Genomic DNA, 55103 nt, shown 5'->3' with positions numbered 1-55103 from the left:
CTCCTCGCCCGGTACGACAACGTCTACGGCGACCTCTCGGGGCTCTCCGGCTGGACCGGGCTCACTCGGGATCCCGAATACGGGCAGGCGTTCCTCGAGACCCACCACGAACAGCTCCTCTTCGGGACGGACTACCTCCACCCGGACCAGGAGACTCCGCAGCTCGGACTGTTCGATCGGTTCGACCTCTCGGGCGAAGCGTGGGCGAACGTCCGCTACCGGAACCTCGAGGGACTGTTAGGCGAGGCGTAAGCGCTCGGTGACCGTCCGGCGGCCGCCCGCTCAGAACCGCTGGAGCCGAACTTCGTCGCCGGTGATCTCGTCGACGTAGTCCTCGTCGAGCTGGAACCGCTCCGTGCCGTCGGCGACGTCCCGGTCGCGGTGGAGCCGAGACTTGATCGAGTCGCTCATCTCCGCCCCGGGTTCGACGTACGCGACCCCCGCACCGACCTCGTCGATGACGCCGATCTCCTTACCGTTCGTGTTGACGACTCGCTTCCCTTCCTCGTCGACGGTGAGGTTAGCGCACATATCCACCCGTTGCCGGGGGATCGGGGTATACGTCGGCCCTCCATGTGCCTGTGTCCGGGCCTCGAGCGTCGCAGGCGAGGGGGAGTTTCCTCGAGAGCGTCGGCTGCGAGTCGATCCGCGAACCCGCTACGGATCCGAACGGCGGACGACGGAATCGACACCACTACCGTCCCCGAACCGCGACGGGCGGTAATGAAACTCGCGCGGATCGCGACCGACGACGGACCGGTCGCCGGACGGTACGAAGACGGCGTCCTCCACGCCGACGACGGTGCCTACGACGTCGGCGCCGACCCCGACTTCCTGCCGCCCTGCGACCCCGCGGCGCTGTACCGCATCGACGGCGACGTTGCTGGCGCCGACGAACAGTCGGCGCGCGAACACGTAGACGCACTCGACTTCGTCGCCGAGCCGGCGGCGTCGCTGGTCGGCCACCGGGCTCCCGTCCCGGCTCCCGACCCCGCCGACGAACTCGCCGCCGACAAACTCGTGGCCGTCGGCGAATTCGCGGCCGTCATCGACGAACGCTGTCGAAACGTCTCCGAAGACGCGGTTCCGGAGATCGTCCGCGGGTACGCGATCCGAAACGACGTCGTCGCGGTCGATCGGAGCGGTCGCCCCGTCCGGAACGCGGTCGACGGCCCCGTCGGACTGGGTCCGTGGATCGAAACCGCGGTCGACCCGACCGGCGTCGGCGTGCGGTTCGACGTCACCGGCGAGCGGCGCCGGAAGGTAACCACCGAATCGATGCCGTTCGACCCCGTCGAGATCGTCTCGTCGCTCTCCCGTCGGGTCTCGCTCCGTTCGGGCGACGTCGTCTCGCTCGGCAGCCCCGCGGCTCCCGAATCGGTCGAAGCCGGAGACGCCGTCGAGACCACCTACGAGGGCGTCGGGACGCTCCGAAATACGGTCGTCGACTCGAGCGAACCGGAGGGGCGCGACGAGCGGGAGGCGCTGCGCGCGTAATTTCGAAGTTACGCCCGTGATGGCAGGAATTGCAACGGCCTCGAGCCCGCGACGACCTCGGGTCACTCGTCCGACGCGGCGACGATCGGTCTCAGACGGCAGGTAGAAAGGCACTTGAGGACGACGCCCCTCTCCGGAGCCGTGAGCGCTGACCAGCGGCGACGCGTCGAGGTCTACCCCGACCGCGAGGTCGTCGTCGAGTTCGATCCGGAGCTTACCTTCGAGTGCGTCGAGGACTGCACCTGGTGTTGTCACCACGGCGTGCTCCTCTACGATAAGGACCTCCTCGAGTTGGCCCAGCGAGCCAACCTCGCCGAGACGACGACGGACTTCCGCGGCGAGAAGTTCGTCACCCGCGAGGAGAAAGACCGGGACGACCACGTCGGCGACGACGGCTGCGCCTGCGCCTTCCTCCGGGACGACGGCCTCTGTACCCTCCACTTGGAGGAGGACTGGAAACCGACGCGGTGCTCGGTCTTTCCGCTGGCCGTCTTCCTCGAGGACGGCGACCTCCACGTCGACATCCGCGACTCGGCCCACGAGCACTGCGAGGGGCTGAACGTCAGCGAGCGGAAGGTCATCGAGAACCTCGAGGCGTTTCTGCCGGAACTGCTGTGGGAACTCGAGAACCCGGATTCGGACCGAGAGCTGTAGCCGCCGGCCGCCGAGCACGAATGTCAAATCGACTGCGTGTCGGGTGTTCGGACTGTCAGTATCGAGCCAGATGTTACCACGGCCCTCCAATCCTTTAAATGTCTCCCGCGCGTAGTACGGTTGTGACAGAAGAATCCGGGCGCCGGAACCTCCGTATGCCCAACAACGATGAAGTATTCGCCGTCGTGACCGAACATCTCGGTGGCAACCACGTGCAACTGCGCTGTGCCGACGGCGAGGAGCGCCTCGGCCGCATCCCCGGCCGGATGAAGTACCGCACGTGGATCGAACAAGACGACATCGTCGTCGCCGAACCCTGGGACTGGCAGGACGAGAAGGCGACGATCGAGTGGCGCTACACCAGCCAGGACGCAGATCAACTGCGTCGTGAAGGCCATATCGATTGAACCTCGGTAACTCGAACTGACCGCATTTCTCGCTGACCGACACCGCCCTCGAGCGACGGCGTTGGCGTCGAGTAACGTTTCTCATCTCGAAAGGACCTGCTCGAGTGAGATCGATCTCGAGGCGTCGGTCCCGAATTGAAGGGAGCTCAACATACCGGCGGTTGGAATAGCGTTTCTTAGTGTATGTCGGTATGGAAGGCTGCAACGCTGTATCGACCCGCAAAACTGAACTACCGCGTATTCGTCGTCAGCCACGGCCACTCGCTTTACGGGGTGATCTGCTCACCGTCCTCGGGAACGAGAACGTCCGCCGTCTCCGATCGGAGTTCGTCGCGCGAGAGGAGACAGTGGTTGATAGCCTCCATGTGAACGACGGCGACCGTCGCGTCGGTCGCATTGCGGACGGCAGTGATGTCATCGACGCCCATCGTAATGGGTTCGCCCTGCTCGAACTGTGCTTCGCCGCCGTTGAGGACGACCATATCAGGGTCGAATCGGTCGAGCGTCTGCTCTACCGGGTCGTACCAGATCGTGTCACCGGCGATGTACAGCGTCTCGTCGCCCTCAAACACGAACCCGGAGACGGGCCCCATTCCTTCGGCTAAGTCGCCGTGTCCGTGCCGTCCCGGCGTCCGGTGGATCGTCACGCCGTCGAAGGAGGTCTCGTCGTCGACGGGCCGCACGTCGGTGAACCCCTCGTCGGTGAAGGCCTGGGCCTCTTCGGGCTGGCAAAAGAGGGGGACGTCCGCCTCGAGCTCCGCTTTCGCCGCTTCGTCGAAATGGTCGGGATGTCGATGGGTAACGACGACTGCGTCGTAGGAGAGATCGACGTCAGGCATCGGAACGAGCGGATTCCGGCGTTGGTTCGCCGTCGTGAGAGATTCGGGAACCGCGGGGTTATCCGTCACAGTCGGCATCTCGCCTTGGGGCGCGAACATCGGATCGACGAGGAACGTCGTCTCATCGATGGTCGCGAGGACGGTGGCGTTCCGTACGAGTTGAACACTGAGGCTGGAATCGGTCGTCATACACGAGTCCCTTTGAGGGACAACGGGTTGGGGTTTACTTCGAAATATTTCAACTGTCCCGTGTCCGAACGGGGCGAACAGTCATCGGATGAACTCGATGTCCTCGGGATCGAGGTCGGCGTCGACGTCGACGTCCATCGAATCCGCCGCGAGCTGGTGGGCCAACCACGCCTCGGCCCGGTTCAGTCGGTACTGGAACGTCGAACTCGAGACGCCGACATCGGCTGCGATTTCGGTGACCGACCGCTGCCGTGGGACTTCGTAGTACCCGCGTTCGATGGCGGCTTCGAGCGCCGCCTTTTGTTCGGGCGTGAGGCTCTGCTGTACGCGACCGTCTTCGAGGAGACACGGGGGCGTCCCGAGTCGTTCGACGGTGAGAGACAACCCGTCTCGAAGATTCTCGCGAATTTCGTCGTGCATCGCTGCCACCGTCTCGTCGACGAGCAACGTCCAGCGGAACTGGTCGCCGCGGCGCTCCGTCCGCATCATCAATCCCTCGCCGACGTGTTTCGCGGCGACGAGCGGGATCGACCGCGGGCCGTCACCTTCCCTGCGAAGCGAATATATCTTCCGCGACTCCTCGTTCGACGACAGGACGTCGTAGTTCCATTCGGTGATCGGCGCACCACACATTCCGCTCGCGTTCGGATCGCTGGCGACGCGTTCTAACCGGTCGTCGAACTCCTCGAGAACGTCGGTCGGTCCCACGACCTTCTCGATTCCCCACACCGAGTCGCTGGTCGCGGTAATCTCCATCGACCGCGCGTAGAGGTCCGGATGCTCGATGAAGTGGTCCATCACCTCGTCGGCCCCGTTCTCGTACTCGACGGTGAAGACGACCTCGCGCATGGTTGCCCTTCGTACGCTCTCGTCGCGTATAACCGGGTCGGGATCGTTCGACCCTCGTGCGATGGGTACCGAATCGTCGTCGATCAATACGCGCACGTCGGTGTCGAATCCCCTATTCGGCTCCACCCTATTCTGAATAAAGAAGCCACTCCCCTGCTCTATTGATATAAATTCTCGAGTCGGACTAGTCGATTCCGTTCGATTGCTCTACCGAACGCACGGAGCGACCGCTCGGCGCGTAATACACGAAAAATCACGGCAACAGTCAGCGTCGCCCGCTGGCGACGAAGCCGTCGCGATCAGTTGTTGCGGACGACGTTCGTCGCGCGGGGGCCCTTGGGGGCCTGTTCGATGTCGAATTCGATCTCCTCTCCCTCCTCCAGATCCGGGCCGCCGACGTCTTCCATGTGGAAGAAGACGTCATCGTCCGCGTCCTCAGTCGAGATGAAACCGTAGCCGCCAGTGTCGTTGAAGAAATCAACGTTACCGTTTGCCATTACGAACAATCGTAGGGTCGAATACCGGATAAGGGTTCCGAGAGTCGTGATACCACGGGAGTCGGATCCGAGGGCACGCCCCGCTCGATCAGTTGATCGTGACCTCGAGTTCCAGGATGCCGAGGTGGGGCGGCGCGCCGCCGCCGGTCTGGCGCAACTCGGTGGCGCTCGAGCCGATGTAGTCGTAGAACTCCGAGGGGTTCTGGGGGATCACCGGCGTGCCGTCGTCGCGTTTGAGGTAGGCGGGGGCGTCCGTGCCCTCGATCCGGGCGACGCGCTCGTCCCAGTCGCTGCCCGAGTAACAGAAGACGCCGAAGGAGAACCGGCCCGCGGCCAGCGCGTCGTGTTTCGTCCGGAAGTGGGTCGCCTCCTCGGTCTTGTACTCCTCGTCGCTGACCCAGGCCAGAGCCGACACGCCCTCGGTCCGGAGCAGGTAGAGATCCCAGCCGAGCTGGGCGTCGAAGACGGCCCACGCGTTTCGCGGCCCGACCGTGTCCACCTCGAGGCTGAAGGCCGGCCGGCCCCGCGAGGGCTCGTGGACGAACGTCGCGTCGTAGCCGGGGACGCGGATCCCGCGGTCGTGGTAGACGATCCCGTCGACGGGAATCTCCACGTCCAGATTGGCGATGATCTCCCGGACGGAGAACGCCCCTTCGTTCTCGAGGTGGTCGACGAACGTGGGGAACCGGGAGACCTCGTCCCACGGTCGGTCGTCGGGGTCGGGGCTCGAGTCGGGGCCCGGCTGACTCATCGGCGGCCTCCGGCGGCGGGTCGGCGCCCGCTTCGGGTTCCGGTTCGGTCGTCGCTGCGGTGCCGAACGGCTGACGCGGTCGGGCGTCGGCCCCGGCGGCTCGTGTCGACGCTGTCGGACATACGCGTACGGTGGGCCTCGGCGCGGATTAGACTTTCCGACCTCGGGGGACGCGCCGATCGGCGGTCGTCCGCCCGCGTCGCGGAACGGCCCCGCCGCAGCGAGGGCGCGAGCCGACCGGGCCGGAGCGACACGCCTTTTTGACAGCGCCGGGCAGTTTGGGGTATGGATCCAAAGCGGGAGCTTACCAGCGTCGACCTCGCCGCCCTCGTCGGGGAACTCGGTGCCTACGAGGGAGCGAAGGTCGACAAGGCCTACCTCTACGGCGACGACCTCGTCCGGCTCAAGATGCGGGACTTCGATCGAGGCCGCGTCGAACTCCTCCTCGAGGTCGGTGAGACCAAGCGGGCCCACACGGTCGCCCCCGAGCGGGTGCCCGACGCGCCCGGCCGACCGCCGCAGTTCGCGATGATGCTCCGGAACCGCCTGTCGGGAGCCGATTTCGCCGGCGTCGAACAGTACGAGTTCGACCGCATCCTCGAGTTCGTCTTCGAGCGCGAGGACGGCACCACTCGGATCATCGTCGAACTGTTCGGCCAGGGGAACGTCGCCGTCACCGACGGCGAGTACGAGGTGATCGACTGCCTCGAGACCGTCCGCCTCAAGTCCCGCACCGTCGTGCCGGGCTCGCGCTACGAGTTCCCCGACAGTCGGACGAACCCGCTGACGGTCTCCCGGGAGGCGTTCGACCGTGAGATGGAAGACTCCGACACGGACGTCGTCCGGACGCTGGCGACCCAGCTCAACTTCGGCGGTCTCTACGCCGAGGAGATCTGTACCCGCGCCGGCGTCGAGAAGGCGATGGACATCGCCGAGGCCGACGAGGACGTCTACGATCGGATCTACGGCGCCATCGAACGGCTCGCGCTCGACCTGCGCAACGGGAACTTCGATCCGCGGCTGTACGTCGCGGACGAGGACGACGGGGACGACGAGGAGGGCGAATCCGACGAAAACGGCGACGGCGACTCGAGTCCCGACCGGGTCGTCGACGCGACGCCGTTCCCGCTCGAGGAGCACGTCGAACTGGCCTCGGAGCCGTACGACTCCTTCCTCGCGGCGCTGGACGACTACTTCTACCGGCTCGAACTCGCCGAGGACGAGGAGGAAACCGATCCGACCGCGCAGCGGCCCGACTTCGAGGAGGAGATCGCCAAGTACGAGCGGATCATCGAGCAACAGCGGGGCGCGATCGAGGGGTTCGAGCAGGAGGCCGACGCCCTCCGCGAGCAGGCCGAACTGCTGTACGCCGAGTACGGGCTGGTCGACGACATCCTCTCGACGGTCCAGGAGGCCCGCGCCCAGGACCGGCCCTGGGACGAGATCGAAGAGCGGTTCGCCGAAGGGGCCGACCGCGGCATCGCGGCCGCCGAGGCCGTCGTCGACGTCGACGGCAGCGAGGGGACGGTCACCGTCGAACTCGACGGCGAGCGCATCGACCTCGTGGCTCGGCAGGGCGTCGAACAGAACGCCGACCGGCTCTACACCGAGGCCAAGCGCGTCGAGGAGAAAAAGGAGGGCGCGCTGGCGGCCATCGAGGACACCCGCGAGGACCTCGAGGAAGCAAAGGCCCGCCGAGACCGGTGGGAGGAAGAGGACGCCGCCGACGAGGGCGACGACGACGAGGACGAGGAGGACGACCGCGACTGGCTCTCGGAGCCCTCCGTTCCGATCCGCGAGAACGAGCCGTGGTTCGACCGCTTCCGCTGGTTCCACACCAGCGACGGCTACCTCGTGATCGGCGGCCGCAACGCCGACCAGAACGAGGAGTTAGTAAAAAAGTACCTCGAGCCCGGCGACAAGGTCCTCCACACGCAGGCCCACGGCGGCCCCGTCACCGTGCTCAAAGCGACCGATCCGAGCGAGGCCTCCTCGTCGGACATCGAGTTGCCGGAGTCGAGCATCGAGGAGGCCGCGCAGTTCGCGGTCTCCTACTCGTCGGTCTGGAAGGACGGCCGCTACGCCGGCGACGTCTACGCCGTTGACTCCGATCAGGTCACCAAGACTCCCGAGAGCGGCGAGTACCTGGAGAAAGGCGGGTTCGCGATCCGGGGCGACCGCACCTACTACCGGGACACGCCGGTCGACGTCGCGGTCGGCATCCAGTGCGAGCCCTACACGCGGGTGATCGGCGGCCCGCCGTCGGCCGTCGAAGGGCAGGCCGAGACGACGATCGAACTCGAGCCCGGTCGGTACGCACAAGCCGACGCGGCCAAGCGGCTCTACCGCCGGTTCCGCGAGCGCTTCGAAGACGAGTCGTTCGTCCGGAAGATCGCCAGCCCGGACCGCATCCAGCACTTCATGCCGCCGGGCGGGAGTCGGATCAGCGAGGAGTGAGCGGCCGCGGCGCCACCGCTCTCGCGAGGAGCGGCGACCGGCGTCGTCGTCGAGTCTTCCGGCAGCGATCGATCGGCGAGCGCCGCGGCTGCACCTGCCGGGTACAGACCTACACGGTCGACGGTGGACGCCACGCCCATGGCCGATATCGATACCGACACCGAATCCGACCTCGAGCTGGGAAAGGCGTCGATCGTCTACGAGACCGCGACCGGCGACCTCGAGCGGGCGACCGTCGACAACGACCGCATCGCGTACTTTCAGGACCACTGGCTGTTCGCGTACGGCAACGACGAGGACGGCAATAGCGTCGTGCGCCGCGTCCCGAAAGAGCGCGTCCGCTACGTCGAACGCTCCGTCGAAGAGATCGAGGAGACCTTCGAGTCCGGAATCGAGAAGGCGAAGGGGAAACTCGAGGAACTCCGGGACTGACGGCGATCGATCGCGGGTGTACCGGAGACGCCTCGACGCCGAGGGTAGCGATAACCGTGCGCAAGAGACATGGTGGGTGTTGTCGTACGTGGTCATATGTCACCTACTAACGGTACCCGCGTCGACGAGGTCATGTCGACGCCGCTCGAGACCGTCTCGAAAAACGCGACGCTCCAGGAGGCCGCGACGACGATGCGCGACGAGGAAATCACCGCGTTAGTCGTGACGACGGATCCCCCGTCGATCGTCACCAGCACCGATCTCGTGAACGCCGCTGCCGAGGGTCGCGACCCGACCGAGCTGCGGGTCAGGGACGTGATGACGGAGTCCGTCGAAACCGTGCCGCCGGACCTCTACCTCGAGGAGATCGCCGCGATGATGACCGGTCTCGGAATCGGACACCTGCCGGTCGTGAAAGGGGACGATTACCTCGGCATGATATCCTCGACCGACGTCACCGCGGCGCTCTCCTAAGAGTCGTCGCCAGCGTCAACCGTCGATCTCGCCGGCGTCCGACGCGTCGTTCCGTTCGACCCGCTCGATCGTCCGCCGTTGACTCTCGTCGTAGGACGCGCCGAGCGCGATCAAGAACCCGATGATCGCGGTCACGACGGCGATGCTGCCGACGGCGACGATCGCGATCGGGACGACGGTTCCCGGAAGGACCTGCGCCGAGGTCAACAGCGCGACGGCCGTCACGGCCGCGACGAGCGCGAGCAGTCGACCGAACCGGCCCGTCTCGAGGCCCTCGGCGGCGTCGGTACCGCCGTCGAGCAGTTCGTTGAGGACGCCCTCGTACTCGCCGCCGGCGGCCTCGTGTCCGAGCGAGTGAATCGAGTGGGCGACCCACAGTCCGGCCGTGAGGTTGAGCAGCGCGACGAACGAGACGAGGCCGACCTGTCCGCTGAGGAACAGCCCCGCGAGCACCGCGTTGGCGAACGCGAGTACCATGAGCGCGTGGACTGCAACCGATCGAGTGCCGAAGTCTTCGAGGAGCGAAACGTGTGCGAGCTTCATGGTGCTAATTGGCACCCTACGGAGATACGGCTGCGCCCTAACAGTGAAATCCCGATCGCCCCGGAAGTAGGGACCGCCATCGCCGTTCTCGAGACCGCTACGCCCACCGTAGACGGTTCTCAGTCGTCGGTTCTCGATCGCCCGTCGCCGGCTCTCGAGTCGCGGCGGTCGTTCAAAAGCGGCTGGCGTTCCCCGTAGGTGAGCACGCGCCAGAGCCACTCGAGCGGCCCGAACCGGAAGTACCGCAGCCAGAGGACCGACAGGGGGAGTTGCACCGCCCAGACGAGCAGGACGACGCCGAGCGCCTCGACTCGAGTCAGCCGCCCGAACAGCCCGAGACCGTGGCCGTAGAAGATCGACGTGGCGAGGACGGTCTGCAGGATATAGTTGCTGAAGGCGGTCCGGCCGACGGCGGCCAGCGCCCGGGTCGCGAGTCCCGCGGGACGCCACCGGCAGAACAACATCACGATCCCGATGTACGCGCCGGCGAGGGGGACGCTCCCCCAGTAGTTGAACTGCCGCCAGAACAGGGCCGCACCGGCCGACCAGTCGTTGGCCTCGACGTACCAGACGCCGGCGAGGATCGCGGCGAGCCCGCTTGCGGCCCCGACGACGACCAGCCGACGGTAGAACCGCGACGAGCGATCGTTCGTCAGGACGCCCCACTCGAACAGCGCCATTCCGAGCAGCATGGAGCCGGCGACGCGCCAGGCACTGTAGCCGAAAAAGCCCGACGTCTGGCGCTGGAACGCGGTCGGGACCCGGTGGTCGAGCTGGGCGATCCAGCCGCCGCGGTAGGCCTCGATCTCGGACTGCAGAACCGATTCGGCCGGCCGCCACGAGTCCGCGATCGCGGCCGGATCCATGGTGAGCCCCGACGCCACCTCGATGAGCGACGGGATCGCCAGCAGGACGACGCCGAAGGTCGCCAGGTCCCACGGCTCGTGGTCCCGGAAGATGACGACGACGATCGCGCAGAGCCCGTAGGCGACGAGGATGTCGCCGTACCACAGGAGGTAGGCGTGTGCGAGGCCGGCGGCGACGAGCAACGCGGAGCGGCGGACGTGCAAGCCGACCGCGGATCGCCCGCGCTTCTCGGCGCTGCGGGTGAACAACACGACGCCGCCGCCGAACAGGAGCGTGAAGATCGTGAGGAACTTCTGCTGGGCGAAGACGTGGCCGGCGAACCAGACCCAGTAGTTGGCCCCGGTCAGGTCGCCGTAGGTCGTCGGATTCGTCAGCACCACCGACGGCATCGAGAACACCCGAACGTTGACCAGCAAAATCCCGAGGAGGGCGACTCCCCGCAGTACGTCGAGGCCGACGATACGTTCCGACGGCGGCGTCGGCCCGGTCTCGGAGGTCATCGCTTATCCGTTCCGAGGCGCGGCGGGTACAAAAGAGGTGGTACAGCGGGCCGAGACGACGGGCCGCGACACGGTCCCCGTCCGAGGGTCGCGCGGACTCGAGGTCCGTCCGACGGAGCGATTCGGCGCAGACGCGGTCTCGAGGATCGCAGCCCACTTACACGCACCCCGCGAAGCCACGCCCATGCAGATCAAAGACCGGGAGCAGGTCGAGGGCGGGCGCGAACGGGTGACGGTCGTCCCCGAGAGCGTCGACGACCTCTGGCACTTGCAGTACGTCCTCGAGCCCGGCGACCGCGTCGCGGGCGATACGACCCGGCGGATCCAGCGCAACGACGACCAGATGCGCGACACCGGCGGCGAGCGCGAGCACATGTGGGTCGCCATCGCCGTCGACGACGTCGAGTTCCACAAGTTCGCCAACCGGCTGCGGGTCGGCGGCGAGATCGTCGCCTGCTCGCGCGAGGACCAGCTCGGCTTTCACCACACGCTGAACGTCGAGGAGCGCGACGAGCTCTCGATCGAGAAGCGCTTCAAACCGGACCAGGAGGCCCGCCTCGAGGAGGCCGAGGAGGCCACCGAGAACCCGGACGTCGCCATCGCGACCGTCGAGGAGGGCCAGGCTCACGTCCACACGGTCGCCCAGTACGGCACCGAGGAGCGGGCGACGATCACGGGCACGACGGGGAAAGGCGAGTACGCCCGCGGGCGCTCGGAGCTGTTCGAGGAACTCGCGACGGTCCTGAAGCGACAGGACGCGGACGCGATCATCCTCGCCGGGCCCGGCTTCACGAAACAGGACGCCTACAAGCACATCGAGCAGAACGAATCGGAGCTCGCCGAGCAGATCACGATGGTCGACACGGCCAGCGTCGGGGACCGCGGCGTCCACGAGGTGCTCAAGCGCGGCGCCGTCGCCGACGTCCAGCAGGAGACCCGCATCGAGAGCGAGGCCGAGTACATCGACGAGCTCACCCGTCGCATGGCCGAGGGCGCCAAGGCCGCCTACGGCCCGGAACAGGTGAAAAAGGCCGCCGAGTTCGGCGCGATCGAGCGGCTGCTCGTCCTCGACGACCGACTGCAGAAGGAGCGCGGTCCCGACGGCGAGTGGGCGATCAGCGTCGACGAGATCGTCCGCACGACCGAGCAGAAAGGCGGCGATGTGACCGTCTTCTCGAGCGAGTTCCCGCCCGGTCAGCAGCTGTCGAATCTCGGCGGGATCGCGGCGTTGTTACGGTACCGACTCGAGTGACGGCGCAGTGGTCGGGTCGGCTCGACGACTTACCGTAGCTCCGAGCCGGGTCGCAGTTCGTCGCTGGCCTCGATCAGCTGGATCAGCACGGAGGCGAACAACGAGCCCGAACTCCAGATCGCCGTCTCGCTGCCGTCGTCGTCGATGACGCTCAACAGGATGCCGTCGTCGTCGACGATGACGATCCGTCCCGATCGCTGGTCACCCTCGCGGTAGGCGGGGGGCGTCTCGATCTCGACGCCGTCGATAGCGTCGAGTCGCTCCCAGATCTCGTCGTTCCGACTGATCGCGAGCACGGAGACGCCGGCCGCGGTCCGTTCCTCGAGCGTCCGTTCGATCGACTCCGTGAGCAGTTCCGGGAGCCGCGTCCCGATGACGATCTTGTCCGTCGCCTGCGAGAGGAGGTCGACGACGCGGTCGTCGACGCGCTCGCGGCTCCGAACGGTCCAGATGTCCTCTTGGGTTTCCTCGGTCGTCGCCTCCTGTCTGACCGAGTCCACGTAGTCGAACGCCCGTTCCCGTTCGCGGTCGAACCGTTCCTCGAGGGTCTGCTGGGCCTCCTCGAGACTGACCGGTCGGTAGCGGATCGGGCTCGCCTGCTGGACCTCGATCAGTCCGCGATCTTCTAAACTCTCCGCGACGCTGTAGACCTGCGAGCGAGGGACGTCGGTCACGTCTGCGACGTCGCGCGCCGCCCCGGACCCCAGCCGGTGGAGGGCGATGAAGACCTTGGCCTCGTAGCTGGTGAGGCCGAGACGTTCGAACGCGTCGACGGCCTCGCTCTCGTCGTTCGTCACTCGTCTAGTCCCTCCGAATCATCTCCGTCTCTCGCGTCGGTCGTCATGTCCGTTTCGGTCCCGGTCTCGCGGCCGCCGTCGCTCGCGGTCGCCGTTCCGGCGGGCGATCCCGGCGCGTCGAAGGAGACGTCCGGGCCGAGGTACCGCGTCCACAGCACCAGCAGCGACGGGAGGACGATCACGCTGGCGAGGAACGCGTAGGTGATCGTCAGCCCGGTGATGATCCCGAACTGGCGCAACGCGGGCAAGATTGCGAAGGCGAGCGTCCCGAAGCCGCCGACGGTCGTCGCCGCGCTGCCGAGCAACGCGCCGCCGGTGCCGGTGACGGTCGTCCGCAGCGCCGACCAGACGTTGCCCTGGCGCTCGAGTTCGAGCGTGTACCGGTCGCTGACGTGGATGCTGTAGGCGACGCCGAGCCCGATCGTGAGGCTCGTGATCATCCCCGTGAGCACGTTGAATGGCATGCCGATGAGGTACATCGTCCCCAGGATCCAGCTGACGGTGAAGGCGACCGGCAGCAGGGTCACGGTGCCCAGCGCCGCGCTGTCGCCGGTCGCCCAGTAGGCGACCGACAGGAAGACGAACACGGCCACGAGCGTGATCATGAGGCTCTCGAGGACGGTGTCGAGCAGGTCCTGTTCGACGATGTGGTTGACGATCGGAGTGCCGGTGGCGATGGCGGTCCAGCGGCCGTCGCTGCCGTCTTCGACGTCGTCGGCGAGCGTGCGCATCTCGCTCGTCGTGTCAGCGGCGCTGGCTCCGCCCTGGATGCCGACGATCATTCGGGTCGCGTCGTACTCGCCGTCGTCGGTCCGATGGAGGACCTGACTCGCGGCTTCCTCGTCGGTCTCGAACAGTTGGTCGTACAGCGCCGAGACGTTCTCGTCGGGGACGCCGTCATCGTCGGTGTCGGCCGCCCGGAACGACTCGTTGAACGACTCGTTTTGCCCGGCGACCGTCTCCATCGTCGAGAGCGGATCTTGGATGTCGGCCTCGCCGTTCGCCATCGTGTAGACGACGTCGCTCGCCGCGGCCTCGTCCCGCGTCCGGTTCATCTGCTCGAGCAGTTCGGGGTCGTCGACGCCCCCGCCGTCCGCTTCGACGAGGATCTGCGCCTGGCTGTCCTCGCGCTGGAAGTGCTGATTGACGAAGTCCAGATCGTCCTTGGCCTGGTACTCGCCGGGGCTCATGCCGCCCGGCAGGTTGTCGGTCCACGCCGGCGGACTCTCCGCGAGGAAGTCCTCTTCCTGGAAGCTGGTGTCGACCTGGGTCGCGCCGTAGGCCCCGCCGATCGAGAGCAGGAGCACGAGGGCGAGAACGACCAGCGGCGCCTTCCGAGCGGCCGTCGACCCGACCGTCAGCACCTCGCTGAAGCGGCCGCCGCCGGTCCCGAACGCGCGCTTGCGGCGGTCGTAGCCGCGGGACTCGAGGAACTCGTCGAGCTCGACCTTCATCGCCGGGATCAGTGCGCCGAAGATGATCAGCGCGGCGACGATCCCGACGGAGCTGACGATCCCGAACTCCCGAATGGGGCCGATCGGACTGACGAGGTTCGAGAGGAAGCCGATGACCGTCGTCGCCGTCACCCAGATGAGCGCGGCGCCGACGCCGGCCAGCGCGACCTTCATCGAGCCGCGGACGGAACCGGTCCGTCCGTCCTCCTCGCGTTGCTCGCGGTGGCGCATGAAGACGTGGATCGCGTAGTCGATAGAGAGCCCGATCAACAGGACCGGAACCGCGACGAACATCTGGTTGAACGCGATATCGGCCCAGCCCATGAAGCCGAACGTCCAGACGAGCACCGCGACGATCCCGACGACGCCCAGGACGATGTCTATCAGGTCCCGGTAGGCGATCAGCAGAGCGACGACGACGAACAGCAGGGCGAACGGACCGACGATGGCGAGACTGTCGCCCATCGACCGGTCGATCTCGTCGGTGATGATTCCGCCGCCGAAGACGATGTAGTCCTCTTCTTGGGCGTTCGCGAGGTCGCGGATCTCGAGTTGGCTCTCGACGATCCGATCGCTGATGGCACCGCCGCCCATTCCGCCGCCGGCCGCATCGCTTTGGGTCGACTGCGTGACCGACGTCATCCGCGTTTCGGCCTCGGTGCTGCCCGGTTCGTAGGACGAGGGCATCAGCGCGAGCGCGACGTTCTCCTGTCCGTCGCCGTCGGAGAGCGTCTGCTGGACGACCCGCTCGTACTCCTCGTCGTCGAGGCTCTCGAGGGCCTCGAGCTGGTCCTCGAGCGGCACCGTTCCCTCCTGAAGCTGGGTGTACTCGGCTTCGAAGATCCCGGTCGTCGCGCCGAGGCGAATCTGTTCGAGGTTCGCGGTCAGGTTCCGGTACTCCTCGCTCGCCTCGTAGGTATCGGTCTCCCGTTCGATCTCCCAACGGCCGGACTCGACCTCTCGGGCCTGTTGGACTAGCTCTTCGTACTCGGCGGCTCGCTCGTCGCCGAGCGCCGCCGCCTCGACCGTTTGCTCGATCGTCGCGTTGATTTCGGCTTCGGTCTCGGCCGCGGCCTGCTCGTCGCCGGCGGCGGTTCGGTTCAGGTACTCCCGCTGGAGTTCCAGCGTGTCGTTGAGTCCGGTCTCGAGCACCGCCTCTCGTTCGGCGAGATCGCCGCTGATCGCGGTGAACGCGACGAGGTTTTCGACGCCGGTGATCGACCGATTCTCCGCCAGCGTCGCATTGATCGACTCGTCGTTTCGAAGCTCCTGTTGGAACTCGAGCGAGGAGACGAGCGACTCCCGCGCGAGGACGTTGTCGCCGTCGCCGCGGACGATCACCTGGACGCTGGTGGTATTCTCGTCACCCTCTGTCGCGAAATAGGGATCGACCCCGTTCTCGGAGTTCCCCTGGATTCGCTCGAGGGCTTGGGCCTCATCGGACTGACTCTCGAACTGGTCGAGCGACGAGGATTGGTCGACCATCGGCATCCCGACGCCGACCGCCGCCGTCAGCAACAGGAGGACGACGATGACGATCCGGGAATGATTCGTTACCGCGTCCGCGATACGATCCGGCGCTCTCATCCGTTCTTCCCCCCGATATCGTCCGACAAGCGTCTGGAACTCATTCTGTTGTTATGATCCTACAAACTCGGGGTATAAACGTATTCGGATACGCACATCTGCGTGTTGACAACACGCAAACGAGAACGCGCACGAACGGGTAACGAGAGCGAGAAGGCAGTCCCGACCCCCACGTTTTGGAGGTGTGAGAGAACATTCGTCCACCCCAGATCGTAGAGATCTGGCCGCCCGTTGACCGATATCTGTCGAAAACGGACCCCGACCGATCGGCTACTCGATACTGATCGTCTTCAGGTCCTCGGCGAACCGGACGTCCCCGTCGTAGCGGGCGCCGATCGACTCGAGCATCTCCTCGTGGCGACCGTCCGTGTGCGGGTAGAGGTGGGTCAGGTAGACGCGGCCGATCTCGTTGCCGGCCAGCGCCTGACCGAGCGTCTCCGGGGTGGGGTGGTTCGAGACGTCGACGTCGTCGGGGAACGAGCAGTCGTGGGCCAGAACGGCCGACCCGTCGGCGAAGTTCGCCAGTCCCGCGAAGGCCTCGCTGTCGCCGCTGAAGGTGAACAGGTCGCCGAACCGGTAGGCGAGGCAGGGCAACGAGTGGCGGGTCTCGTAGGCCGAGACGTCGAACCCCGCGACCGAGAACTCGCCGGCGACGACCTCTCGAACCTGCAGATCGAGTTTCCCCTGCATGTACTCGTGGACGTCGAGCAGGTCGTCGAGCAGCGACTTCGTCCCCTGCGGCCCGACGATCTCGAGGTGGTCCTCGCCGGCGAGCCAGCGGGCCTTCATGAGCGGGAGCAGGTCGGCGACGTGGTCGAGGTGGTGGTGGGTCAGCAGGACCGTCGAGACGTTCTCGTAGCCGACGCCGGACTGCTGGAGGCGGTGGAGGACGCCCGATCCGCAGTCGACCAGCAGCGTTCGGCCGTCGTCCTGGACCAGAATACCGGTCTGGAACCGCTCGCCGGTCGGCATCGCGCTGCCGCTTCCGAGAAAGGTGACGCGCATACGATCCTCTCGCACGGCCTGTCCGATAAGCGTAGTCTTCTGGGCGGCCCAGTCGAGCGCCGCGCCGAGAGATCGGGCTCGCCGCTGTCGGAGCCATTACCTCCCCCGCACTCGTTGGCGGCGGTATGCGCGCTGCTGTACTCGAGGCCTACGGCGAACCGCTGTCGATCGAGTCGGTCGAACCGCCCGAACTCGCGCCCCACGGCGTCGTCGTCGACGTCGAGGCCTGTGGCATCTGTCGAAGCGACTGGCACGCCTGGCAGGGCCACGGCGAGTGGGCCGACGACCAGGTGCCGCTCGGACAGATCCTCGGCCACGAGCCCGCGGGTCGGGTCGCGCGGGTCGGCGACGACGTCGACGCGCTCGCGGTCGGCGACCGCGTCGCCGTCCCGTTCAACCTCGGCGAGGGGTCGTGCTACCAGTGTCGCAACGGCCACGGCAACGTCTGCGAGGACGGCTACGCGCTCGGGTTCGAGTCGAGCGTTCCGGGCGCGTTCGCCGAGCAGGTCCACGTGCCCCACGCCGAGTTCAACGTCACGACGCTGCCCGACGGCGTCTCCCCGGAAGCGGTCGCCGCGCTCGGCTGTCGGTACGTCACGGCGTTCCACGCGCTCGCACACCGGGCCGATATCGACGCGGGCGACTGGGTCGCCGTCCACGGCTGCGGCGGCCTCGGCCTCGCGGCGGTCCAGATCGCGACCGCGCTTGGGGGCCGGGCGATCGCCGTCGACGTCCGCGAGGACCCCCTCGAGATGGCCGCCGATCTGGGCGCCGAGGAGACGATCGACGCCTCGGCGCTCGAGGACGGAGAGGACGTCCCGGACGCTGTCGACGCGATCACCGACGGGGGCGCCCACGTCTCCGTCGACGCCCTCGGGCGCGCCGAGACCTGCCGCAACAGCGTCGACTGCCTCCGCATCCGCGGCAGGCACGTCCAGATCGGGCTGACGACTAGCGCCGAGAAGGGGGAAGTCGCCCTGCCCGTCGACGAGATGACCCGCTGGGACGTTACCGTCGTCGGCTCGCGGGGCATGCCGCCCTCCCGGTACGACGAACTGCTCAGGATGATCGAGGGCGGCCGGCTCGAGCCGGAACAACTGGTCACGCGACGCGTCGGACTCGAGGACGTTTCGGATCGGCTCGCGGCGATGAGCGATTACGAGACACAGGGTTTCGAAGTCGTCACGGCGTTTTCGTCCGCGTGCGAGTGACCGAGCGACGTCAGCGGTCGGCTCGCGGATCGACGGGTCGACCGGCGGTCAGTCGAGATAGCCGAGTTCGGTCAGCGCCTCCTGCAGCGTGACGATTCGAAGGTCGTGATCGAGGGCGGTCTCGATGGTAAATTCGATCCGCTCGGCGGGGAGCGTATCGTACTCGCTGTGACCGCCGACGATTCCGAGGACGTCCTCGGACGCGACGGTCGCCATGAACTCCTCGATCTCTTCGGGCGTCGATCGATCCGTTTCGATGTACCGGCGGTGCAATTGCGTCGGCTCGAGGTCGTCGATCGGATTGATCCCACCGACGCCGGTCCGGTAGTTCGGGACGGCGTCGTAGTACTCCGGGACGAGGGATTCGGCGAGGCCGTCGGTGCGCCCGTACGGGTAGACGAAGCCGGTCACGTCGACCCCCCAGTCTTCGATTCGGCGCTTCGAATCGGCGAGGATCGTCCGCAGGAACGATTCGGTGTAGCGGACGTACGCGGGGTTGGTCGCGTCGAGCGGTTGATCGATCGGCTCCTCGAGGCGGATGTACTGGCCGTCGTCGTCGGAGCCCTTACCGGCGACCGTCGCCTCGACCGTCCGTTCGCCGTCGAACAGTACGATCGGATCGCCCACGTGATCGCCGTGGCGATTCGCCTCGACGTAGATCCGGTCGTGGCCGGCCTCCGCGTCGGACTCGAGGCGAATCCGTCCGACCGATCGATGTCTATTCGTGTGCGACATCACTTCCCAGCCGGCGTCGTGCAGTTCTCCGATGTGGTGCGGATCCAAATCGCCTGACGACTCCACGAGATCGGGACAGGCGCCGATACACGCGGGGACGTCGTATCGCTCGTGAGCGGGGTACGTCATCGTGTAGTCTTCGATCTTCGAATCGTCGTACGTGAAGACGACCATCCCCGCGTCGCCGGTCCGTTCAGGAGCGTTTCGTTCGTCTCTCGGGTCCCGTTCAGGGCTCGGTTCCTGTTCAGAGCCGTCATCATCGTTGCTGGACCCAGACGGCTGGAAGCATCCCGCCATTCCCAGTATCGCCGCTGTCCCCGCGGCGAGAGCCTTTCGTCGATTCACAGACTGGGTGTCAAACCTGCATCATATAAGTGGTTACTTTCTCACAGTTAGAATACGCAATATCGTCCCCGTACTATCATAATTGATAATATTTGTTAGACGTGCAACTACTGTAATCGAAGTACTAAATCGGACGCTCGACGGCCTGTAAGCTCGAAACGAGAAATGCAGGTCGGTATCGCAACTGACGAACCATCGCCGTCTCCGATCGACCCGCGGCGTGGACGTCGTGACGGAACTGCAAGCGACGGCGCCCCGAACGCGATCCGATCGGCGCTAGCGACTCCGTTCCGATCTGTCCGCTCTGGCCTGCTCGTTCGTAACGCGGTCCTCACGAGTGAACAGGAACCGATCGAACTCCTCCGCGTACGAGCCGAGCACCGGCTCGCCGGCGGCCGTGTCGATCCCAACGGTCCGCGACGTCGCGGTCGTCGCGTACTCGTCCGCGGCGACGTTCGGATCGTAGACGGCGAACGTCACGTCGGTATCGCCCTCGTCGTACTCGTAGCAGAGCAGGTAGTGGCCCTCCACGACGTTTTCACCGGTGATTGTCACCCCCGCCGATCCGTACTCGTCGATCGCGGCGCGGAGCTCGCGCGCCTGCGACCGGTAGTCGATCCGTTCCGGACGGAGGAGCGGCCACCGCTGCACCCACGAATCGACGTTAGTGAACTGACTCCGGTGAAACCGTTCGATATCGTCCCGCACGGGCGTCGCGGATCGGTCGGCCGGCACGTCGATCCGAGTTATCTCGCTGGTCGAATCCCGATCGACGGGAACGGCGGTCGGTACTTCGGCGTACCACTGCGCGACCGCGGCCATGCCGTAGCAGTACCCTTTCGTCCCGAACAACCAGTCGACGTTCGAGAGGAGCCGATCGACGATCGCGCCGATCCCCGACCGCAGCGCTCCGTCCGGCGAGCGTCCGCCCAAGTCGAGAACCGACGGGCTCACGACCGACGTCAGGCGGTCTCGGAGGTCGCTCCGGGAGACGAACTCGCTCGCCGACGGCGATTCGGGGGGCGTCGCGTAGTTATCGAACCCGAACCCGTCGACGGCCGGATCGAACGCGACCGCGTCGCCGTCCGAATCGGACTCGGAATCCGACGCGAACGGACCGAACTCTCGCGCTGCGATCGACAGCGCGCCCGCGCCGGTCGAAAGCGAGAGCGCGCCGAGCAGTCGACGACGGGTCAGTCGAGTCATGGATACGGGTTGCGTACGGGCTGTCCGCAGTGGTGACTACACGGCTCGAGCGGCGGCTAATCGACTCGTCCGACTCCGCAGTTCCGTAAGGACGGTCGCTCTTCCTTCGGTTCGGTCTGTCGCCGATCGACGATATATACACGGGGCCTGCGATTGCCACGCCGTCGCCGGCCGCGACCCGCTCGAACGCGTTCACTTTCACCCCGCTGTCCAAACCCTCTTACATACCGGCCCCGGAGACGACGGTAATGAGCGGGACCGACGGCCTCGAGTTGCCGGTCGCCGACGACGCCCTCCCTTTCGATCCGGACGCCGTCACGATCGAGGACCGCGACGTTTTCGACCTCCTCGAGCCGGCGGTCCAGGAGTGGTGGCTCGAGGAGTTCGGCGAGTTCGTTCCCGAGAACGAGGGCTTCTTCACGCCGCCCCAGCAGGGGGCGATCCCGAAGATCCACGAGGGGATGAACACGCTGGTCTGTGCGCCGACGGGGTCAGGCAAGACGTTAAGTTCTTTTTGTGCGATTATCGACGAACTCTACAAGCGTGATCGCGACACCGACGACGGCCTCGAGAACTCCGTCTACTGTCTCTACGTCTCGCCGCTGAAGTCGCTGGCCAACGACATCCACCGCAACCTCGAGGTGCCCCTCGAGGGGATCGAATCCGTCGTCGACGAACGGGACGACGGGGCGGAGATGGGCGAGATCCGCCACGCGATCCGCCACGGCGACACCTCCTCGAGCGACCGCCAGAAGATGCTCGAGGAGACGCCCCACATTCTGAACACGACGCCCGAGACGCTCGCGATACTGCTGAACTCCCCTAAGTTCCGCGAGAAACTGCGGACCGTCGAGTACGTCATCGTCGACGAGATCCACTCGCTGGCCGCCGGAAAGCGTGGAACCCACCTGTCGGTGAGCTTAGAGCGACTCGAGGCGATGGTCGACCACGAGATCACCAGGATCGGCTGCTCGGCGACGATCGAACCGCTCGAGGGGGTCGCGGAGTTCCTGGTCGGCCGAGAAGAGCCCGGCGGCGACTCCCGTCCGTACGAGATCGTCGACGCCCGCTTCGCCCGCGAGTTCGACATCGAACTCGAGTGTCCGACCGACGATCTGATCCACACGCCCCGCGAGGTCGTCCAGGAGCGGTTCTATCGGATGCTCCACGAGCACATCCAGGACCACACGAACACGCTCGTCTTCACGAACACCCGATCCGGCGCCGAGCGGGTGTTGCACAACCTTCGCGAGGGGTTCGACGCCTACGACGAGGAGAACTCGGGCTGTCACCACGGCAGCCTCTCGAAGGACGTCCGCCACGACGTCGAGAAGCGGCTGAAGGAGGGAAGCCTCGACGTGGTGACCTCCTCGACCTCGCTGGAGTTGGGGATCGACATGCCCCACGTCGACCTCGTAGTACAGGTCGGCTCGCCCAAGTCCGTCGCTTCCCTGCTCCAGCGCGTCGGCCGCGCGGGCCACCGCGTCGGCCAGACGGTGACGGGCCGAGTCATCGCCTTAGACCGGGACGAACTCCTCGAGTGCGCCGTGATGCTCAAGAAGGCCGAGGACGGGTTCGTCGACTCCGTCTCTATCCCGGAGAACGCACAGGACGTCGCCACCCAGCACGTCTACGGGATGGCCATCGCAGAGATCCGGCCCGAGAGCGAGGTGGTCGGCATCCTCCGGCGGGCCTACCCCTACCGGAATTACAGCGACGAGGAGTGGGAGTCGCTCGCCCGGTACCTCACCGCCGACTACGCGGGCCTCGAGGACAAGAACGTCTACGCGAAGATCTGGCGCGACGAGAACGATCCGCCCAGCGGCGAGCACCACCACGAGGGGTACCCCGTCGGCCGGCCGCTGATCGGCAAGCGAGGCCGGCTGGCTCGCGTCATCTACATGACCAACATCGGGACGATTCCCGACTCCTTCACCTGCGACGTCAAGACCCGCGCCGGCGACGAGTGGGTCGGGCAGTTAGACGAGAACTACCTCGACACGCTCGAGAAGGGGGACGTCTTCGTCCTCGGGGGCGACCACTTCGAGTACCGGTACCGACGGGGCTCGAAGGTCTACGTCGACCGCACGAGCGCGCGACCGACCGTCCCCTCGTGGTACTCCGAGCGGCTGCCGCTGTCCTACGACCTCGGGCGGGAGATCCTCGCGTTCCAGGGCGAACTCCTCGAGCGCTACGGCGCGGGCGGTCCGCCGCGAGTCCGCGCGTGGCTCCGTGAGTTCCCGCTGGACGACGACAGCGTGCGCGCGATCGCGCGGCTGTTCGAACACCAGCTCCGGTACGCGGGGAACGAGAGCGTCAGCGCGACCGATCGCCTCGCGATCGAGGTGGTCCGGGACCGCGAGGAGTACGAGCGCCACTACTACGTCCACTCGAGCTACGGTCGGAAGTTCAACGACGGGTTCTCGCGGCTGCTGGCCTACCGGTGCGCCCAGGAGGCCACCGCCAACGTTCGCGTCGCCGTCGCCGACAACGGGTTCGTCCTCTCGATGCCACTCAATCGGAAGGTCGACGTCGAGGGGATCCTCGAGGACCTCGAGGCCGACGACGTCCGCGAGGACCTCCGGAACGCGCTCTCCGGCACCGACCTCCTCCAGCGGTACTTCCGGATCAACGCGACCCGCTCGCTGATGATCCTCAAACGCTACAAGGGCTACGAGAAATCGGCGAGCGAACAGCAGGTCTCGAGCGAGATGCTGCTCGGTTTCGCCGAGGACCTCGAGGAGTTCGCGGTCATCGAGGAGACCTACCGCGAGATTCTCGAGGACAAACTCAACGTCGCGGAGATCGAGCAGATCGTCGGCGATATCGCGGCCGGCGATATCGAAATCGAACGTACGCTGCTCGACTCGCCGACGCCGCGGGCCTTCGGACTGGCGACGCTGTCGGCCAGCGACGTCGTTCTCGCCGAAGACGAGAGCGCCGCCCTGCAGGCGTTTCACGAGCACGTCCTCGAGGAGATCGGTGAGGAGTCGCTTCGCGGACTCTCCACGGACTAGCCGCTCGAGCGCGTCAGTTGTTTCGCACTCTATCGGAATCGTCGATTCCCGTCACGTATCCGAAGCGATATGCTCGGTCGAACTGATCGTCTATCGGTCGGTCCCCTTTGATATGAGCATCAATTAACATACATCTCCTAACTACCATCAAATACTAATTTATAGCTGAATACAGACACATAGGAATGATATCACTACGGAAGCAATATGTTGAAAACCACAATAGGGGGCATTTTGGCTCTCCTATACGCAGGCTAGGGATTTAATCCAATATCATCTTCTCCGAGAGTGGGTGGAAGGGATAAGTGCCCTAAAACAGCTCGATTGATCCTCTAGACCCACTATAGAGATTTCAGAGAAAATCCTCCTCGGAAATACCAAGAATATGATTAGAGTAGTATGCTACAGTATATTCGATAATTATCGCTGGCGGTTAGATCGTCAATCACCAGTACCGGTGTTCGATCGAATTCGTCTTTCGTGGGAAAATACATATGCCGTCCTCACGTCGCTTGTGGTATGGGTTCTCCCACGGTACTCGAGGAGTCGCGCGCGATCGACACGCACGCTCACCAGCCGACCAGCGAGTTCCTCCACGACGCGGGGGGACAGATGATGCGGGACGCGGCCGATCGGTTCGGCGCCGACCTCGAGCCGGACACGTACGAAAACATGATCGAGGAGTATCGGGCGGCCGGGGTCGGCCGGGCCGTGTTGCTCGGCTGGGACGCGGAAACGAACACGGGCAATCCGCCCGTGCCGAACGACTACGTCGCCGAGGTCCGCGACGAGCATTCCGACTTTTTCATCGGATTCGGCTCCGTCGATCCGCTCAAAGACGATTGCGTCGAGGAGGCGATTCGCTGCGTCGAGGATCTGGATCTCTCCGGGTTCAAGTTCCAGCAGATCGCCCAGGGGTTCGACCCGTCCGACCCCGAGCACGAGGAGCTGTGGGCGACCATCGAGGACCTCGGGGTTCCCGTCGTCTTTCACGGGGGGAACTCCACCCTCGGCGCGTGTTCGCCGGGCGGTCGCGGCCTGAAGATCAAGTACGGCAACCCGATGTTGATCGACGACGTGGCGGCCGACTATCCGGATCTCCAGATCCTCATCGCGCATCCCGCCTACCCGTGGGAGAAAGAACAGCTCGCGATCTGCCAGCAGAAGGGCAACGTCTACATGGATCTCTCGGGGTGGATGCCGAGATATATCGACGAGCAGGTGCTCCAATACGCCCAGTCCCTCCTCGCGGACAAGGTCATGTTCGGGACCGACTACCCGATGCTCGAGCCGGAACCGTGGCTCGAGCAGTTCGCCGCCCTCGACTTCGACGAGGTAACCCAGCGGAAAATCCTCTGGGAGAACGCCGAGGAGTTCCTCGATCTGTAGTCCGTCGGTCGTCCACGGCCGTCGGTCCGCATCGCCGGCTCGTCTTCCGTCGGATTGCCACCCGTCGACCAGGGTCCGTCGAACGAGTCGCTCGGTTCTCGAGGACCTGACTTCTCCGCACCCTGTTCGAATTACGGCAACAACCATCGTCACGAACGCGGCCGGCCGAATTACAGTAGTACTCATGTAATCAACCGATCCTCACAGCGGTGTATTACATCGGTGCCGCTGTAAGTGAAGACTCGATCGATCCGACGGACGAATAACGGAATCGCGGAGGATAGCACTCGAGACGCCGAATATTCGGGAAGTTGGAGACCCAAGATCGATGCACACTGAATGCTGTTCGAAAGTTTCGAACCCGGTAGCGATCAATCGGTGACGAACCGGCGGGAGAGAGCACGAGTTCGGTGATGAGACGAGTCGATGAGTTCGGTGATAGGAGATAGAGACGAGTTCGGTGACGAGACGAGCGGGTGAGGGAAGCGCTGCGACGAGGAGGAGACGCTGGGGCCGCTACGAGTGGGCGAGATTGATCTCCACTTCGTTGGTCGCGCCGAGCAGGAGAAAGGGAAGTTCCTCGGTCATCAGGTCGCCGCGGAGTCGATTCGCGGGCCCGGCGACGCTGATCGCGCCGATGGCCGTCCCCGACTCGTTTCTGATCGGGGCGCCGACGGCGTGGACGCCGATGACCGATTCCTCGCGGTTGAACGCGTATCCCCTGTCGCGGATCGTCGCGAGCTGGTCGTAGAGCGTGTCGCGCTCGGTGATCGTCTGGTCGGTCTGTGCGGCGAGCCCGTAGTCCTCGAGGATCGACTCGATGCGGTCGTCGGGCAGGTGCGCGAGGATGGCTTTGCCGGCGGCGAACTGGTGGAGATACGTCCGCTGTCCGATCCGCGCGTGGGTCTTGACGGAGTGTCGTCCTTCGGCGCCGTAGATGTGGACGCCCATTCCGTGCTCTTCGATCACGCACCAGACCTTCTCGTTGGTTTCCGCGGCGAGTTCGTCGACTTTGGGTCTGGCGACGTCGTACAATCGGTGGCGGTTTCGCACGTGAATGCCGTAGTCGAGGAACCACGTACTGATTCGGTAGACGTCGCCCTCTCGGACGAGCAGCCCCCGCGACTCGAGCGTTTTCACGTGCCGGTGAACCGTACTCTTCGCGAGGCCGAGTTCGTCGGCGATGTCGGTGATCCCGGCACCGTCGTCGCGTTTGAGCACGTCGACGATGTCGAAGGCCGTTTCGACGGTTTCGACCGGCCTGTGTTGGGATTCGCTTGCCATGCGTTGGCAATTGTGACGAATCGGCAAAAAGCTGTTCCCGCTATTCGAACGCTTCCCGGTTCGATTCGGCGAACCCGCGCCGGGACGTTCGAACGACTACGAGGTCTGGGAGTACTCCTCGACCCACTCCTGGAGCGTGATCCCCATCGTCGCCTGCGTGATGGCGTTCGACGACGCGGAGTTCGCGCTCTTGACGAGTTCGGCCTCGAGCGTGCGCGTGGGGACCTCGCCGAGGAAGTGCGGGATCGCGCGTTGCACGGCGAGCGGACAGCCGACCTCGTGGGCGAGGGCGTACCCCGAGATGGAGTGGGGGATCTCCTCGCTGACGTATCGCAGATCGGGATCGGCGAGCAGTTCGTCATCGACGAAGTCGGGGTACTCGTAGCACTTGCCGACGTCGTGGAGGAGACACGCGGCGACGATCACGTCGCCGTCGGGATCGGCGCCGTGGAACGCCCGCTGTTCGCGGGCGGTCTCGAGCGCGATGCGCGCGACGCCGCGAACGTGTTCGACGTTCGTGACCTCGTGGATGTTCCAGGCGTAGGGGATGTCCTCGACGTCTCGCCAGCCGCCCCGCTCTAACCCGAGGGCCCACGCCTCGACGACGCGGTCCCGTAGGTCGGCGTCGTCGATCCGCTCGAGTTCGGGGAACGCGTCGCGGACCTGACTCTCGAAGTCGCGGTCGGTGTTAGACATGCGATTACTCCTCGGCCTTGACGAGGCGCTCGCGGCCGATGAACCGAGGCCGCTCGTCGATCGCGAGGAAGTTGTCGACGTCCTCGCGAGCCTCCTTCGCCTTCCCCTTCTCGGGGTCGTAGTCGCGCGAGCCCTCGCTGCCCAGCGCGTCGTACAGTTTCTCGAGGTCTTCGAAGTAGAGTTCGGCGACGCCGTCGAACTCGGCGTTCTCGGGATCGGTCGGAATCACCGTGTTGTACTTCACGACGCCCTCGATCTCGCGGGCGATCGGCGTGTGGTTGTTCTGCCAGTAGTCGACGAACTCCTCGTGGCTCATTCCCTCCTGTCGGACGAGAAAGGCGGAGTGCTTGTAGAGCCCGTCGGTATTGCCGTCGACTTCGTCCTTCTGGACGATCTCCTCGCCGATGAACCTGGGTCGCTCCTCGACCGCGAGGAAGTTGTCGACGTCCTCGCGAGCCTCCTTCGCCTTCCCGTTCTCGGGGTCGTAGTCGCGCGAGCCCTCGCTGCCCAGCGCGTCGTGGAGCGCCTCGAGGTCCTCGAAGTACAGTTCCGCCAGGCCGTCGAACTCGGCGTGGTCCGGTTCCGTCGGCAACACCTGCTGATAGCGCACGACGCCCTCGATCTCGCGGGCGATCGGCGTGTGGTTGTTCTGCCAGTAGTCGACGAACTCCTCGTGGGACAGCCCGTCCTTACGGACCAGTAACGCGACGTGTTTGTACATCACCGGCGTGTTTTCCGCACAGTACAATAAATGGTGAGGCCTGTGACCGCGCCGCACGCAGTCGCGTTCCGATACCCCCGACGGAGACCGTCCGAAGCGGCGGTGTCAGAGCGACTCGCCGCGGACGAACAGCCGCCGTCCCGCCTCGCGGGTCTCCGCGTACCCCTCGTCGTACTCCATGAGCTGGAGCAACGCACCGGTCGGATTCGACGGCGCCACGAACGCTTCGCCCCAGTGTTCGAATTCGGCGTAATCGGCGACCGGGACGTCGTGTGCGTCGAGGACGTCGACCGCTCGCTCCAAGTCGGCGACCTCGAGCGTGACGTGGTGGAGGCCGGGGCCCCGTCGCTCGAGGAAGTCGGTCAGGAACGACTCCGAGCCGTCCTCGGGAGCGATGAGCTCGAGCCGGGAGGCGTCGCCGAGCACGTACGTCGCCCAGGTGAACGCACCGTACTCGCTAGATTCTTCGTGAATCTTCTCGCAGCCGAGGACGAACAGCAGTTCTTCGGCGTCGTCGATCGATTCGACGGCGATTCCGACGTGATCGACGCGCATCGCTGGCATCTCGGACATACGGTGGAACCGACGGTCGACGCACATAATTATTTGGTGCGTGTGGACAGTCACCGCGGCCAATGAGACCATATCGCACCGATAGAACAAAGTCGGCGGACGGCAACAGTGTGGACGTATGATAACATTGGTCGAGTTTCTCGTCCGGGACGACGAGTACAGCCACGACGAATTCGTCGAACGGTGGCAGGGCGACCACGCCGAGCTGGCTCGCGAACTCCCCGGTCTGAAACGGTACAGCACGTCCGTTCCGACGGACCCCGACGACGCGGAGTACGACGGCGTCCTCGAGCTCGCGTTCGAGGACGGACGGGCCATGAACGAGGCGTTCGAGTCGGACGTCGGTCGGGAGGTCATGGACGACGCCGCGGAGTTCACCGCTCCCGGCGCGGGGCCGCGAATGGTCGTCGAAGAGACCGTGCACGTGGACGTCGACGAATGACGACGACCGCGTCCGCACTCGTCGAGACGCTCGAGGACCTCGGCGTCGAGTACGTCTTCGGCTATCCGGGCGGCCGAGTCATCGAACTGCTCGATCACCTCCCCGAATCCGACGTGGACCTCGTCAGACCGCGCGACGAGCGCGAGGCGAGCGTCATGGCGGAGACCTACGGCCGTCTCACGGGGCGGCCGGGCGTTCTCGCCGGACAGGGGCCGTGGATCGGCAGCCTCGGAATGATCGGTCAGATGGAGGCGCGGCTGTCCTCGTCACCGATGGTCGTGCTCACCGAGGCCTCCGAGCGCGGCGAGTACTCGACGCTGGCACCGTACCAGCAAGCCCGCGGGGATTACGGCGGGTTCAGCCTCCCCTCGATCCTCGACGGGGTATCCAAGGAGTGGTGGTTTCCGCGCACGCCGGTCGAAACCCTGCGCTCGACGCAGCTCGCGTTTAAACACGCCGTCGCCGGCCGTCCCGGTCCGACCGCGATCGTCCTGGACGGCGACGCGATCACCGACGACGTCCCCGACGATCCCACGCCGACCGCGTGGGACGCCGCTTCCCAGGCCCGGACGTGGGACGCCGCGCCGTCCGCGTCGGACGTCGCCGACGCCGTCGACGCGCTCGAGGGAGCGGAGCGGCCGGTGATCGTCGCGGGCAACGGCGTCCACGCCGCGCAGGCCTACGACGAACTCGCGGCGGTCGCCGAGGCGTACGACTGCGTCGTCGTCACCTCGTATCTCGGCAAATCGACCTATCCCGAGACCGACGACCGCGCCGCCGGCGTCATGGGATCGTTCGGGCACGAAGGTGCGAATCGGGTCGTCAGCGAGGCCGACACGTTGCTCGTCGTCGGCTGCCGGCTGAACCCGATGGACACGAACTGGCAGGCGCCGGAGTTCATTCGGCCGGACGAGCAGACGATCGTTCACGCGGACGTCGACGCGCGCAACGCGGGCTGGGTCTACCCCGCCGACGTCGGCCTCATCGGCGACGCGAAAGAGAGCCTCGCCGCGCTCGCCGACGCCGGCGACGCGTCGAACGACTGGGCGATGGAGCGCGCGGCGGCGGCCAGAGAGTGGTTTACCGCCCCCGAGTGCGAGGACGACTCGACGCCGATCAAACCCCAGCGCGCCGTCACGGAGATCGAAGCGGTCGTCGACGAGGAGACGATCGTCACCGCCGACTCCGGCAACAACCGGTTCTGGCTGTTGTACTACCTGCAGACCCCGGCCGTCCGCACCTACTTCGGGAGCGGCGGCGTCGGGGGGATGGGATGGGCGAATCCGGCCGCGGTGTCGGCGGCGCTGACGACGGACAAGGACGTCGTCGCGGTCGCCGGGGACGGCGGCTTCTCGATGACGATGAACAGCGTCGAGACCGCCGTCGAATACGGCGTCGCGCCCACGTTCGTCGTCCTCAACGACACCAGCCTCGGGATGGTCCGACAGATGCAGGGCGAGGAGGGCGACATCGCCGGCGTCGAGTTCCACGACACGGACTTCGTGAAAGCCGCCGAGGCCTTCGGCGCCGTCGGGACGCGCGCGACCGACCCCGAGACGTTCGCCGCGGCGCTCGAGGACGGCAAGGCGGCCGACGTTCCCCGCGTCATCGACGTGCGAATCGACCGCGAGGAAGACATGGCCGACACGCTGGCTTCCTCGTTCTACAAGTCGGTCGGGGGGCTCCACGAGTGACGACGCCTGACGGCCGTCCGCGCGGTCGACCCGAACGATCACCAACCTATACGTGAACCATCGACATACTACGGACACATGAACGACACCGACGCGACCGTACTGGTAACCGGCGGAACCGGCTTCATCGGTTCCTACGTCGTACAGGACCTGCTCGAACACGGCCACGACGTCGTCGCGTACGACCGCTCGACGGACACGGAGATCCTCGAGAAACTCGGCGTCGCCGACGACGTGGACGTTCGACGCGGCGACGTCTCCGAGCCGACCGACGTGATCCGCGCGGTCAAGGAGACGGGAGCGACGCACATCGTCCACCTCGCGGCGCTGCTGACGACGACGGCGCGCGAGAATCCCCGAAGCGCGGCCGACGTGAACGTCATGGGGACGAACAACGTCTTCGAGGCCGCACGCACGCTGGACGATCAGATCGAGCGCGTCGCGTGGGCGTCCTCGGCGGCGGTCTACGCCCCGCCGCACAACTACGACGCGGAGTGGATCGACGAGGACGAACTCGTCTATCCGGACACGCTCTACGGCGCGACCAAGGAGTACAACGAACACCAGGCCCGGGTCTACCACGAGGACTACGGCCTCGACCACGTCGCGCTCCGGCCGACGGTCGCCTACGGCCCCTACCGCGAGACCGGCGGCTCGGCGTTTCTCGCGAACATCATCGAGAAACCCGCCCTCGGGGAGTCTTACAGCGTCGAGTACGGCGATCAGGCGATCGACTGGCAGCACGTCGAGGACATCGCCCAGGCGTTCCGGAAGGCGGCGTTCACGCCCGAAGACGACCTGTCGCAGCGGGTCTACAACGTCCGCGGCGTGCTCGCGACGGTCCGCGAAGCCGCCGAGACCGTCGAGTCGATCCTGCCCGACGCCGACGTCGACGTCTCGGACGACGGCGAACTCCCCTGGACGCAGAACCTCGACATGACGAAGGCCCAGGAGGACCTCGGCTACGAGGTCCGGTACGACCTCGAGTCGGGCTTCCGAAAGTACATCGACGTCTTGCGCGACGAAGCGGGACTCGACCCGATCTGACCCGCCGTAGTCGTCGATTTCGACTCAGTTTGACCCGTCCCCGCGCTCGAGGACCCGTTCGATCTCCTCCTCGTCGAGGAAGTCGATCAGGTTTGCGTCGCCGCCGCGATACGCTTCGAGTTCCGAGTCGCTCAGCTTGCGCTCGATCTCGCCGTCGTCGAGACGCGCCTCGAGCTGTTCGTCGATGTCTTCGGGATCGTAGCCGGGGATTGGCATGCTCGTTCGTAGCACGCGATCGATCTTATAGCCCGGTGGCCGTCGCCGATCGCCGCCAGCGGTACGGTTTAGTGAATCGCCGTGATACGCCACGGCATGACGTTCTACGAGCGGGAGTTCATGGAAGGCACCCGCGGCACGCAGGCCGTCGACTGGGAGCAGCGAATCGACACGCAGCGGCTTCGCGAGGAGCGCACGGAGAAAGCGCTCGAGCGCCTGCAGGAGACGGACCTCGGCGCGATGCTGCTCGTTTCCGACCCCAACATCCGGTACGTCACCGGACTGGCGATGACCGGCGGCAGCGGCGCGGACCACTACACGCTCCTGACCGAGAACGGCGATATCGTCCACTGGGACACCGCCGACCACGCGACCAATCAGCGGTTCAACTGCCCCTGGCTGCACGACGTCCGCTACGCCTGTCCCGGCCTCGGGAACGTCCCGCGGGCCTCCGGCAGCCCGTCGGCGCGGCAGTTCCTGCTCTCGACGATGGCCGAGACGGTTCACGAGGCCACGGAGGAGTACGGCGTCGCCGACGAAACGCTCGGCGTCGACGTCGGCAATCGAGGACTGCTCGAGGCCCTCGAGGATCGCGGCCTCGAGACCGATCCGGGAACGGCGCAGTCGGTGATGGAAGACGCCCGAAAGGTCAAGACCGAAGACGAGATCGAGTGCCTGCGTCAGGTCGCGGCGATCTGCGAGGCCGGTTTCCAGCGGATCGCGGACGCGGCGAAACCGGGCAAGCGCGAGAACGAGGTCTGGGGTGAGGCGGTCGAGGAACTGTGGCGCCACGGCGCGTTCGTCGGCGGCGGCTACCTCACCTCCGGACCGAACACGTGGCCGAAACACCAGGCGAACACGACCGACCGGGCGATCCGCCCCGGCGATCTCGTCTACGCCGACTTCTACAACATCGGCTACCTCGGCTACCGATCGTGTTATTACCGCACCTTCTCGGTGGGCGAGCCGACCGACGAGCAGCGGGAGGCCTACGAGACGGCTCGAGACAACCTCTACGACGTCCTCGAGCGAATCGAACCCGGCGCGACGACCGACGAGATCGCCGAGGGGTTCCCGGACATGGAGGGTGAGCACGCCGACTACTACGACGCCGACGAGCACTGGCAGCTGACCACGAACCACTGGGCCCACGGACTCGGACTCCAGCTGTACGAGGTGCCGCTGATCTGGCGCGGCCTCTCGCCCGACCACCCCCTCGAGATCGAGGAGGGGATGACGATGGCCGTCGAGACCCAGGAGCCGGCCGGCCGGCAGGGCGTTCGCGTCGAGGAGATGGTCGTCGTCCGCGAGGACGGCGTCGAAATCCTGAGCCAGTGGCCGGTCGAGGATATCAGCGTCATCGATCACTAACCCCGTTGGAACGACCGTTTGATCGCGTTTCTGGGAATTCGTGTTCGGTCGTTTCGGCGAGAAATCGCTCGAGAACACCACGACGATCCTCGAGTATCGATTCACGCCGCACACGACGAACAGCCGGCCCACCAACAATTAAGCCGATTCCGCGTGATACCGGGGATATGAAACTCGGGACGGGCCTGTTCACCGCCCAGCAGCGGCCGGACGACGACCGCGAGGCGAGCGACCTGTACGACGAGGTCCTCGCGTTGACCCGCGAGATCGAGGCCGCGGGGCTCGACAGCGCGTGGGTCTCGGAACACCACTTCGCCGAGGACGGCTACCTCTCGGGAACGATGCCCGCGCTCGGGGCGATGGCCGCCGAGACGACCGACCTCGAGATCGGGAGCTGCGTCGCGCTCGGGCCGTTGTACGATCCGATTCGGCTCGCGGAGGACGCCGCGACCGTCGACCTGCTCGCCGACGGCCGACTGACGCTGGGACTCGCGATCGGGTCGAACCCGCACGAGTTCGACGTTTTCGGCGTCCCGCGAGACGAACGAGCCGAGCGGCTCGCCGATCTCGTGCCGTTCCTCCGGGGCGCCTGGAGCGGAGGAGATCTCGGCTACGACTCCGCGTTCCACGACGTGCCGACGGACGTTTCGGTCACGCCGAAGCCCGTCGACGAATCGGTGCCGATCATGCTCGGCGGCGGCGCGAAGCCGGCCGTCCGTCGGGCGGCTCGGATCGGCGACGCGTGGTGTGCCCCCTCAGCGCTCTCGGTCGAAGGCGTCCGCAAGCGCGTCGAGGACATCCGGCAGGTCCGCGAGGAGGAGGGCCTCGAGGACGACTTCACGATCTACGTCCTCCAGCACGGCTGGGTCGGCGACTCCCGCGAAGACGCCTGGGAGGCGATGCGGGACGGTTACTTCTACCTCCAGCGACGGTACGCGGAGATCTTCTCCGGCGAGTCCGTCGACGAACTCGAACCCGAGCGCAAACGGGAACTGAAAGAGCAGGCGATCTCCGGGACGCCGGAGCAGGTTGTCGACGAACTCGAGCGGTATCGCGAGGCGCTCGGCGACGACGTTCACTTCATCCTCCGGACGTACTACCCGGGCGTCGACACGGCGGAGACGATCGACTGCGTGCACCGACTCGGACGCGAGGTAGCGCCGCAACTCGAGTAGAGCGGACGGCCGGCTGGGTCGATAGCCGGACGTGACGAAACGAAGTACGGGGGACGCTCGGCGATCAGCCGGTCTTGTAGACCCCGCGCGCGTCGGCGATGTGCGTCCCGACGGCGTCGCCGTCTTCGGAAGACCTCCCGTCGTCTTCGGCGTAGACGTCCACGTCGACGACGCCGACGTCGCTCCCGCAGCGCACGACGTCGGCTTCCGCGTAGAGGTCGCCGGTACCGGCGTTGAGGTAGTCGATCCGCATGTCGATCGTCGGGACGGGTCGCTCGACCAGCGAGACCAGCGCCGCGCCGCCGACGGTGTCCGCGAGCGTGAACGTGACGCCGCCGTGTGCCATCAGCCGGTCCTCGTTCCACGAGAGGTCCTCGCTCATCTCGAGGCGTCCCTCGGCGTGGCCGTCCTCGCAATCGGTAACGTCGATCCCGAGCAGGGAGGCGAACGGCATGTCCTCGAAGAAGGCTTCGATATCCATGCACGGTACTGTCTCACGAATCGTATTAAAAGTGGGAGTCGGCGACGTCCGGCGGGACGCGCTCGGTGCCACTCAGGGGCGACGCGGGCCGATTCAGCGGTGGTCGTAGACGCGCTTGACCTTCCCGACCTCCGTTCGCTCGAGGGTTCCGTACTCGACCAACTCGAGTTCGTCGGGCGTGAACGACAGCGCGTTCTGGAGTCGCTCGAGGATCTCGCTCCGGAGTCGGTCGCGGTCGCCGTCGAATCCGTCTTCCAGTTCGATCGTGAGTTCGAGGGTGTCGAGGGTGTCCTCGCGATCGAGGTCGATACGGTAGTAGGGCGCGACCGCCTCGAACTCGAGGACGACGGCTTCGATCTCGCTGGGATAGAGGTTGACGCCGCGCACGATGATGAGATCATCGGCGCGGCCGGTGACGCCGTCCATTCGGACCATCGTGCGGCCGCAGTCGCACTCGTCGGTCGTGAGCGTGGTGAGGTCGCCGGTGCGGTAGCGGAGCACGGGCAGGGCCTCCTTCGTGAGCGACGTGAGCACGAGTTCGCCCTCCGCGCCCTCCGGGAGGACCTCGCCGGTGCGGGGATCGACGACCTCTGGATAGAAGTGATCCTCCCAGACGTGCATCCCGTCCTGGGCCTCGTGGCACTCGACGGCGACGCCCGGACCGATCAGTTCGGAGAGCCCGTAGTTCTCGATACCGGTCGCGTCGAGGCGCTCTTCGATCTCCTCGCGCATCGGTTCCGTACAGGGTTCGGCGCCGTAGAGCACCGTCGACACCGGCAGTTCGCGCGGATCGACGCCCATCTCCTCGGCCGTCTCGGCGAAGTAGAGCGCGTACGACGGCGTACAGCCGATCGCGTCGCTCTCGAGGTCGCGTGCCAGTTCGACCTGGCGCTGGGTGTTCCCGCCGCCGATCGGGATCACCGTCGCCCCGAACGCTTCGGCGCCGCCGTGGAAGCCGAGCCCGCCGGTGAAGAGCCCGTAGCCGTAGGCGTTCTGAAACGTCTCGCCCGGATCGAGGCCCGCGGCGTCCATCGACCGCGCCATCACCTCGTCCCACAGCTCGAGGTCGCCCTCGGTGTAGGAGACGATCTTGGGTTTCCCCGTCGTGCCCGAGGAGGCGTGGATGCGGCGGATGTCGGCGTCGGCGACGGCGAAGAGGCCGTCGGGATACTCGTCGCGGAAGTCCGCTTTCGTCGTGAACGGAAGCGTTCGGACGTCGTCGATCTGTTCGATGTCCGACGGCGCGACGCCGGCCTCGTCCAGCGCTTCCCGGTAAAAGGGGACGTTCTCGTAGGCGTACGCGACGGTTTCGCGGAGTCGTTCGGATTGCAGTTCCCGCAGCTCCTCCCGCCGGGTGTGCTGGATAGTCTCTGACATGGACTCTTGCAGTAGATCACGGTATCGAATACCAAAATTCTTCGCTCGCCAACGCTCTCGAGGACCGATTACTCGAACTTCTCGAACGGTTGCTCGCAACTGTTACAGTAGTGCATCGACCGGCAGAGCGACGGTCCTTTCGGGTGTTCGCGGACGGTGTCCGTCGACTCGCAGTAGGGACACTCGGCGCCCGCTGCCGCTCCGCTGGTCGTGACGCTCGGATCGAGATCCCGTCTCATACGCTGAGTCCGAACTCCCTGAGGTCGTCCTTGCCCCGGTCGGTCACCATCTCGACGGTCCACTCCGGACTCCAGACGAGCCGCAACTCGACGTCCTCGACGCCGTCGACGGCGGCGACCGCGGCTTCGACCTCCGCCGTGAGCATGTCTCGAGCGGGACAGCCCGAGTACGTCAGCGTCATGTCGACGGTCGCGACGCCGTCGGCGACCTCGACGCCGTAGAGCAGTCCGAGATCGACGATGCTGATCGGCATCTCGGGGTCTTCGATCCCGTAGAGGGCGTCCCACACGTCGGCCGCGAGGCCGGTCGCGTCGTCGCCGGTCGCGGGGAGGTCGGCCGTCGACTCCCCCTCGCGGTAGTCGGTGTAGGCGCAGGGCGTTGCGTCGGTGTCGTCCGGAATATCGCTACTCATTACGGTCACTCTGGTTTGTCCATGATTCTGGTCGTCTCGGTGCGCCCGAGTTCGCGGTAGGTGTGGGTGAACTCGTCGTAGAGGTCGAACCACGCGTCGGTGTGGGTCCCGTCGCGACCGCGCTCCTCGGGGAGCATGTCCTCGGTCACTTCGAACTCGAACTCGTCGGTACCGCCGCCCGCGCGCCCGTCCACCGGCAGCTCGAGGTCGAGCGACTCGAGGTACGGGACGACGATCGACAGCCACTCCTCGCCGAGTTCCTCGAGGGTCGCGCCGCGAAGCCCGAGGTCGACGATGTCCTCTTCGACGTCGGAGTCGACGGGTTCGAAGAGCGTGAACGCGTACGGGAACAGCCGATCGAGCGCGTCCTGCAGGCGTTCGCGACCCTCGCCGTCGTCGGCGAGCCGCTCCAGCCAGTTCTGGGCGTGCTCGAGGTGGTACTCCTCCTCGCTCCGGATCTTGCCGACGCGGTCGGCGATCTTCGGGTGCGCGGAGTCGACGAGCGCCTCGAGTCGGAGGTCCTCGGCGACGTCGTAGAGGTACGACCGGAGGACGGCGTCGGCCCAGTCGCCCTCCTCGAAGGGGAGTTCGACCAGCGTGCTGTGCCGGAAGTCGCCGGGATCGCGCTCGTAGACGAGGTCTCGCTCCTCGAGGCCGACGTCGTCGAGGACGTCGTACCACAAGCGGGCGTGGCCGAGTTCGTCCTGGGCGTTGTTCGCCAGCGCGAGGTCCGACTCGAGACTGGGCGCGCGGACCTGCCACTCGGTGTAGCGCTCGGCCAGCACGAACTCGTCGTCGCCCAGCCGTTTCAGGAGCGTCTCGAGGGCCGTCCGCTCGCGCTCGTCGAGTTCGTCGGGGTTCTCGAGGCTCGCCGCCATCAGTCGTCACCCCGCTGTCGTTCGGCGGTCGCCTGTTCGTCTTCGGACTCGACGACCTCGCTCGCGTCCCTACCGGTCGTGCTGTACGCGGTCGCCCACCGGTAGCTCTTGTCGGTCGTCCCGCCGAACGCGACGTCCTCGGAGTCGATCTCGCCGATCTCCGCCCGCGGAACGACCCAGAGGCTGTTGGTCGGCTTGCGCCGACCGTGTTGGATGGCCGCGAACTGCTTGGCCATCTCGCGGTCCGACGCGTGGACGTTGCCGCAGTGCGTGTGATACTGGCCGGTTTTCTCCTGGCGGAATACTTCCCAGATCATGATCAGTCGGCCGCCTGCGGCGCGTGGCCGCCGGCGGCGGAAGCGTCTCCGTCGATCGCGTCGCGGACCCACTGAACGGCCTCCTGTGCGGCCTTGCGGCCGTTGATCTGGTCCAGACCGGGTTCGTAGTCGTTCTTCGCGATCGTGAAGAACTCGTCCCAGTCGAGGTCGTCCTCCGCGACCTCGTAGGTGCCGTCGTCCCGCTCGCGAATCCGGGGCTCGTCCGGGATCTCGAGGCCGTACTTTCGGGCCTTGGGGATGTACTGATCGAGGAACGCGTTGCGCAGTTGGTCGTTGGACTGCTGTTTGAGCCCCACCGAGGCCGCGAAGTCGTGGTGGGTGCTCTTGTCGTCGGTCGGACCGAAGAACTGGATGATGCGGGGCCACCACTCCTCGAAGGCCTCCTGAGTCATCCGCCGTTCCTTCTTCGACCCCGACATGAGTTCCGCGAGGATGTCCTCGCCGTGTTTGACGTGGAACCCCTCCTCGAAACACACCTTGTCCATCGCGTGGGCGTACGGCTCCCAGCTGGTCCGTCGGAGCGTCGCCTGACGACGCATCGCCGCGCCGTCGACGAAGAAGGCGATCATCGGCGTCTCGACCCAGCTCTCCATCGGATAGTGGAAGCAGTTCAAGAACTTCCCGTCGCCGTTCGCGAGGTCGTCCAGCATCTCCTCGCGCGTCTTGACGCCCAGCGACTCGGCGGCGCGGTAGAGCAGCTGTCCGTGACCGATCTCGTCTTGCACCTTCGCGGAGAACGCCAGCTTGCGGTCGATGCTCGGCGCCTGGCGGATGAACGGGCGCTCTAAGTACGCGCCCATGATCTCGCTGTTCGCGTGGAACTCGATCATCCGCGTGGCCGCCTTCCGGTACTCCTCGGGGAGGTCGTCGGCGGGGCTGAACTCCCGCGGCCCCGCGCGTTCTTTGACTGTTTCCAGGTCCATCGTTTCACCCGAATGAACGCTAGATAGACCCTTAGGGGTTGACCGCCGTATAACGCGGTTTTAAATACTGGTGGGTGGTAACGGTGACCATATCTCGTCATGATCGACGAATGTCTCGCGGTCGAATTCCGCGTTCAGAACGACGATTGTCCGCTTTCGGAGGCGACGCGGGACGTCGACGTCGAGATCGGTGCGCAGCCGCCACAGCACCGCAGCGACGGCTACGATCTCCTCACGTTCAGTTCGCCCAAGAGCGACCGGCTCACTCGAGTACTCGACGACGACGACCGGATCTCGTACCTGCACGTCTCGCGGACGGACGGGCGCTATCGGTACCGCTGCCTGTCGAAAGAGCCCTGCGTCGTCCACCGACTGATCGACGGCGGACTCATCGTCGAGACGCTGCGATACCGCGACGGCGCGGCGATGATCTTCGGCGCGGTCGTCGGTCGCGACGTCCTCAAGGGCGTCATGGAGGCCGCCGGCGAGACCGTCGGGGTCACGCTCGAGCGCGTCTATCCCCTGCAGGCCGAAGCGAAGGAATCCCCCGGCCACCGATGGGACCTCACGCCGGCCCAGGAGGAGTGTCTTCGGACGGCCCTCGAGATGGGGTACTTCACCATCCCCCGGAACGCCTCGTCGGAGGCGGTCGCCGACGAGCTCGGGATCAGTAAATCGGCGTTTCTCGAGCGGCTCCGACGCGGCGAGGCGGCGCTGTTCCGCCAGATCTTCAGCTGAGAGTCCGCCGCTAGATACTTTTACCTCCGTATCGGTGTGATACCGTATGGCAGACATCGAAACGGTTCGCCGGCGCATCGAGAGCGACGCTTACTGCGAGACCCTCGGAATCGAACTCGTCGACCTCGAGCCGGGGGCCGCGAGCACCCGCCTCGACGTGAGCGAGGAGCTGACGAACTTCCACGGCACGCCCCACGGCGGGGCGATCTACTCGCTGGCCGACGCGGCCTTCGCCGCGGCGTCGAACTCCTACGGGGAGACCGCGGTCGCACTGGAGACGAACGTCTCGTACCTCGAGGCCGTCGAGGTCGGTACCGTTCTCACCGCGACTGCAGCGGAGACCCACGACGGCGGTCGGACGGCCGAGTACGAGGTCGTCGTCACCGACGACGCCGACGATCGGGTCGCGACGTTTCGAGGGCGCGTCTACAAACCGTGACCGGCCGTCGACTCGAGGCCGACGAGACGAAATCGCTGTGAACGTATCGCTCCGCAGAAAGCGCGTCCGAGCGTCGATTACGCGGTGACGCCCAGATACCGATCGAGGATCTCGTCGTTCGCCTCGAGATCCTCGGCGGTCCCCTCGTAGACGATCTCGCCCTGGTTGATGACGTAGTTCCGGTCCGCGAGCTCGAGGCAGACGTGGACGTTCTGCTCGACGAGCAAGACGGTGATGCCCCGGTCGTTGCATTCGCGAACGATGTCCATCACGTCCCGAACGATGTACGGCGCGAGCCCCTCGGTCGGCTCGTCGAGCAGGATGAGGTCGGCGCCGCCGACGAGCGCGCGGGCGATCGCCAACATCTGCTGTTCGCCGCCGGAGAGGGACGATCCGGCGTTCTCCGTCCGCGCGTTCAGGTTCTCGAACATCTCGAGGGCTTCCTCGATCGACAGCGAATCGACGTCCGACGCGCCGCCGTGGTCGGCGATCTGCAGGTTCTCCCGAACGGTCAGTTCGGGGAAGATCCGGCGCTCCTCGGGGACGAGCGCGAGCCCGCGCGTGACCGTCTCCGTCGCGTCGAGCGTCGAAATATCCTCGCCTCGTATTCGGCGTCTCGATTCGACGACCTCGTCTCGATGTACGTCGACTACCCCGATCGCCACCGGTCGATGGGACTCCCGCCGGCGACCCGCGATCGGATCGAAGGCTGGCTCGAGGAACTGATCGAGCGCGGAGCCAACGTCGTCGCCGCGTCGGAGGGACGAATCGTCGGTCACGCGGCGTACGCGCCGCGCTCGAGCCGGGAGCCGCAGTTCGTCGTGTTCGTCGATCCGAGCGATCACGACCGCGGCATCGGGAGCGAACTCTGTCGACACGTCGTCGCCCGCGCCGCCGACGCCGGCCGCGAGGCGCTCGTACTCGACGTCGATGCGGCGAACGAACGCGCCGTCCACGTCTACCGCCGGATGGGGTTCGAGACGGTCGATCGGAACGGGAACGAGCGCCGAATGCGACTGTCGTTCGACGACCCCGTCGTCGAAACGGTCCGGTTGCCGCCCGCGGAGCGTCCGGTGCGTCCGTAGCGGCGCGGTTCGGTTTGGCGGCGAGTGCGATGGGGCCGACGGGCGTCGCGACGGGACTCGAGCGACTGAACCGTTCGCCGCCCGAGGTGGGTCTCGGTCGACCCCGTCCTGTCAATTCCGTCGTCTCTCAGTGGCATGTGTACCCACCACATGATTTTTATCGGGGGACTCCGGATTGTTGAGTGAGGATGAGTTATAAGCAGATAGAGACGGCGCCTCGGTCGGAGATCCGGGCGCTGCAAAACGAACGGCTCCGCGAAACGGTTCGCCACGCCTACGAGAACGTCGACTACTACCGCCGGGAACTCGACGCCGCGGACGTCGCGCCGGAGGACGTACGGACGGTCGACGATATCCAGACGCTCCCGTACACGACGAAGGAGGACTTCCGCGACGAGTATCCCGACGGCCTCTTCGCCGTCGACGACGCCGACATCCGCCGCATCCACGCCTCCTCGGGCACGACGGGGAAACCCAAGATCGTCTCCTATACCGAGGACGATCTGGACGTGTGGAGCGAAGTCGTCGCCCGGTGTCTCGCCGCCTCCGGCGTCGAACCGGGGGAGACGGTCCAGAACGGCTACGGCTACGGCCTGTTCACGGGAGGGCTCGGCCTCCACTACGGGATCGAAGAACTCGGCGCGACGGCCATCCCGATCGGCGGCGGGCAGACCCAGCGGCAGGTGGAGCTGTTGGAAGACTTAGAGAGCGACGTCCTCACCTGCACCCCGTCGTACTCGCTGTACCTCGCGGAGACGGCCGAGGAGATGGGCGTCGACGTCAGCGAACTGGCGGTGTCGACGGTGATCTTCGGGGCGGAACCCTGTACGGATCCGATGCGCGAGGAGATCGAGGAGCGCCTCGACGTCACGGGGATCGACATCTACGGACTGTCCGAGATCATCGGTCCCGGCGTCTCCAACGAGTGTCACGAAGCCCAGGAGGGATTGCACGTCTGGGAGGATCACTTCTACCCCGAAGTGGTCGACCCGGACACGGGAGAACCCCTTCCGGAGGGCGAGGAGGGGGAACTCGTGTTGACGACGCTGACGAAAGAGGCCCTGCCCGTGCTCCGCTACCGCACCGGCGACCTCACCACGCTCACGACCGACGAGTGCGACTGCGGCCGCACGATGGTCCGGATGGACAACGTCACCGGCCGCGCCGACGATCTCATCATCGTCCGCGGCGTCAACCTCTATCCCAGCGAGATCGAAGCCGTCGTCCTCGAGTTCGAGGCGGTCGCGCCCTACTACCGTATCGACCTCGATCGCGAGGACACCCTCGACACCCTCGAACTCACGATCGAACTGGAAGACGGATTCGACGGCGACGTCGCGGAGCTTCGAGACCGAATCCTCACCCGGCTATCGAACGTCCTCTCGTTTACGCCGGACGAACTGAACGTCGTCGAACCGGGCAGCATCGAGCGCACGAAGGTCGGCAAAGTGAAACGCGTCTACGACCACCGGTGACATCCTCCCCGGCGTAAACGGAGAGGGAGCGAAGCTCCCTCAAGCAGTCGGGCCGAGCCCGACGACGCTGGGGCTTCCCGTACCGCAGGTTGGGATATTTGCCGGTCTACGACACGACCTGTTCTCTCGTGCGAAACGTCCCGCTCTCGCGGTCGAACAGGTATGTCGATGGCTGTGCCACACAGCCGTTACTCCTATCCTCGCCATGAGGACTCGGAGTTATCTTCTGCCGCATATTCTCCGCCCCGTTGCAATCCGCGTTAGCTACCAACTCGCACGACGAACAGACGTACAGGCCACGGTGCTTCCGATTCGACTTCGTGTAGTCACCACACGCCGAACACGTCTTCGAGGTGTCCCACTCGTTCTCCTTCAATACCTTGACACCACGTATCTCGCCCTTGTATTCGAGATACTGGTAGATGCGGTCGAATGCCCACGAGTGCAACTTCTTGTTGCCAGTCTTGCCCCAGTCGGACTCTCGCACCTTCTCGGGCCAACTCACCGCGAGCGTTCCAACACCGCGTTCGACACACTCGGTGATGATGGCGTCTGAGAGAACGTGGTAGAAGTGTGTCTCTCGGTCAGCGAGTTTTCTACGTGCCCACATCGACTTCTCGGACGGCCCGTTCTCGCCCTCGGTGTCGTACTCAGCACGCTTGAAGTAGTGTTTGTCCTGTTTGAGCGAGTTGCCGGGATACAGGACGTATTCATCGGGGAATGCGACCGTGGCGATGTTCTTGATGCCGAGGTCGATTCCTGCCACTCGGTCACCTGCGGAGTCGTTGGTTTCGAGTTCGACTTTGCAGACGAAGTGCAGTTCCCACTCGTCGCCGTTCCAGACGGCGCGGACGTTCTGCACACTGTTGACTTCCGAGAGGTCAACGTCCGGCCGAGTCTGGTACTCGCAGAGCAGGAAGTCCGACCAATACTCCTTGAGGTTTGAACCCTTGCTGAGTCTGACGCGGTTGTTCTCAGGGTCGTGTTTGAACCCATCTGCTTTGAACGTGACCGTGCTATGTGGTCGAGTGTCGCCGTGTTTGCGGTAGCCGGGCGGATTCGCCTCGTCAAACTTGTGTCGCAGGTCAAACCACGACTGGAAGGCGTCAGAAAGTTCTTCAATGACTTTCTGACTGGATTGTGCGTTCAGGTCTTTCCAGCACGACTGGTTCTTCATGTACGATTTCAGCACATCCTCGTCTGGGATTTCGCCGGTCGCGTCCCAAATGCGGTCGGCTGTCCAGCGTGCGACGTTCCAGATTTTCGAGGCAGAGTCTCCCAGCGAGTCAAGGCCATCGCAGACCTGTTGCTGGTTCTGAATGGAACCAACGTAGGTGCGCGTGACCTGAATCGCCATACATAGCCTATGTAGACAAACCAACTTAATGATTCGGATTAGCGTTGAATATCCGGCCTGCCAGCGAGCGGTGGATTTCGTAGTCGAGTGACGCGATTCACGCCCGCCGTAAACGGCGGGATTCTCCCGCTGTTTAAAGATAGCCGCTGCGAGACTCGCGTCGAGTCGCAGTCGTCGATCGAACACAGGTGGAAGTCGACCGGCCCGCGTCGGAACCGACGCCGACAGCGGCGACCGACCGTAGTGACGTCTCCGCGGCGTACAGGCATCTCTGCGGCGTACAGGCTCCCCGGCAGCGGGGTCATCGATTCGAGCGGCACGACCGCGGACTCGAATCGATTCTCGGTCTCGTCTCCGATTCCCGTCACTGAGGTAAATTATTTGTGTCACGAGGGGGATGGTCACGTATGGCATACAGCTACGAGCCGCATCACTTCGAGGACTTCGAACCCGGCCAGGAGTTCGAGAGCGTCGGCCGGACCGTCACGGAAAGCGATTTCGTCATGCACTCGGCGCTAGCCGGCGACTGGACCGAACTGCACACGAACAAGGAGTACGCGGAGGACGGACCCTTCGACGGCCGAATCGCCCACGGGCCGATGACGTTCGTCCAGGCGACGGGCTTTATCTACCGAACCGGGATCGTCGAGCGCACGGCGTACGCCTTCCTCGGGATGAACTATATGGATCTCCCGAACCCGGTCTACATCGGAGACACGCTCTCGCTCGAGATGGAGGTCAGCGAGAAGAAGGACGTCGAACACGACGACGCCGGGATCGTCGTCCTCGACACCGAGATGACGAACCAGGACGGCACCGTCGTGTTTCAGGGCGACATGAAGTTCCTCATCAAACGGAAGGGATAGCGCGCAGAACGCGGCGTCGCCGACGGAGATCGTCGGTACGGACCCGTTCGCCGGAGTCACATCGGTATCGATCCGGCCATCGGAACTGCCCGCTCACAGTCGACGTCGCCTGGGTCCGATACTCGGCGGCGACCGGGCGATGCGAGAGCGATAGCTATCCGGCCACAGCGCGCGAGGGCTGGTCCCGAACCGCCCGACGCTCGCTTTCCAGTGATTCGTCGCCGACGTTCCGCCGTTACCGGCGTCCGATCGCGTCTCCGAAACCGCACGCGACCACCGTCCCGACTCCGACGCGAGCGCAGTCATTCGGCAGTAGTCGTATCATATATAGAATACGATATCCTATCTGGTATTTAGTTCGGAGTGAACTCGAGAGAACCGCCCGTACTTCGCCGTACACACCGAGCAGCGATCGCGATGAGGGACTTCGACCGCGCGCTCGTGTACCGGCGGTATACGCGGCATAGATGCCGATATCGTAGTGATCACGCCTTCGAGACCGTAACCGTATTGCAGACGGCGATCCGTCTCTCTATCCCCGTCCATTTTGTCTCATCTGCCGCGTAGTGCGCCTGAGTGCCCAAGCTATCGATCCTCGCTCTTACGAGTGGAGAGCTGCTATCGAATATCGTTCCGTCGAGTTCAATTCGACTATTACTCGACGACAGATATGACACAATTACGATTGTTCCTCTAACCTACTACTTATGATATCATTCTCGTGGCCACGATAGATAGTAGTTCCCATACGTTCGCCGGTCGGCGGTCCGAAGCTGGGCCCCCAAAATAACTTTACAATGGAAACCAAATCGGGTGTATGGCACGATCGGAGGGACGAACGATTTCGGACGGCCAGCCCGCGTCGACGCTCGCAACCGCGGGCGGAGGTGGCTAGATGGTCGACCACGAGATCTGGAGCGACGAACAGGCGACGACCACCGTCACCGTCGACGGCCACGACCTCGAGGTCGCCTACCACGAGGACGGCCCGAGCGCGGGCGGTGCGGGCGACGAGTCGCCGGTCGTCTTCCTCCACGGCATCCCGACCTGGTCGTTCCTCTGGCGGGATATCGTTCCGGCGGTCGCCGAGGAGCGCCGGACCATCGCGCCGGACATGGTCGGCTACGGCAATTCCGCGATGCACGACGGCTTCGACCGCTCGATCCGCGCCCAGGAAGTGATGCTCGAGGGACTGCTCGAAGACCTCGGTATCGACCGAGTCGTCCTCGTCGCCCACGACATCGGCGGCGGGGTCGCTCTGCGCTTTGCCGCGCACAACCCGGACGCCGTCGAGCAGCTCGTGCTCTCGAACGCCGTCTGTTACGACTCCTGGCCCGTCGAGTTCGTCTCGGAACTCGGACTGCCGTCGACGGCCGACCTCGAACGCGAGGAGCTCGAGGCCCGCCTCGAGTCGGCGTTCGTCGACGGCGCCTACGGCGAGGCCGATCCCGAGTTCGTCGCGGGAATGAAGGCGCCGTGGCTGACCGACGAGGGCCGCGTGTCGCTGGTTCGCGACGCCGTCGCGACGAACACGAATCACACGACCGAGATCGACTACGGTGCAATCGAGGCCGAGACGCTGTTGCTGTGGGGCGAAGACGACGTCATGCAACCTTACGACTACGCCGAGCGGTTGGCCGAAGATATCGACGACGCCGCGCTCGCGCCGCTGTCGGACGCCTATCACTGGGTCCCCGAGGACCGAGCCGACGACTACGGCGATCGCTTGATCGACTTCCTGAAATGAATGGACAAATAACGGTAGCGGAGAAAACGGACCGACTATATGACTGACGACGAGCAACCGAACTGGGATTTCAAGGATCGCGACATCGCTATCCTCTGTGAGCTCTCGAAGGATCCGCAGCTCTCCTCGCGGGAACTGACGAGCGTGCTCAAGGCCGAGTACGACATCGACGTCTCGCACGTCACCGTCAGCGAGTCGATCCGACGGATGCGCGACGAGGGCGTGTTCAGAGAGGCGATCATCCCCAACGAGGAGTACTACACCTTCGCGCTGTTCGAGTTCAAGTTCAACACCGAGCACTTCGAGGACGGCTGGCGCGACGCGATGGAGTACATTCAGGGCAGCAAGCACACGCTGTTTTACTTCCTCTCCGACGGAGAGTACCAGTGGAAGACCGTCATGATGTTCCGGAGCTCAGAGCAGATCTCGAAGTGGATCCACAACTGCTACAAGGAACACGGCGACGTCATCGCGAACATCCGGAACTCCTCGGTCCACAACGTGCTCAAGTTCCGGACCGATCCGCAGATCTACGAGGACTTGCGCAGCGATCAGACCGAGTAGAACGGGGTTTCGATCCCGTCTTTCCTTAACGCCACCCGATCAGCAGGGGACGGTCCCTCGCGACCGACGACCGCCGCGGATCAGCGACCGCCCGCGCCCTCGGCGCCGCCGCTCCGAAACAGCCGGTAGGTCGTCCGGCCGACGGCCGCCTCGCCGTCGGCGCCGACGACCGACACCTGCGTGACGCCGGACGTCCTGCCCGCGCGAACGACCTCCGCCTCGGCCCGGAGGTCGCCCGTCGCCGGCCGGAGGTAGGAGACGTTGAGGTCGGTCGTCGTCAGTCCGGCCTCGCTCGGGTCGTCGAACGTCGAGCGAAGCGCGAACGCGCTGGCGGTGTCGATCAGCGTGGCGACGATGCCGCCGTGGATCGGGTCGTAGCCGTCCGAACCGACCGGGTTCTCGAACTCCTCGTCGTGGTCGACGGCGAGGACTGCATGACCCTCCTCGAGAGATTCGACGCGGACGTCGAGCCACGAGAGGTAGCCGTGGCTGTCGACGAACGACTGCCACTCGGGCCAGCCGGTGGCGTCGTCCGCGTCCGTCAGGTCCTCGGGGTCCTGCATCTCGTTACTCGCCCTCGAATTCGGGGTCGCGGTCCTCAGCGAAGGCCGTCGTGCCCTCGAGCACGTCGTCGGTGCTGGACAGCAGGCCGAAGCCCTGGCTCTCCATCGTGAGGGCGGCTTCCATGCTCGCGTCCTGGCCTTCGTTCATGACCTTCTTGGCGACCTCGAGGCCGAGCGGCGGCCCGTTGCGGAGGTCGTCGACGAACGCCGCGACGGTGTCGTCGAACTCGTCGCGCTCGACGGAGCGGTTGATGAGCCCCCACTCCTCGGCGCGGTCGGCGTCGATGTGGTTGCCGCGGAAGACGAGTTCCTTCGCGCGGGTCTCGCCGAGCACGCGGAGGAGCCGTTGGGTGCCGCCGCCGCCGGGGATCAGCCCGAGGGTGATTTCGGGGGCGCCGAACGCGGAGCGCTCGGTCGCGACGCGCAGATCGCAGGCGAGTGCGAGTTCGAGACCGGCGCCGAGACAGAAGCCGTCGATCTTCGCGAGGACGGGACGGGGGAACTCGTTGACCGTCTCGAACGCGGGAGTGACGTCCATCAGGTCCGTCGGCTCGGCGTCGCTGAATTCGGAGATGTCGGCGCCGGCACTGAACGCGCGGTCGCCCGCGCCCTCGATGGTCGCACACCGAATCTCGTCGGCGTCGATCGACGAGAACAGGTCGTCGATCTCCGCGAGCAGGTCTCCCGAGAGGGCGTTCATCCGCGAGGGACGGTCCAGTTCGACCCGCAGGACGCCGTCCTCGAGCTCGTAGTTCAGGTCGTGGTAGGGACCGAGTTCGTCGTCGCCGTAGTCGTAGAAGCCCGCGCCGGCGTCCTCGCCGGTCTTCCCCTCCGCGACGAGTTCCTCGAGGTACGGGTGGGGCTCGAAGCGGTCGGCACCCGTCTCCTCGTAGCGGGTCTCGAGTTTCTCGAGGACCGTATCGAGGCCGAGCTTGTCGGCGCGCCGGCAGATGCCCTCGGGGAAGCCGAGCCCGAGCTGGACACCCGTGTCGACCTCCTCGGGCGTGGCGACGTCCTCGCCGACGAGGAAGGCGGCGCGGTTGATCATCCGGGCCTCGACGCGGAGCCAGTCGAAGTCGCCCGCGTCCTCGGGCTCGTAGTCGGCGCCGTCGCCGTCCTCGTAGTCGTAGAAGCCCTTGCCGGTCTTCCGGCCGAGGTCTCCGGCCTCGACCTTCTTCTCGGTGATCGGCGGAATCGGGCTGCCGCCCTCCTTGCGAACGTGGTAGCCGACGTCGATGCCGGTCAGGTCGGCGAGTTCGAACGGCCCCATCGGGTAGCCCCGCTCGTGGACCATCGTGGCGTCGGCCTCTCGGATCGTGGTCTCGCCGTTCGAGACCATGAACGCGGGCTCGCCGCCGAAGGGGCCGACGATGGTGTTGACGACGAAGCCGCGGACGTCCTTGCGGACGTAGATCGGCGTCTTGCCGATCGACTCGACCCACTCATAGCCCGCTTCGGCCGCCTCGTCGCTGGTGTCCCGCCCGTAGATGACCTCCACGAGATCCATCTTCACCGGCGGGTTGAAGAAGTGCAGGCCGAGCACGCGCTCGGGCGTGTCGACGGCCTCCGCGATGTCCGTGATCGGCAGACTCGAGGTGTTCGTCGCCAGCAGGGTGTCCTCGCCGGTGTACTCCTCTAAGTCGCTGAAGATGTCGTGTTTCAGGTCCAGCTCCTCGGGGGCGGCCTCGATCACGAGGTCGGCGTCGGCGACGGCCGCCTCGAGATCCGTCGTCGTGTCGATCCGCTCGAGGACCGTCTCGGCCGACTCGTCGATCAGCTCCTTCTCCTCGAGTTTCTGCAGGCTCCACTCGATGGACTCGTAGCCGTCCTCGACGAACTCGTCTTCGATGTCCCGCATCGTGACGTCGTAGCCGGCCATCGCGGTCACTTCGGTGATCCCGTGTCCCATGTTCCCCGCGCCCAGCACGGCGACGCGGTCGATGCTGTCGAGTGACATGGTCGTGGTGTCGCTCGGAATCGTCTTAATACCACCGACACTTGCTTAGCAATGTTAAGTAAGTTGTCTTCGGTTGCACAGCGCGTTCGCCGATTCCTGTTTTCGGTGAACTTCGGTAACGTTGACTCGAGTTTATCCCTACGGGCTGCGACTGACCGCCGGTTCTCTCGCGGCGGTTACTCCGCCCCACGACCGATCTTCCGCTCAACGATCGGTCAGTTCCCGAATCCGAGCCCGGACGGCGTCGGCGGAATCGTACGATTCGTCCTCGATCGGGGCGAGCACGTCCTCGAGGGGTTTCGATCCGTCCCGCGTGTCGACCTCCCGGTCGCCGTGGGCGCCGACGAGTTCGTCGGCCGTCGTCGGATACTCGCGGTTCTCGAGTTCGTCGTCGAGCGCGGGGTCGATCGGTTCGGGTTCGTCGTTGCGCTCGCGCGCTTCCTGAAGTTCTCGCTCCCGCTGGCGTCGCTCCTCGTCGTCGGCTTGCTTGTTTCGGCCCTTCTTGTCGTCTGCCATCCTCCAGATTAGGACAGCGAGCGGGATAACGCTGTGGCCGTCCGTCGCACACACGCGGCCGAGCGGTCGCGGAAGCGCATTTCTGCGCAGTCTCGTCAGTCATCATCTCACTTCGGCCCGACCATCCGACGTGCTGTGGCGCGCGCTGTCGACCGACCGAGTGATAGCGAGGGCGGTCGACAACTTCGTGTGAGGGATGAGCGAGTGAGCTTGTGAACGAGCGAATCGGCTGGGGAGGGTGTGGCGACTCACTATTGCCACGACAGCAGGGCACTTCGATTCACCCACTCTCTCAGTCAACGCACCGTTTCTTTTGATCGAAGCGCCGTCCGTTCGCAATTCTACTGATCGGCTGACTCAACGCAGACCCTCCGCGACAAACGGGGCTAGTTTCCCAATTCCGTTCCCTATTCACACCTCCTCCAGACGAACGCCGGACTGATCGCGTACGAGAGGCGCACCCACCGAAACGCGAAACTGCCGTCAGAGGCGCGACTACAGCGGTTCGGCGCCCTCGAGGATCCGCTTTGCACGCGCGGCCAGCGCCGGCACGCGGTCTTCCATCTTCGGGTACAGCGGGTTGTCCGCGTTACCCTCGAGGTGGCGGCGGAAGAACATCTCGCCGAGGCCGGCCAGCTTGTAGACCGCCAGCGTCCGGTAGAACCGCTCGTGTTCGAACTCGAGGCCGGTCAGCTCCTCCCAGCGGTCGACGAGTTCGACGCGGGTGGGGTAGCCCTCGCGCTCCATGAACCGCGTGACCAGTTCCGGGATCTCGGGCCCGGGATCCTTCGGATCGCGCCAGTAGGAGAGCATCCAGCCAAGGTCGGCCCGCGGATCGCCCAGCGTCGCCATCTCCCAGTCGAAGACGGCGTTGAGCTCCGGCGGCGTACCGGGTGCAAACATGACGTTGTCGAGCTTGTAGTCGCCGTGAACCAGCGAGTGCGGGTGGTCCTCGGGAACGTTCGCCTCGAGCCAGTCGCCGACCTCGTAGAGGTCGGGCACCTCGCGCTCGTCCTCGGTGACCTCGAACGCCCACGAGAGCTGTTTGCCCCAGCGGTCGACCTGCCGCTGGGTGTACCCCGCGGGACGGCCGAACTCGCCGAGGCCGATCTCCTCGTAGTCCAGTCGGTGGATCTTCGCCAGCGTGTCGACGAGTTCTTCGCCGATCCGCCGGCGGTAGTCGGGGTCGGCGAACCGCTCCGGTTCGTCCTCCCGGAGGACGTCGCCCTCGAGGCGCTCCATCACGTAGAAGTCGCTGCCGATCACGTCGTGGTCGTCGCAGGCCACCTTCGTCTCGGGGACGGGAACGTCGGTATCGGCCAGGGCCGCCGTCACTCGGTGCTCCCGGAGGACGTCGTGGGCGGTGTCGGCGGTCTCGCCCGGCGGCGGCCGCCGGATGACCAGGTCCTCGCCGCCCCAGGTGACGAACAGCGTCTCGTTGGAGTGGCCCTCCTGGTGGCGCTCGATCTCGTAGTCGTCGACCTCGCCGAGGTGCTCCCCGAGGTAGGCGACCAGCGCGTCCTCGTCGACCAGCCGCTCGTAGTACTCGTCGCTCATGGCGTACTGAGGGGAGCCGATACGGCGAATTCCGTCGGATCGCGATGCGCGCTCGACATTTGTGGACAGTACTAACGCGACTCTCCTTTACGAAAATAGTTTCGCTGGAAACTCTTTCTTACAATGTTCATACGATACGAGTTATCAACCCGCGTGGCTACGACGGTCGGGAGCGATTCGATCGCCGTCGCGGTTTCCGAGTGTACGGCCGATGCCGAGCCTACCTGCGTTTACGTTCCGTCGACGATCTCGAGCACCTCTTCCGGCGATTCGATCCGATAGGAGACGGCCGGGCCGTCCTCGGCGCCGAAGGCGACGCCGTGCATTCCCATCTCGTCGGCGCCCTTCACGTCGTGGTCGTACCGGTCGCCGATCATCAGCGATCGCTCGGGGGTGACGCCGGCCTTCGCGAGGGCCGTCTCGAAGATTTCGGGATCGGGCTTCGTCCGGCCGACCGCCTCCGAGGTCGTGATCGAATCGAAATGCTCGCGGACGCCGAACTGCTCGAGCATCTCCTTGCCCGCCTCGTCGTCGACGTCGCTGATGACGCCGACGTGGATTTCGCGGTCGGCGAGTGCCGCGATGGTCTCCGGAGCGCCCGGAATCGGTTCGATCGACGACTCGAAGTGCGCCTCGAAGTCGGGTTCCCACTTCTCTCGCGGCAGCTCCTCGCCGACGAGGGCCTCGACGCCCCTCGCGTACCCCTCGCGAGCCGACCGGAACTCGGTGCCGTCGCGCTCGCGGAAGTGGTCGCCGACGGCCGTCCGCCAGACGTCGACGGCCTCCTCGACGCTCAACTCGAGGCCGTGCTCGTCGACCAGCCCCTCGACGAACGCCGCGTGGGCGCCCTGCACGGACTCGAGCTCGAGGATGACGCCGCCGATGTCCCAGAAGACGGCCTCCCAGTCGGCGGGTTCGCCGTCGATCGTGCGCTCGTCGTCGCTCATCGCTCCGCCCTCCGGAGGTTCGAGCGGTCGACCTCGTCGATACTCGCACAGCCCGAGAGGCCCACCGTCAGGTCGACGTCGGCCAGCAGGTTCTCGAGAACCGCGCGCACGCCGTCTTCGCCGCCGATGCCCAACCCCAGCGCGTAGGGTCGGCCCAGCAGGACCGCGTCGGCGTCGAGCGCGACCGCGCGGAAGACGTCGCTGCCGCGCCGGATTCCGCTGTCGAAGAGGACCGGGAACTCCTCGTCGGCTTCCGTGGCGTCGTCGACCGCGTCGACCACGTTAGGTAGCGCATCGAGGGCCGGAATCGCGCCGTCGACCTGCCGGCCGCCGTGGTTCGAGACGATCAGGCCGTCCACACCGCGGTCGATCGCCTCGCGGGCGTCGTCGGGGTGGAGCACGCCCTTGAGAACGATCGGCAGGTCGGTCTGGTCGTCGAGCCAGTCGAGATCCGCCCACGTCAGGGAGGCGTCGCCGAAACACTCCTTCCACGAGCGGATCGCCGAGACGGGGTCGTCCTCGGGATCGGCCTCGAGCCGGTCCCGAAACGCGGGATCCGCGAAGTAGTTCTGCAGGCCCCGGGTCTCGAGGAACGGCAGGTAGCCGAGTTCGATGTCGCGCTCGCGCCAGCCCATCTTCGGCGTGTCGAGGGTGACGACGACGGCCTCGTAGCCCGCGTCTTCGGCGCGCTCTACGAAGCTCGCGGCGACGTCCCGGTCGGCGCTCCAGTAGAGTTGGAACCAGCCCGGGCTGTCGCCCAGTTCGTCCGCGACGGCCTCGAAGGTGTGCGAGGAGACGGAGCTCAGGACCATCGGAAGCTCGAACTCGCGGGCCGCGCGGGCGACGGCGAGTTCGGCCTCCTCGTGGAGGATTTCCTGGACTCCGATCGGCGCCAGCAGGACGGGCGCGGGGTACTCGGTGCCGAAGAGGTCGACCGAGAGGTCCCGGTCCGAGACGTCTCGCAGCATGCGGGGGACGATCTGCCACTTCTCGAAAGCCCGATCGTTCGCCCGGACCGTTGACTCGGAGCCGGCGCCGCCGACGACGTAGGCGAACGCCTCCTCGCTGAGCTCCTCGCGGGCGCGTTCGACGAGGTCCTCGTAGGAGACCGGGAACTCTGGCGGTTTGTCCTCGAGCATCCCTTGGCTGTAGACCTCCTGCTGTCGGTCCGGGCCGTACCGCGGCGCGTCGTCGAGGGGCTCGTCCGTTGGCGCATCGTCCGCCGAATCGTTCCGTGGAGTGTCGTCCGTCATAGCTGGGAGTTCGCGGGCCGTCGCCGGAGTATTCCGCGCCGACCCGCCGCTGTCCGTACATCCGTGTCACCGGTTGCCACTTACTTAACGGTGCGGTATCTATACTCACTTTTATTACCAAACTGTGCGTATACTCGGTCGAAGCTAACAATGGAAGCGAAACAGCGAGTTACGGGTGGTCGCAGATGAGTACCAAACAGTTCAGCGTCGACGGCGACGTCGCCATTATCACCGGCTCCTCGAGCGGCATCGGACGGGGAATCGCGGAGCGGTTCGCCGCGGACGGCGTCGACGTCGTCGTCTGTTCGCGCGAACAGGAGAACGTCGACCCCGTCGCCGAGGAGATCAACGAGAGCGAACGCCCCAGTGAGGCGCTGGCCGTCAAGTGCGACGTGACCGACCGCGACGCGGTCGAGGCGCTGGTCGAGGCGACCGTCGAGGAGTTCGGCGGGCTGGACGTACTGGTCAACAACGCCGGCGCGTCGTTCATGGCCAACTTCGACGACGTCTCGCCGAACGGCTGGGAGACGATCATCGACATCAACGTCAACGGCACCTACCACTGCACCCACGCCGCCGCGGAGCACTTAAAGGACGGCGGCGGCTCGGTGATCAACCTGGCCAGCGTCGCCGGCCAGCGGGGCTCGCCGCTGATGAGCCCCTACGGCGCCGCCAAGGCCGCGGTCATCAACCTGACGACGACGCTGTCCTACGAGTGGGCCGACGACGGCGTCCGCGTCAACTGCATCGCCCCCGGCTTCGTCGCCACGCCGGGCGTCGAGAGCCAGATGGGCGTCTCCGCCGACAACATCGACCGGTCGGCGGTCGCCCGCCGCATCGGCACCGTCGAGGAGATCGCCGACCTCGCGCAGTTCCTCGCCAGCCCGGCCTCGTCGTATATCGTCGGCGAGACGATCACGGCCCAGGGCGTCCCGCAGATCAGCGAAGAGCACGAGGTCTGAGCCGTCCCGCTTTCCGATTTCGTCGTTCTTCGCCACCGGTGAGCACACGCCTCAAACCGCGGTGAGCGCCCCGCTCGTCCGGAGGGCGAAGTACCCGACGAACGCGAGCGCGAGCAGCCACTGACCGACCGAGACCTCGCGGCGTTCGCCCGCCGCGAGTTTCATGATGGGGTAGGCGATGATCCCCGCCGCGATACCGTACGCGATGGAGAGGGTCAGCGGCATCGCGATGATCGTCACGCCCGCCGGAACGGC

Annotated in this window: 57 protein-coding genes (2 of these 57 running past the window's edge); 24 read left to right on the top strand and 33 right to left on the bottom strand. The window is 65.6% G+C overall.

The window, feature by feature from the left end:
- Positions 1-252, top strand: the 3' end of a protein-coding gene (locus HTZ84_RS01380; RefSeq protein WP_174679039.1) for an amidohydrolase family protein. It extends 780 nt beyond the left edge of the window; the window shows 252 of its 1032 coding nt (coding positions 781-1032); the start codon falls outside the window, past its left edge; its stop codon occupies positions 250-252.
- A gap of 30 nt (positions 253-282) precedes the next feature.
- Here the strand turns inward: HTZ84_RS01380 and HTZ84_RS01375 are convergent, their stop codons facing one another.
- Positions 283-531, bottom strand: a complete 249-nt coding sequence (locus HTZ84_RS01375) for a hypothetical protein (RefSeq protein WP_174679038.1) — start codon at positions 529-531, stop codon at positions 283-285.
- A gap of 192 nt (positions 532-723) precedes the next feature.
- Here HTZ84_RS01375 and HTZ84_RS01370 point away from each other — a divergent pair, with 192 nt between their 5' ends.
- From HTZ84_RS01370 to HTZ84_RS01360, 3 genes are all read left to right on the top strand, one after another.
- The gene (locus HTZ84_RS01370) at positions 724-1497 is read left to right on the top strand and encodes a fumarylacetoacetate hydrolase family protein (RefSeq protein ID WP_174679037.1); all 774 of its coding nucleotides are present in this window, start codon (positions 724-726) and stop codon (positions 1495-1497) included.
- Between the two features lie 141 nt (positions 1498-1638).
- Positions 1639-2151 (top strand): hypothetical protein, encoded by a 513-nt coding sequence (locus HTZ84_RS01365; RefSeq protein WP_008894238.1) that lies wholly within the window; start codon positions 1639-1641, stop codon positions 2149-2151.
- Positions 2152-2273: 122 nt separating this feature from the next.
- Positions 2274-2558 (top strand): translation initiation factor eIF-1A, encoded by a 285-nt coding sequence (locus HTZ84_RS01360; protein WP_087713748.1) that lies wholly within the window; start codon positions 2274-2276, stop codon positions 2556-2558.
- 266 nt (positions 2559-2824) lie between these two features.
- Here HTZ84_RS01360 and HTZ84_RS01355 read toward each other — a convergent pair whose 3' ends face one another.
- The 4 genes from HTZ84_RS01355 to HTZ84_RS01340 all read right to left on the bottom strand — a co-directional run bounded on the left by HTZ84_RS01355 (position 2825) and on the right by HTZ84_RS01340 (position 5683).
- Positions 2825-3586 (bottom strand): MBL fold metallo-hydrolase, encoded by a 762-nt coding sequence (locus tag HTZ84_RS01355; protein ID WP_174679036.1) that lies wholly within the window; start codon positions 3584-3586, stop codon positions 2825-2827.
- Between the two features lie 81 nt (positions 3587-3667).
- Positions 3668-4435: a helix-turn-helix domain-containing protein gene (locus HTZ84_RS01350; RefSeq protein WP_174679035.1), complete on the bottom strand. Its 768-nt coding sequence runs from the start codon at positions 4433-4435 to the stop codon at positions 3668-3670.
- A gap of 299 nt (positions 4436-4734) precedes the next feature.
- Entirely contained in the window at positions 4735-4932 is a 198-nt protein-coding gene (locus HTZ84_RS01345; protein WP_008894235.1) for a cold-shock protein, read from the bottom strand.
- A gap of 88 nt (positions 4933-5020) precedes the next feature.
- Positions 5021-5683, bottom strand: coding sequence for a hypothetical protein (locus HTZ84_RS01340; protein ID WP_174679034.1), 663 nt, complete (start codon positions 5681-5683; stop codon positions 5021-5023).
- Between the two features lie 285 nt (positions 5684-5968).
- Between HTZ84_RS01340 and rqcH the strand changes: the two genes are divergently transcribed.
- The 3 genes from rqcH (at position 5969) to HTZ84_RS01325 (ending at position 9046) form a co-directional block, all read left to right on the top strand.
- The gene (gene rqcH, locus HTZ84_RS01335; RefSeq protein ID WP_174679033.1) at positions 5969-8140 is read left to right on the top strand and encodes a ribosome rescue protein RqcH; all 2172 of its coding nucleotides are present in this window, start codon (positions 5969-5971) and stop codon (positions 8138-8140) included.
- Between the two features lie 138 nt (positions 8141-8278).
- Entirely contained in the window at positions 8279-8572 is a 294-nt protein-coding gene (locus HTZ84_RS01330) for a hypothetical protein (RefSeq protein WP_174679032.1), read from the top strand.
- A gap of 132 nt (positions 8573-8704) precedes the next feature.
- On the top strand, positions 8705-9046 hold the full coding sequence (locus HTZ84_RS01325; protein WP_174682507.1) for a CBS domain-containing protein: 342 nt from the start codon (positions 8705-8707) through the stop codon (positions 9044-9046).
- A gap of 15 nt (positions 9047-9061) precedes the next feature.
- Here HTZ84_RS01325 and HTZ84_RS01320 read toward each other — a convergent pair whose 3' ends face one another.
- Positions 9062-9589 (bottom strand): hypothetical protein, encoded by a 528-nt coding sequence (locus HTZ84_RS01320; RefSeq protein ID WP_174679031.1) that lies wholly within the window; start codon positions 9587-9589, stop codon positions 9062-9064.
- A gap of 119 nt (positions 9590-9708) precedes the next feature.
- Positions 9709-10956: a DUF418 domain-containing protein gene (locus tag HTZ84_RS01315; protein ID WP_174679030.1), complete on the bottom strand. Its 1248-nt coding sequence runs from the start codon at positions 10954-10956 to the stop codon at positions 9709-9711.
- A gap of 184 nt (positions 10957-11140) precedes the next feature.
- Between HTZ84_RS01315 and HTZ84_RS01310 the strand changes: the two genes are divergently transcribed.
- The gene (locus tag HTZ84_RS01310) at positions 11141-12208 is read left to right on the top strand and encodes an mRNA surveillance protein pelota (RefSeq protein WP_174679029.1); all 1068 of its coding nucleotides are present in this window, start codon (positions 11141-11143) and stop codon (positions 12206-12208) included.
- A 29-nt stretch (positions 12209-12237) separates the two neighbouring features.
- Here the strand turns inward: HTZ84_RS01310 and HTZ84_RS01305 are convergent, their stop codons facing one another.
- The 3 genes from HTZ84_RS01305 to HTZ84_RS01295 form a co-directional block, all read right to left on the bottom strand.
- Entirely contained in the window at positions 12238-13005 is a 768-nt protein-coding gene (locus tag HTZ84_RS01305; RefSeq protein ID WP_174679028.1) for a TrmB family transcriptional regulator, read from the bottom strand.
- Positions 13002-16046, bottom strand: a complete 3045-nt coding sequence (locus HTZ84_RS01300) for an MMPL family transporter (RefSeq protein WP_174679027.1) — start codon at positions 16044-16046, stop codon at positions 13002-13004. The genes HTZ84_RS01305 and HTZ84_RS01300 overlap by 4 nt, the downstream gene beginning before the upstream one ends.
- Before the next feature lie 270 nt (positions 16047-16316).
- Positions 16317-17051 carry an MBL fold metallo-hydrolase gene (locus HTZ84_RS01295; protein WP_174679026.1) on the bottom strand — a complete coding sequence of 245 codons (735 nt, stop codon included), beginning with the start codon at positions 17049-17051 and terminating at the stop codon, positions 16317-16319.
- A gap of 125 nt (positions 17052-17176) precedes the next feature.
- On the opposite strand from HTZ84_RS01295, the gene HTZ84_RS01290 reads away from it, so the two are divergent.
- A complete protein-coding gene (locus tag HTZ84_RS01290; protein WP_174679025.1) occupies positions 17177-18262 on the top strand; it encodes a zinc-dependent alcohol dehydrogenase family protein in 1086 nt (361 codons plus the stop codon).
- A gap of 48 nt (positions 18263-18310) precedes the next feature.
- Here the strand turns inward: HTZ84_RS01290 and HTZ84_RS01285 are convergent, their stop codons facing one another.
- Complete coding sequence (locus HTZ84_RS01285) at positions 18311-19342, bottom strand: polysaccharide deacetylase family protein (RefSeq protein WP_309138844.1); 1032 nt, start codon at positions 19340-19342, stop codon at positions 18311-18313.
- 276 nt (positions 19343-19618) lie between these two features.
- A complete protein-coding gene (locus HTZ84_RS01280; RefSeq protein WP_174679024.1) occupies positions 19619-20548 on the bottom strand; it encodes a hypothetical protein in 930 nt (309 codons plus the stop codon).
- A 248-nt stretch (positions 20549-20796) separates the two neighbouring features.
- Between HTZ84_RS01280 and HTZ84_RS01275 the strand changes: the two genes are divergently transcribed.
- Both HTZ84_RS01275 and HTZ84_RS01270 read left to right on the top strand, forming a co-directional pair.
- The gene (locus HTZ84_RS01275) at positions 20797-23565 is read left to right on the top strand and encodes an ATP-dependent helicase (protein ID WP_174679023.1); all 2769 of its coding nucleotides are present in this window, start codon (positions 20797-20799) and stop codon (positions 23563-23565) included.
- A 519-nt stretch (positions 23566-24084) separates the two neighbouring features.
- Positions 24085-24954: an amidohydrolase family protein gene (locus HTZ84_RS01270; protein ID WP_174679022.1), complete on the top strand. Its 870-nt coding sequence runs from the start codon at positions 24085-24087 to the stop codon at positions 24952-24954.
- Positions 24955-25470: 516 nt separating this feature from the next.
- Here the strand turns inward: HTZ84_RS01270 and HTZ84_RS01265 are convergent.
- The 4 genes from HTZ84_RS01265 to HTZ84_RS01250 all read right to left on the bottom strand — a co-directional run bounded on the left by HTZ84_RS01265 (position 25471) and on the right by HTZ84_RS01250 (position 28228).
- Positions 25471-26238, bottom strand: coding sequence for an IclR family transcriptional regulator (locus tag HTZ84_RS01265; protein ID WP_174679021.1), 768 nt, complete (start codon positions 26236-26238; stop codon positions 25471-25473).
- A 96-nt stretch (positions 26239-26334) separates the two neighbouring features.
- Complete coding sequence (locus tag HTZ84_RS01260) at positions 26335-26934, bottom strand: HD domain-containing protein (protein WP_174679020.1); 600 nt, start codon at positions 26932-26934, stop codon at positions 26335-26337.
- 4 nt (positions 26935-26938) lie between these two features.
- The gene (locus HTZ84_RS01255; RefSeq protein WP_174679019.1) at positions 26939-27655 is read right to left on the bottom strand and encodes an EthD domain-containing protein; all 717 of its coding nucleotides are present in this window, start codon (positions 27653-27655) and stop codon (positions 26939-26941) included.
- A 105-nt stretch (positions 27656-27760) separates the two neighbouring features.
- Positions 27761-28228 (bottom strand): VOC family protein, encoded by a 468-nt coding sequence (locus tag HTZ84_RS01250; protein ID WP_174679018.1) that lies wholly within the window; start codon positions 28226-28228, stop codon positions 27761-27763.
- A 118-nt stretch (positions 28229-28346) separates the two neighbouring features.
- Between HTZ84_RS01250 and HTZ84_RS01245 the strand changes: the two genes are divergently transcribed.
- The 3 genes from HTZ84_RS01245 to HTZ84_RS01235 all read left to right on the top strand — a co-directional run bounded on the left by HTZ84_RS01245 (position 28347) and on the right by HTZ84_RS01235 (position 31411).
- On the top strand, positions 28347-28670 hold the full coding sequence (locus HTZ84_RS01245) for an EthD family reductase (RefSeq protein WP_174679017.1): 324 nt from the start codon (positions 28347-28349) through the stop codon (positions 28668-28670).
- A complete protein-coding gene (locus HTZ84_RS01240) occupies positions 28667-30364 on the top strand; it encodes a thiamine pyrophosphate-binding protein (protein ID WP_174679016.1) in 1698 nt (565 codons plus the stop codon). Before HTZ84_RS01245 ends, HTZ84_RS01240 begins: the two co-directional genes overlap by 4 nt.
- 78 nt (positions 30365-30442) lie before the next feature.
- Complete coding sequence (locus HTZ84_RS01235) at positions 30443-31411, top strand: NAD-dependent epimerase/dehydratase family protein (protein ID WP_174679015.1); 969 nt, start codon at positions 30443-30445, stop codon at positions 31409-31411.
- 24 nt (positions 31412-31435) lie between these two features.
- Here HTZ84_RS01235 and HTZ84_RS01230 read toward each other — a convergent pair whose 3' ends face one another.
- Entirely contained in the window at positions 31436-31627 is a 192-nt protein-coding gene (locus HTZ84_RS01230; RefSeq protein WP_174679014.1) for a hypothetical protein, read from the bottom strand.
- 96 nt (positions 31628-31723) lie between these two features.
- Between HTZ84_RS01230 and HTZ84_RS01225 the strand changes: the two genes are divergently transcribed.
- Both HTZ84_RS01225 and HTZ84_RS01220 read left to right on the top strand, forming a co-directional pair.
- A complete protein-coding gene (locus HTZ84_RS01225; RefSeq protein ID WP_174679013.1) occupies positions 31724-32998 on the top strand; it encodes a M24 family metallopeptidase in 1275 nt (424 codons plus the stop codon).
- Between the two features lie 167 nt (positions 32999-33165).
- Entirely contained in the window at positions 33166-34173 is a 1008-nt protein-coding gene (locus HTZ84_RS01220) for an LLM class flavin-dependent oxidoreductase (protein WP_174679012.1), read from the top strand.
- 64 nt (positions 34174-34237) lie between these two features.
- On the opposite strand, the gene HTZ84_RS01215 is transcribed toward HTZ84_RS01220, so the two are convergent.
- The 7 genes from HTZ84_RS01215 to paaA all read right to left on the bottom strand — a co-directional run bounded on the left by HTZ84_RS01215 (position 34238) and on the right by paaA (position 38822).
- The gene (locus tag HTZ84_RS01215; RefSeq protein ID WP_174679011.1) at positions 34238-34654 is read right to left on the bottom strand and encodes a PaaI family thioesterase; all 417 of its coding nucleotides are present in this window, start codon (positions 34652-34654) and stop codon (positions 34238-34240) included.
- Between the two features lie 93 nt (positions 34655-34747).
- Entirely contained in the window at positions 34748-36031 is a 1284-nt protein-coding gene (paaK, locus tag HTZ84_RS01210) for a phenylacetate--CoA ligase PaaK (RefSeq protein ID WP_174679010.1), read from the bottom strand.
- 68 nt (positions 36032-36099) lie between these two features.
- Entirely contained in the window at positions 36100-36270 is a 171-nt protein-coding gene (gene paaE, locus HTZ84_RS01205) for a 1,2-phenylacetyl-CoA epoxidase subunit PaaE (protein ID WP_174679009.1), read from the bottom strand.
- Complete coding sequence (gene paaD / locus HTZ84_RS01200; RefSeq protein WP_174679008.1) at positions 36267-36683, bottom strand: 1,2-phenylacetyl-CoA epoxidase subunit PaaD; 417 nt, start codon at positions 36681-36683, stop codon at positions 36267-36269. The genes paaE and paaD overlap by 4 nt, the downstream gene beginning before the upstream one ends.
- 5 nt (positions 36684-36688) lie before the next feature.
- Positions 36689-37561 (bottom strand): 1,2-phenylacetyl-CoA epoxidase subunit PaaC, encoded by an 873-nt coding sequence (gene paaC, locus HTZ84_RS01195; protein ID WP_174679007.1) that lies wholly within the window; start codon positions 37559-37561, stop codon positions 36689-36691.
- A complete protein-coding gene (gene paaB / locus HTZ84_RS01190) occupies positions 37561-37878 on the bottom strand; it encodes a 1,2-phenylacetyl-CoA epoxidase subunit PaaB (protein ID WP_174679006.1) in 318 nt (105 codons plus the stop codon). Before paaB ends, paaC begins: the two co-directional genes overlap by 1 nt.
- 2 nt (positions 37879-37880) lie before the next feature.
- Positions 37881-38822 (bottom strand): 1,2-phenylacetyl-CoA epoxidase subunit PaaA, encoded by a 942-nt coding sequence (paaA, locus tag HTZ84_RS01185; protein WP_174679005.1) that lies wholly within the window; start codon positions 38820-38822, stop codon positions 37881-37883.
- Between the two features lie 99 nt (positions 38823-38921).
- Between paaA and HTZ84_RS01180 the strand changes: the two genes are divergently transcribed.
- Both HTZ84_RS01180 and HTZ84_RS01175 read left to right on the top strand, forming a co-directional pair.
- Positions 38922-39560 (top strand): helix-turn-helix domain-containing protein, encoded by a 639-nt coding sequence (locus HTZ84_RS01180; RefSeq protein WP_174679004.1) that lies wholly within the window; start codon positions 38922-38924, stop codon positions 39558-39560.
- A 46-nt stretch (positions 39561-39606) separates the two neighbouring features.
- Positions 39607-39999 carry a PaaI family thioesterase gene (locus tag HTZ84_RS01175; protein WP_174679003.1) on the top strand — a complete coding sequence of 131 codons (393 nt, stop codon included), beginning with the start codon at positions 39607-39609 and terminating at the stop codon, positions 39997-39999.
- 77 nt (positions 40000-40076) lie between these two features.
- On the opposite strand, the gene HTZ84_RS01170 is transcribed toward HTZ84_RS01175, so the two are convergent.
- Positions 40077-40658 carry an ABC transporter ATP-binding protein gene (locus HTZ84_RS01170; RefSeq protein WP_309138817.1) on the bottom strand — a complete coding sequence of 194 codons (582 nt, stop codon included), beginning with the start codon at positions 40656-40658 and terminating at the stop codon, positions 40077-40079.
- On the opposite strand from HTZ84_RS01170, the gene HTZ84_RS01165 reads away from it, so the two are divergent.
- Together HTZ84_RS01165 and paaK (HTZ84_RS01160) are read left to right on the top strand one after the other, a co-directional pair.
- Positions 40638-41084 (top strand): GNAT family N-acetyltransferase, encoded by a 447-nt coding sequence (locus HTZ84_RS01165; RefSeq protein ID WP_254611687.1) that lies wholly within the window; start codon positions 40638-40640, stop codon positions 41082-41084. The genes HTZ84_RS01170 and HTZ84_RS01165 overlap by 21 nt on opposite strands.
- Before the next feature lie 188 nt (positions 41085-41272).
- Positions 41273-42559 carry a phenylacetate--CoA ligase PaaK gene (gene paaK, locus HTZ84_RS01160; protein WP_174679002.1) on the top strand — a complete coding sequence of 429 codons (1287 nt, stop codon included), beginning with the start codon at positions 41273-41275 and terminating at the stop codon, positions 42557-42559.
- Positions 42560-42665: 106 nt separating this feature from the next.
- On the opposite strand, the gene HTZ84_RS01155 is transcribed toward paaK (HTZ84_RS01160), so the two are convergent.
- Complete coding sequence (locus HTZ84_RS01155; protein WP_174679001.1) at positions 42666-43916, bottom strand: RNA-guided endonuclease InsQ/TnpB family protein; 1251 nt, start codon at positions 43914-43916, stop codon at positions 42666-42668.
- 407 nt (positions 43917-44323) lie between these two features.
- On the opposite strand from HTZ84_RS01155, the gene HTZ84_RS01150 reads away from it, so the two are divergent.
- The 3 genes from HTZ84_RS01150 (at position 44324) to HTZ84_RS01140 (ending at position 47093) form a co-directional block, all read left to right on the top strand.
- Positions 44324-44782 carry a MaoC family dehydratase gene (locus HTZ84_RS01150; RefSeq protein WP_174679000.1) on the top strand — a complete coding sequence of 153 codons (459 nt, stop codon included), beginning with the start codon at positions 44324-44326 and terminating at the stop codon, positions 44780-44782.
- An 895-nt stretch (positions 44783-45677) separates the two neighbouring features.
- Entirely contained in the window at positions 45678-46529 is an 852-nt protein-coding gene (locus HTZ84_RS01145; RefSeq protein WP_174678999.1) for an alpha/beta fold hydrolase, read from the top strand.
- A 39-nt stretch (positions 46530-46568) separates the two neighbouring features.
- Positions 46569-47093 (top strand): Lrp/AsnC family transcriptional regulator, encoded by a 525-nt coding sequence (locus HTZ84_RS01140; protein ID WP_174678998.1) that lies wholly within the window; start codon positions 46569-46571, stop codon positions 47091-47093.
- Positions 47094-47173: 80 nt separating this feature from the next.
- Here HTZ84_RS01140 and HTZ84_RS01135 read toward each other — a convergent pair whose 3' ends face one another.
- The 6 genes from HTZ84_RS01135 to HTZ84_RS01110 form a co-directional block, all read right to left on the bottom strand.
- Positions 47174-47656, bottom strand: a complete 483-nt coding sequence (locus tag HTZ84_RS01135; RefSeq protein ID WP_254611686.1) for a PaaI family thioesterase — start codon at positions 47654-47656, stop codon at positions 47174-47176.
- Positions 47657-47660: 4 nt separating this feature from the next.
- Positions 47661-49613, bottom strand: a complete 1953-nt coding sequence (locus HTZ84_RS01130) for a 3-hydroxyacyl-CoA dehydrogenase/enoyl-CoA hydratase family protein (RefSeq protein WP_174678997.1) — start codon at positions 49611-49613, stop codon at positions 47661-47663.
- A gap of 204 nt (positions 49614-49817) precedes the next feature.
- A complete protein-coding gene (locus tag HTZ84_RS01125) occupies positions 49818-50129 on the bottom strand; it encodes a DUF5789 family protein (RefSeq protein ID WP_174678996.1) in 312 nt (103 codons plus the stop codon).
- Positions 50130-50624: 495 nt separating this feature from the next.
- A complete protein-coding gene (locus HTZ84_RS01120) occupies positions 50625-51686 on the bottom strand; it encodes a phosphotransferase family protein (RefSeq protein WP_174678995.1) in 1062 nt (353 codons plus the stop codon).
- 230 nt (positions 51687-51916) lie between these two features.
- Positions 51917-52633: an HAD family hydrolase gene (locus HTZ84_RS01115; protein WP_174678994.1), complete on the bottom strand. Its 717-nt coding sequence runs from the start codon at positions 52631-52633 to the stop codon at positions 51917-51919.
- Positions 52630-53886 carry a lactate 2-monooxygenase gene (locus HTZ84_RS01110; RefSeq protein WP_174678993.1) on the bottom strand — a complete coding sequence of 419 codons (1257 nt, stop codon included), beginning with the start codon at positions 53884-53886 and terminating at the stop codon, positions 52630-52632. The genes HTZ84_RS01115 and HTZ84_RS01110 overlap by 4 nt, the downstream gene beginning before the upstream one ends.
- A 185-nt stretch (positions 53887-54071) precedes the next feature.
- On the opposite strand from HTZ84_RS01110, the gene HTZ84_RS01105 reads away from it, so the two are divergent.
- Complete coding sequence (locus HTZ84_RS01105) at positions 54072-54848, top strand: SDR family NAD(P)-dependent oxidoreductase (RefSeq protein WP_174678992.1); 777 nt, start codon at positions 54072-54074, stop codon at positions 54846-54848.
- Positions 54849-54899: 51 nt separating this feature from the next.
- Here HTZ84_RS01105 and HTZ84_RS01100 read toward each other — a convergent pair whose 3' ends face one another.
- Positions 54900-55103, bottom strand: partial view of an NCS2 family permease gene (locus HTZ84_RS01100; RefSeq protein ID WP_174678991.1) — the 3' portion only. The gene runs 1203 nt beyond the window's last position; only the last 204 of its 1407 coding nucleotides appear in the window; its start codon lies beyond the right edge, outside the window — the gene reads right to left on this strand; the stop codon is at positions 54900-54902.

The sequence above is a fragment of the Haloterrigena gelatinilytica genome (assembly GCF_013342145.1).
Classification (GTDB): Archaea; Halobacteriota; Halobacteria; order Halobacteriales; family Natrialbaceae; genus Haloterrigena; species Haloterrigena gelatinilytica.
The sequence above is the reverse complement of the archived record's forward strand: the minus strand, read 5'-3'. Positions and strand labels throughout refer to the sequence as shown.

Bases quoted from the DNA above. Each gene is read 5' to 3' on its own strand.
- HTZ84_RS01375 (WP_174679038.1), bottom strand. From the start codon at position 531: ATGTGCGCTAACCTCACCGTCGACGAGGAAGGGAAGCGAGTCGTCAAC.
- HTZ84_RS01370 (WP_174679037.1), top strand. From the start codon at position 724: ATGAAACTCGCGCGGATCGCGACCGACGACGGACCGGTCGCCGGACGG.
- HTZ84_RS01355 (WP_174679036.1), bottom strand. From the start codon at position 3,586: ATGACGACCGATTCCAGCCTCAGTGTTCAACTCGTACGGAACGCCACC.
- HTZ84_RS01350 (WP_174679035.1), bottom strand. From the start codon at position 4,435: ATGCGCGAGGTCGTCTTCACCGTCGAGTACGAGAACGGGGCCGACGAG.
- HTZ84_RS01345 (WP_008894235.1), bottom strand. From the start codon at position 4,932: ATGGCAAACGGTAACGTTGATTTCTTCAACGACACTGGCGGCTACGGT.
- HTZ84_RS01340 (WP_174679034.1), bottom strand. From the start codon at position 5,683: ATGAGTCAGCCGGGCCCCGACTCGAGCCCCGACCCCGACGACCGACCG.
- rqcH (WP_174679033.1), top strand. From the start codon at position 5,969: ATGGATCCAAAGCGGGAGCTTACCAGCGTCGACCTCGCCGCCCTCGTC.
- HTZ84_RS01330 (WP_174679032.1), top strand. From the start codon at position 8,279: ATGGCCGATATCGATACCGACACCGAATCCGACCTCGAGCTGGGAAAG.
- HTZ84_RS01325 (WP_174682507.1), top strand. From the start codon at position 8,705: ATGTCGACGCCGCTCGAGACCGTCTCGAAAAACGCGACGCTCCAGGAG.
- HTZ84_RS01320 (WP_174679031.1), bottom strand. From the start codon at position 9,589: ATGAAGCTCGCACACGTTTCGCTCCTCGAAGACTTCGGCACTCGATCG.
- HTZ84_RS01315 (WP_174679030.1), bottom strand. From the start codon at position 10,956: ATGACCTCCGAGACCGGGCCGACGCCGCCGTCGGAACGTATCGTCGGC.
- HTZ84_RS01310 (WP_174679029.1), top strand. From the start codon at position 11,141: ATGCAGATCAAAGACCGGGAGCAGGTCGAGGGCGGGCGCGAACGGGTG.
- HTZ84_RS01300 (WP_174679027.1), bottom strand. From the start codon at position 16,046: ATGAGAGCGCCGGATCGTATCGCGGACGCGGTAACGAATCATTCCCGG.
- HTZ84_RS01295 (WP_174679026.1), bottom strand. From the start codon at position 17,051: ATGCGCGTCACCTTTCTCGGAAGCGGCAGCGCGATGCCGACCGGCGAG.
- HTZ84_RS01290 (WP_174679025.1), top strand. From the start codon at position 17,177: ATGCGCGCTGCTGTACTCGAGGCCTACGGCGAACCGCTGTCGATCGAG.
- HTZ84_RS01280 (WP_174679024.1), bottom strand. From the start codon at position 20,548: ATGACTCGACTGACCCGTCGTCGACTGCTCGGCGCGCTCTCGCTTTCG.
- HTZ84_RS01275 (WP_174679023.1), top strand. From the start codon at position 20,797: ATGAGCGGGACCGACGGCCTCGAGTTGCCGGTCGCCGACGACGCCCTC.
- HTZ84_RS01270 (WP_174679022.1), top strand. From the start codon at position 24,085: ATGGGTTCTCCCACGGTACTCGAGGAGTCGCGCGCGATCGACACGCAC.
- HTZ84_RS01265 (WP_174679021.1), bottom strand. From the start codon at position 26,238: ATGGCAAGCGAATCCCAACACAGGCCGGTCGAAACCGTCGAAACGGCC.
- HTZ84_RS01260 (WP_174679020.1), bottom strand. From the start codon at position 26,934: ATGTCTAACACCGACCGCGACTTCGAGAGTCAGGTCCGCGACGCGTTC.
- HTZ84_RS01255 (WP_174679019.1), bottom strand. From the start codon at position 27,655: ATGTACAAACACGTCGCGTTACTGGTCCGTAAGGACGGGCTGTCCCAC.
- HTZ84_RS01250 (WP_174679018.1), bottom strand. From the start codon at position 28,228: ATGTCCGAGATGCCAGCGATGCGCGTCGATCACGTCGGAATCGCCGTC.
- HTZ84_RS01245 (WP_174679017.1), top strand. From the start codon at position 28,347: ATGATAACATTGGTCGAGTTTCTCGTCCGGGACGACGAGTACAGCCAC.
- HTZ84_RS01240 (WP_174679016.1), top strand. From the start codon at position 28,667: ATGACGACGACCGCGTCCGCACTCGTCGAGACGCTCGAGGACCTCGGC.
- HTZ84_RS01235 (WP_174679015.1), top strand. From the start codon at position 30,443: ATGAACGACACCGACGCGACCGTACTGGTAACCGGCGGAACCGGCTTC.
- HTZ84_RS01230 (WP_174679014.1), bottom strand. From the start codon at position 31,627: ATGCCAATCCCCGGCTACGATCCCGAAGACATCGACGAACAGCTCGAG.
- HTZ84_RS01225 (WP_174679013.1), top strand. From the start codon at position 31,724: ATGACGTTCTACGAGCGGGAGTTCATGGAAGGCACCCGCGGCACGCAG.
- HTZ84_RS01220 (WP_174679012.1), top strand. From the start codon at position 33,166: ATGAAACTCGGGACGGGCCTGTTCACCGCCCAGCAGCGGCCGGACGAC.
- HTZ84_RS01215 (WP_174679011.1), bottom strand. From the start codon at position 34,654: ATGGATATCGAAGCCTTCTTCGAGGACATGCCGTTCGCCTCCCTGCTC.
- paaK (WP_174679010.1), bottom strand. From the start codon at position 36,031: ATGTCAGAGACTATCCAGCACACCCGGCGGGAGGAGCTGCGGGAACTG.
- paaE (WP_174679009.1), bottom strand. From the start codon at position 36,270: ATGAGACGGGATCTCGATCCGAGCGTCACGACCAGCGGAGCGGCAGCG.
- paaD (WP_174679008.1), bottom strand. From the start codon at position 36,683: ATGAGTAGCGATATTCCGGACGACACCGACGCAACGCCCTGCGCCTAC.
- paaC (WP_174679007.1), bottom strand. From the start codon at position 37,561: ATGGCGGCGAGCCTCGAGAACCCCGACGAACTCGACGAGCGCGAGCGG.
- paaB (WP_174679006.1), bottom strand. From the start codon at position 37,878: ATGATCTGGGAAGTATTCCGCCAGGAGAAAACCGGCCAGTATCACACG.
- paaA (WP_174679005.1), bottom strand. From the start codon at position 38,822: ATGGACCTGGAAACAGTCAAAGAACGCGCGGGGCCGCGGGAGTTCAGC.
- HTZ84_RS01180 (WP_174679004.1), top strand. From the start codon at position 38,922: ATGATCGACGAATGTCTCGCGGTCGAATTCCGCGTTCAGAACGACGAT.
- HTZ84_RS01175 (WP_174679003.1), top strand. From the start codon at position 39,607: ATGGCAGACATCGAAACGGTTCGCCGGCGCATCGAGAGCGACGCTTAC.
- HTZ84_RS01165 (WP_254611687.1), top strand. From the start codon at position 40,638: ATGTACGTCGACTACCCCGATCGCCACCGGTCGATGGGACTCCCGCCG.
- paaK (WP_174679002.1), top strand. From the start codon at position 41,273: ATGAGTTATAAGCAGATAGAGACGGCGCCTCGGTCGGAGATCCGGGCG.
- HTZ84_RS01155 (WP_174679001.1), bottom strand. From the start codon at position 43,916: ATGGCGATTCAGGTCACGCGCACCTACGTTGGTTCCATTCAGAACCAG.
- HTZ84_RS01150 (WP_174679000.1), top strand. From the start codon at position 44,324: ATGGCATACAGCTACGAGCCGCATCACTTCGAGGACTTCGAACCCGGC.
- HTZ84_RS01145 (WP_174678999.1), top strand. From the start codon at position 45,678: ATGGTCGACCACGAGATCTGGAGCGACGAACAGGCGACGACCACCGTC.
- HTZ84_RS01140 (WP_174678998.1), top strand. From the start codon at position 46,569: ATGACTGACGACGAGCAACCGAACTGGGATTTCAAGGATCGCGACATC.
- HTZ84_RS01135 (WP_254611686.1), bottom strand. From the start codon at position 47,656: ATGCAGGACCCCGAGGACCTGACGGACGCGGACGACGCCACCGGCTGG.
- HTZ84_RS01130 (WP_174678997.1), bottom strand. From the start codon at position 49,613: ATGTCACTCGACAGCATCGACCGCGTCGCCGTGCTGGGCGCGGGGAAC.
- HTZ84_RS01125 (WP_174678996.1), bottom strand. From the start codon at position 50,129: ATGGCAGACGACAAGAAGGGCCGAAACAAGCAAGCCGACGACGAGGAG.
- HTZ84_RS01120 (WP_174678995.1), bottom strand. From the start codon at position 51,686: ATGAGCGACGAGTACTACGAGCGGCTGGTCGACGAGGACGCGCTGGTC.
- HTZ84_RS01115 (WP_174678994.1), bottom strand. From the start codon at position 52,633: ATGAGCGACGACGAGCGCACGATCGACGGCGAACCCGCCGACTGGGAG.
- HTZ84_RS01110 (WP_174678993.1), bottom strand. From the start codon at position 53,886: ATGACGGACGACACTCCACGGAACGATTCGGCGGACGATGCGCCAACG.
- HTZ84_RS01105 (WP_174678992.1), top strand. From the start codon at position 54,072: ATGAGTACCAAACAGTTCAGCGTCGACGGCGACGTCGCCATTATCACC.